The 57,671-nt window shown below is 72.7% G+C and carries 49 protein-coding genes and 1 pseudogene (2 of these 50 cut by a window edge); 30 read left to right on the top strand and 20 right to left on the bottom strand.

Translation table 11 applies throughout. From position 1 onward, the window contains the following. A protein-coding gene (gene dnaA, locus ACWDBB_RS02635) for a chromosomal replication initiator protein DnaA (protein ID WP_449787890.1) crosses the window boundary here: on the bottom strand, window positions 1-644 show its beginning. It extends 1,192 nt beyond the left edge of the window; the window shows 644 of its 1,836 coding nt (coding positions 1-644); its start codon is at window positions 642-644; its stop codon lies off the left edge, out of view. A gap of 354 nt (window positions 645-998) precedes the next feature. Here dnaA and rpmH point away from each other — a divergent pair, with 354 nt between their 5' ends. From rpmH to ACWDBB_RS02590, 9 genes are all read left to right on the top strand, one after another. Continuing rightward, window positions 999-1,136: a 50S ribosomal protein L34 gene (gene rpmH / locus ACWDBB_RS02630; RefSeq protein ID WP_030059672.1), complete on the top strand. Its 138-nt coding sequence runs from the start codon at window positions 999-1,001 to the stop codon at window positions 1,134-1,136. An 18-nt stretch (window positions 1,137-1,154) separates the two neighbouring features. Further along, a complete protein-coding gene (rnpA, locus tag ACWDBB_RS02625; protein WP_392868684.1) occupies window positions 1,155-1,583 on the top strand; it encodes a ribonuclease P protein component in 429 nt (142 codons plus the stop codon). After that, the gene (yidD, locus tag ACWDBB_RS02620; protein WP_402409082.1) at window positions 1,580-1,951 is read left to right on the top strand and encodes a membrane protein insertion efficiency factor YidD; all 372 of its coding nucleotides are present in this window, start codon (window positions 1,580-1,582) and stop codon (window positions 1,949-1,951) included. Before rnpA ends, yidD begins: the two co-directional genes overlap by 4 nt. Continuing rightward, a complete protein-coding gene (gene yidC, locus ACWDBB_RS02615; protein WP_449787889.1) occupies window positions 1,948-3,105 on the top strand; it encodes a membrane protein insertase YidC in 1,158 nt (385 codons plus the stop codon). Before yidD ends, yidC begins: the two co-directional genes overlap by 4 nt. Window positions 3,106-3,187: 82 nt before the next feature. Then, a complete protein-coding gene (locus ACWDBB_RS02610) occupies window positions 3,188-3,718 on the top strand; it encodes a Jag family protein (protein WP_392868679.1) in 531 nt (176 codons plus the stop codon). 159 nt (window positions 3,719-3,877) lie between these two features. Beyond that, the gene (gene rsmG / locus ACWDBB_RS02605; RefSeq protein WP_449787888.1) at window positions 3,878-4,696 is read left to right on the top strand and encodes a 16S rRNA (guanine(527)-N(7))-methyltransferase RsmG; all 819 of its coding nucleotides are present in this window, start codon (window positions 3,878-3,880) and stop codon (window positions 4,694-4,696) included. Window positions 4,697-4,967: 271 nt separating this feature from the next. Then, window positions 4,968-5,912, top strand: coding sequence for a ParA family protein (locus ACWDBB_RS02600; RefSeq protein WP_449788097.1), 945 nt, complete (start codon window positions 4,968-4,970; stop codon window positions 5,910-5,912). Continuing rightward, a complete protein-coding gene (locus ACWDBB_RS02595) occupies window positions 5,909-6,928 on the top strand; it encodes a ParB/RepB/Spo0J family partition protein (protein ID WP_449787887.1) in 1,020 nt (339 codons plus the stop codon). The genes ACWDBB_RS02600 and ACWDBB_RS02595 overlap by 4 nt, the downstream gene beginning before the upstream one ends. A gap of 132 nt (window positions 6,929-7,060) precedes the next feature. Further along, on the top strand, window positions 7,061-7,678 hold the full coding sequence (locus ACWDBB_RS02590) for a GNAT family N-acetyltransferase (protein ID WP_449787886.1): 618 nt from the start codon (window positions 7,061-7,063) through the stop codon (window positions 7,676-7,678). A gap of 89 nt (window positions 7,679-7,767) precedes the next feature. On the opposite strand, the gene trxA is transcribed toward ACWDBB_RS02590, so the two are convergent. The 7 genes from trxA to ACWDBB_RS02555 form a co-directional block, all read right to left on the bottom strand. Beyond that, window positions 7,768-8,094 carry a thioredoxin gene (trxA, locus tag ACWDBB_RS02585; protein ID WP_392868671.1) on the bottom strand — a complete coding sequence of 109 codons (327 nt, stop codon included), beginning with the start codon at window positions 8,092-8,094 and terminating at the stop codon, window positions 7,768-7,770. Between the two features lie 130 nt (window positions 8,095-8,224). Next, on the bottom strand, window positions 8,225-9,190 hold the full coding sequence (gene trxB / locus ACWDBB_RS02580) for a thioredoxin-disulfide reductase (protein WP_449787885.1): 966 nt from the start codon (window positions 9,188-9,190) through the stop codon (window positions 8,225-8,227). 173 nt (window positions 9,191-9,363) lie between these two features. Further along, the gene (locus tag ACWDBB_RS02575; protein WP_449787884.1) at window positions 9,364-10,359 is read right to left on the bottom strand and encodes a hypothetical protein; all 996 of its coding nucleotides are present in this window, start codon (window positions 10,357-10,359) and stop codon (window positions 9,364-9,366) included. Next, window positions 10,356-11,066 carry an RNA polymerase sigma factor SigM gene (sigM, locus tag ACWDBB_RS02570; RefSeq protein WP_449787883.1) on the bottom strand — a complete coding sequence of 237 codons (711 nt, stop codon included), beginning with the start codon at window positions 11,064-11,066 and terminating at the stop codon, window positions 10,356-10,358. Before sigM ends, ACWDBB_RS02575 begins: the two co-directional genes overlap by 4 nt. Before the next feature lie 42 nt (window positions 11,067-11,108). Further along, window positions 11,109-13,070, bottom strand: coding sequence for a protein kinase family protein (locus ACWDBB_RS02565; RefSeq protein ID WP_449787882.1), 1,962 nt, complete (start codon window positions 13,068-13,070; stop codon window positions 11,109-11,111). A gap of 303 nt (window positions 13,071-13,373) precedes the next feature. Further along, window positions 13,374-15,848, bottom strand: a complete 2,475-nt coding sequence (gene murJ / locus ACWDBB_RS02560; RefSeq protein WP_449787881.1) for a murein biosynthesis integral membrane protein MurJ — start codon at window positions 15,846-15,848, stop codon at window positions 13,374-13,376. 57 nt (window positions 15,849-15,905) lie between these two features. After that, a complete protein-coding gene (locus ACWDBB_RS02555) occupies window positions 15,906-18,452 on the bottom strand; it encodes a DUF6049 family protein (RefSeq protein ID WP_449787880.1) in 2,547 nt (848 codons plus the stop codon). Between the two features lie 389 nt (window positions 18,453-18,841). Between ACWDBB_RS02555 and ACWDBB_RS02550 the strand changes: the two genes are divergently transcribed. Then, window positions 18,842-20,266: a CCA tRNA nucleotidyltransferase gene (locus ACWDBB_RS02550; RefSeq protein WP_449788096.1), complete on the top strand. Its 1,425-nt coding sequence runs from the start codon at window positions 18,842-18,844 to the stop codon at window positions 20,264-20,266. Window positions 20,267-20,341: 75 nt separating this feature from the next. Here the strand turns inward: ACWDBB_RS02550 and ACWDBB_RS02545 are convergent, their stop codons facing one another. The 4 genes from ACWDBB_RS02545 to ACWDBB_RS02530 form a co-directional block, all read right to left on the bottom strand. Next, complete coding sequence (locus ACWDBB_RS02545; protein ID WP_449787879.1) at window positions 20,342-21,031, bottom strand: LppU/SCO3897 family protein; 690 nt, start codon at window positions 21,029-21,031, stop codon at window positions 20,342-20,344. A gap of 108 nt (window positions 21,032-21,139) precedes the next feature. Continuing rightward, a complete protein-coding gene (locus tag ACWDBB_RS02540) occupies window positions 21,140-22,462 on the bottom strand; it encodes an MFS transporter (protein ID WP_449787878.1) in 1,323 nt (440 codons plus the stop codon). 161 nt (window positions 22,463-22,623) lie between these two features. Next, on the bottom strand, window positions 22,624-23,706 hold the full coding sequence (locus tag ACWDBB_RS02535; protein ID WP_449787877.1) for an inositol-3-phosphate synthase: 1,083 nt from the start codon (window positions 23,704-23,706) through the stop codon (window positions 22,624-22,626). Between the two features lie 126 nt (window positions 23,707-23,832). Beyond that, window positions 23,833-24,519 (bottom strand): PadR family transcriptional regulator, encoded by a 687-nt coding sequence (locus tag ACWDBB_RS02530; RefSeq protein ID WP_449787876.1) that lies wholly within the window; start codon window positions 24,517-24,519, stop codon window positions 23,833-23,835. Between the two features lie 350 nt (window positions 24,520-24,869). Here ACWDBB_RS02530 and ACWDBB_RS02525 point away from each other — a divergent pair, with 350 nt between their 5' ends. Together ACWDBB_RS02525 and ACWDBB_RS02520 are read left to right on the top strand one after the other, a co-directional pair. Next, the gene (locus tag ACWDBB_RS02525) at window positions 24,870-27,518 is read left to right on the top strand and encodes a transglycosylase domain-containing protein (protein WP_449787875.1); all 2,649 of its coding nucleotides are present in this window, start codon (window positions 24,870-24,872) and stop codon (window positions 27,516-27,518) included. Between the two features lie 241 nt (window positions 27,519-27,759). After that, window positions 27,760-29,337 carry a glycosyltransferase family 87 protein gene (locus ACWDBB_RS02520; protein ID WP_449787874.1) on the top strand — a complete coding sequence of 526 codons (1,578 nt, stop codon included), beginning with the start codon at window positions 27,760-27,762 and terminating at the stop codon, window positions 29,335-29,337. A 37-nt stretch (window positions 29,338-29,374) separates the two neighbouring features. On the opposite strand, the gene ACWDBB_RS02515 is transcribed toward ACWDBB_RS02520, so the two are convergent. The 3 genes from ACWDBB_RS02515 to ACWDBB_RS02505 all read right to left on the bottom strand — a co-directional run bounded on the left by ACWDBB_RS02515 (window position 29,375) and on the right by ACWDBB_RS02505 (window position 32,101). Beyond that, the gene (locus tag ACWDBB_RS02515) at window positions 29,375-30,409 is read right to left on the bottom strand and encodes an alanine racemase (protein ID WP_449787873.1); all 1,035 of its coding nucleotides are present in this window, start codon (window positions 30,407-30,409) and stop codon (window positions 29,375-29,377) included. A gap of 13 nt (window positions 30,410-30,422) precedes the next feature. Further along, the gene (locus ACWDBB_RS02510; protein WP_392868645.1) at window positions 30,423-31,541 is read right to left on the bottom strand and encodes a lipid II:glycine glycyltransferase FemX; all 1,119 of its coding nucleotides are present in this window, start codon (window positions 31,539-31,541) and stop codon (window positions 30,423-30,425) included. Between the two features lie 260 nt (window positions 31,542-31,801). Further along, window positions 31,802-32,101, bottom strand: coding sequence for a hypothetical protein (locus ACWDBB_RS02505; protein WP_392868643.1), 300 nt, complete (start codon window positions 32,099-32,101; stop codon window positions 31,802-31,804). Window positions 32,102-32,404: 303 nt separating this feature from the next. Here ACWDBB_RS02505 and rpsF point away from each other — a divergent pair, with 303 nt between their 5' ends. From rpsF to rplI, 4 genes are all read left to right on the top strand, one after another. Beyond that, window positions 32,405-32,695, top strand: coding sequence for a 30S ribosomal protein S6 (rpsF, locus tag ACWDBB_RS02500; RefSeq protein WP_188298654.1), 291 nt, complete (start codon window positions 32,405-32,407; stop codon window positions 32,693-32,695). A 96-nt stretch (window positions 32,696-32,791) separates the two neighbouring features. Continuing rightward, window positions 32,792-33,397, top strand: a complete 606-nt coding sequence (locus ACWDBB_RS02495) for a single-stranded DNA-binding protein (protein ID WP_449787872.1) — start codon at window positions 32,792-32,794, stop codon at window positions 33,395-33,397. 79 nt (window positions 33,398-33,476) lie between these two features. After that, window positions 33,477-33,713 carry a 30S ribosomal protein S18 gene (gene rpsR / locus ACWDBB_RS02490; RefSeq protein ID WP_030059640.1) on the top strand — a complete coding sequence of 79 codons (237 nt, stop codon included), beginning with the start codon at window positions 33,477-33,479 and terminating at the stop codon, window positions 33,711-33,713. 17 nt (window positions 33,714-33,730) lie between these two features. After that, window positions 33,731-34,177, top strand: a complete 447-nt coding sequence (gene rplI, locus ACWDBB_RS02485; RefSeq protein ID WP_359822975.1) for a 50S ribosomal protein L9 — start codon at window positions 33,731-33,733, stop codon at window positions 34,175-34,177. Between the two features lie 75 nt (window positions 34,178-34,252). Here rplI and ACWDBB_RS02480 read toward each other — a convergent pair whose 3' ends face one another. Continuing rightward, the gene (locus ACWDBB_RS02480) at window positions 34,253-35,593 is read right to left on the bottom strand and encodes an MATE family efflux transporter (RefSeq protein ID WP_449787871.1); all 1,341 of its coding nucleotides are present in this window, start codon (window positions 35,591-35,593) and stop codon (window positions 34,253-34,255) included. A 573-nt stretch (window positions 35,594-36,166) separates the two neighbouring features. On the opposite strand from ACWDBB_RS02480, the gene dnaB reads away from it, so the two are divergent. Next, complete coding sequence (dnaB, locus tag ACWDBB_RS02475; protein WP_402415171.1) at window positions 36,167-37,651, top strand: replicative DNA helicase; 1,485 nt, start codon at window positions 36,167-36,169, stop codon at window positions 37,649-37,651. A gap of 27 nt (window positions 37,652-37,678) precedes the next feature. Here the strand turns inward: dnaB and manA are convergent, their stop codons facing one another. Beyond that, window positions 37,679-38,884, bottom strand: coding sequence for a mannose-6-phosphate isomerase, class I (gene manA / locus ACWDBB_RS02470; RefSeq protein WP_449787870.1), 1,206 nt, complete (start codon window positions 38,882-38,884; stop codon window positions 37,679-37,681). Window positions 38,885-39,224: 340 nt separating this feature from the next. On the opposite strand from manA, the gene ACWDBB_RS02465 reads away from it, so the two are divergent. From ACWDBB_RS02465 to ACWDBB_RS02420, 10 genes and pseudogenes are all read left to right on the top strand, one after another. Then, the gene (locus ACWDBB_RS02465) at window positions 39,225-39,992 is read left to right on the top strand and encodes a polyprenol monophosphomannose synthase (RefSeq protein WP_449787869.1); all 768 of its coding nucleotides are present in this window, start codon (window positions 39,225-39,227) and stop codon (window positions 39,990-39,992) included. A 136-nt stretch (window positions 39,993-40,128) separates the two neighbouring features. Continuing rightward, on the top strand, window positions 40,129-41,097 hold the full coding sequence (locus tag ACWDBB_RS02460; RefSeq protein WP_449787868.1) for an MBL fold metallo-hydrolase: 969 nt from the start codon (window positions 40,129-40,131) through the stop codon (window positions 41,095-41,097). 23 nt (window positions 41,098-41,120) lie between these two features. Beyond that, window positions 41,121-42,063 (top strand): annotated as a pseudogene (locus tag ACWDBB_RS02455) (NTP transferase domain-containing protein). Continuing rightward, the gene (locus ACWDBB_RS02450) at window positions 42,060-43,271 is read left to right on the top strand and encodes a molybdopterin molybdotransferase MoeA (protein WP_449787867.1); all 1,212 of its coding nucleotides are present in this window, start codon (window positions 42,060-42,062) and stop codon (window positions 43,269-43,271) included. The pseudogene ACWDBB_RS02455 and the gene ACWDBB_RS02450 overlap by 4 nt, the downstream one beginning before the upstream one ends. 100 nt (window positions 43,272-43,371) lie before the next feature. Beyond that, window positions 43,372-44,433, top strand: coding sequence for a potassium channel family protein (locus ACWDBB_RS02445; protein WP_449787866.1), 1,062 nt, complete (start codon window positions 43,372-43,374; stop codon window positions 44,431-44,433). Window positions 44,434-44,475: 42 nt separating this feature from the next. Continuing rightward, entirely contained in the window at window positions 44,476-45,453 is a 978-nt protein-coding gene (locus ACWDBB_RS02440) for an NAD(P)H-quinone oxidoreductase (RefSeq protein ID WP_449787865.1), read from the top strand. A 185-nt stretch (window positions 45,454-45,638) separates the two neighbouring features. Beyond that, window positions 45,639-46,556, top strand: a complete 918-nt coding sequence (locus ACWDBB_RS02435) for a hypothetical protein (protein ID WP_449787864.1) — start codon at window positions 45,639-45,641, stop codon at window positions 46,554-46,556. A gap of 275 nt (window positions 46,557-46,831) precedes the next feature. Further along, window positions 46,832-47,446: a bacterial proteasome activator family protein gene (locus tag ACWDBB_RS02430; RefSeq protein WP_449787863.1), complete on the top strand. Its 615-nt coding sequence runs from the start codon at window positions 46,832-46,834 to the stop codon at window positions 47,444-47,446. 293 nt (window positions 47,447-47,739) lie between these two features. Further along, window positions 47,740-49,161, top strand: a complete 1,422-nt coding sequence (locus tag ACWDBB_RS02425) for a protein kinase domain-containing protein (protein ID WP_449787862.1) — start codon at window positions 47,740-47,742, stop codon at window positions 49,159-49,161. 334 nt (window positions 49,162-49,495) lie between these two features. Then, window positions 49,496-50,977 (top strand): protein kinase domain-containing protein, encoded by a 1,482-nt coding sequence (locus ACWDBB_RS02420; protein WP_449788095.1) that lies wholly within the window; start codon window positions 49,496-49,498, stop codon window positions 50,975-50,977. A gap of 5 nt (window positions 50,978-50,982) precedes the next feature. On the opposite strand, the gene ACWDBB_RS02415 is transcribed toward ACWDBB_RS02420, so the two are convergent. Then, window positions 50,983-52,083: a phosphotransferase gene (locus ACWDBB_RS02415; protein ID WP_449787861.1), complete on the bottom strand. Its 1,101-nt coding sequence runs from the start codon at window positions 52,081-52,083 to the stop codon at window positions 50,983-50,985. A gap of 65 nt (window positions 52,084-52,148) precedes the next feature. Further along, window positions 52,149-52,808 (bottom strand): response regulator, encoded by a 660-nt coding sequence (locus ACWDBB_RS02410; RefSeq protein WP_380735222.1) that lies wholly within the window; start codon window positions 52,806-52,808, stop codon window positions 52,149-52,151. A 426-nt stretch (window positions 52,809-53,234) separates the two neighbouring features. Between ACWDBB_RS02410 and pdhA the strand changes: the two genes are divergently transcribed. From pdhA to ACWDBB_RS02395, 3 genes are read left to right on the top strand one after another with little or no spacing between them, the layout of a single operon-like run. After that, complete coding sequence (gene pdhA, locus ACWDBB_RS02405; protein ID WP_392921220.1) at window positions 53,235-54,389, top strand: pyruvate dehydrogenase (acetyl-transferring) E1 component subunit alpha; 1,155 nt, start codon at window positions 53,235-53,237, stop codon at window positions 54,387-54,389. Further along, a complete protein-coding gene (locus tag ACWDBB_RS02400) occupies window positions 54,389-55,363 on the top strand; it encodes an alpha-ketoacid dehydrogenase subunit beta (protein ID WP_449787860.1) in 975 nt (324 codons plus the stop codon). Before pdhA ends, ACWDBB_RS02400 begins: the two co-directional genes overlap by 1 nt. Window positions 55,364-55,378: 15 nt before the next feature. Beyond that, window positions 55,379-56,842 (top strand): dihydrolipoamide acetyltransferase family protein, encoded by a 1,464-nt coding sequence (locus tag ACWDBB_RS02395; protein WP_449787859.1) that lies wholly within the window; start codon window positions 55,379-55,381, stop codon window positions 56,840-56,842. 74 nt (window positions 56,843-56,916) lie between these two features. On the opposite strand, the gene ACWDBB_RS02390 is transcribed toward ACWDBB_RS02395, so the two are convergent. Further along, a protein-coding gene (locus tag ACWDBB_RS02390; protein WP_449787858.1) for a hypothetical protein crosses the window boundary here: on the bottom strand, window positions 56,917-57,671 show its 3' portion. The gene runs 181 nt beyond the window's last position; 755 of the gene's 936 nt are visible here — the last part of the coding sequence; the start codon falls outside the window, past its right edge; its stop codon occupies window positions 56,917-56,919.

The following is a 57,671-nucleotide window of genomic DNA, read 5'->3' as shown; positions in this document are numbered from 1 at the left end:
GGCTGCTCGTTCGGGCCGGGGCCGTAGGCGCCGCCGAAGAGGTCGCCCTGGGTGGTCGCGGGCGGGCCGGGTACGGGCCGCGGCGGCCGGGGCGCGTGCTCCTCCGGGTCGCGGTAGGCCGGCGGCTGCTCCTGGTAGCCCTGCCAGCCCGGGCCGCCGCCGGGGCCGCCGTACGGGGCCTGGCGCTGCTCGTAGCCGCCGGTGTCGTAGCGGGGGCGCTCGTAGTCCTGCTCGTACGGCTGCGCCTTCTCGTAGGGCTGGCCGTGCTCGTACGGCTGCTGGTAGCCCTGGCCGCCGTAGTCGGAGTCGTCCTCCCCGGCCGGGCCGGGGTAGGGCTCGGCGGGGGCCTGGGGTGCGGGCGCGGGGGTGGTGGGCACCGCGTTGGCGTCGACCATCACGGCGATCCGGACCGGGCGGCTGAGCTCGCGGCTGAGGGCCTCGGTCAGCTGCGGCAGCAGCCGGCCCTCCAGCACCTGCTTGGCCCGCTCGTTCGGGGTCGCCAGCAGGGCGGTGTCGTGCATCATCCACATCGGTTGGGTGCGCTGCACCCACTGCTTGTCCATCTCCGCGACATCGGGGTCGCTGACCAGCCGCTCGACGACCCTGGCCCAGACCGGGACGAGGTCGCTGTTGACATCAGCCACTGGTGCACGCTTTCCAAGAACAAACCAGACAAGTTCTGCAACGGTAGTCAGCGAACAGGGTGGGATCAAGTCGTTGTCCACAGGCTGTGGGTAAGACGGGTCGGGAGCGGCTGGTTTGACCCTCGCGCCCCGTCCCGCGTACCGTAACCAGGTCGAGTTGTCGATGGCCGCTGCCGCATGTCCGCGGGTCCACCCGCTCCATAAGGCGCGCAGCACGGGCGCCGTGGATTGCCTCAGACCCCAGCCGAACTGGGGCGATGGGCCGGATTTCCGAAATCAGGGGAGATCACGCGGACGCACGGTGACGGCCAAGCGACTCCCCGTCATCCTACGATTCACCTCAGGAGCCCCCGAGTGAGCAAGCGCACCTTCCAGCCGAACAACCGTCGTCGCGCGAAGACCCACGGCTTCCGGCTGCGTATGCGTACCCGCGCCGGCCGCGCCATCCTGGCCGCCCGCCGTGGCAAGGGCCGCGCCAGCCTGTCCGCCTGATCCGCGCCAGAGTCTGTTGTGCTGCCCTCCGAGAATCGGCTGCGGCGGCGCCAGGACTTCGCGACCGCGGTGAAACGCGGTCGCCGGGCCGGCCGGCCCCTTCTGGTCGTCCATCTCAGCAGAGAGGGTGACCCGCAGGGGCAGACCGACCGGACCAGCGACTCCCGCCCGCACGTCGCCGAGGGGACTCCTTCGGCGCGTGCGGGTTTCGTCGTGAGCAAGGCCGTCGGCCCGGCGGTTGTCCGCAACCTGGTCAAGCGCCGGTTGCGCCACCTCGTTCGTGATCGTCTCTTCAGGCTGCCCGCCGGTAGCCTGATAGTGGTGCGTGCGCTGCCCCAGGCCGCGACCGCCTCGTACCAGGACCTCGAACGTGACCTGGACGCGGCACTGAAGCGGTTGCTGAGGACGGAGCCCGCCGCCACGGCGCCGACGGGAGCAGGTCGATGAAGTACCTGCTGATGGGTCTGATCAGGGTCTACCAGTGGACCATCAGCCCACTGCTCGGTCCGGTCTGCCGCTATTACCCCTCCTGCTCGCACTACGGCTACGAGGCCGTGAAGGTGCACGGGGCGGTCAAGGGCGGCGGGCTGACCGCGTGGCGAATCCTGCGCTGCAATCCGTGGACGCCCGGCGGGGTCGATCACGTCCCGCCGCGCAAGCATCCGGTGTGGCACCGGCGGTTGCGAGACTGGTTGAACAGCCGGTCCGCCACCGGAGACCCGGTGACCGCCACCCCCGCCGGTCCGGACCCCGAGGGCCCGGCGACCATTGGCCCCGTGCGGCCAATCCACCTGTCCAAGGAGCCTGACCGGTGACCTTCTCCTTCCTGAATCCCCTGTACACAGCGGTGTCCTGGATCATCGTCCAGTTCCACTCGCTGTACAGCCACATCTTCAATCCGGACGGTGGCTGGGCCTGGGGCCTCGCCATCGCCTCGATGGTGGTCGTCATCCGGATCTGCCTGATCCCGCTCTTCGTGAAGCAGATCAAGGCGACCCGGGCCATGCAGGCGATCCAGCCGAAGATGAAGGCCATCCAGGAGCGCTACAAGAACGACCGGCAGCGCCAGTCCGAAGAGATGATGAAGCTGTACAAGGAGGCGGGTACCAACCCGTTCTCCAGCTGCCTCCCCATCATCGTCCAGGCGCCGTTCTTCACCGCCCTCTACGGTGTGCTCGCCAAGGTCGCCAAGGGCCAGGACATCGGCGTCATCCACGGTGACCTGCTGGTGAGCGCCGGCAAGGCGCACATCTTCGGCGCCCCGCTCTCCGCGACCTTCGTCAGCAGCCCCGAGACCAGCGTCAAGATCGTCACCGCCGTGATGATCATCCTGATGTCGCTGTCGCAGTTCATCACCCAGCGCCAGCTGATGACGAAGAACGTCGACCTCACGGTGAAGACGCCGTTCATGCAGCAGCAGAAGATGCTGATGTACGTCTTCCCGATCATGTTCGCCGTGATGGGCATCAACTTCCCCGTCGGTGTCCTGGTCTACTGGCTGACCACCAACGTCTGGTCGATGGGCCAGCAGCTGGTCGTCATCCACAACAACCCGACCCCGGGCAGCAAGGCCTTCCAGGAGCGCCAGGCGCGCCTGAAGAAGGCCGGCCGACTGCGTCCGGACGGTACGGAGATCAAGGGCGCGCTCTGGGGCATGCTGCCCCCGTCCAAGGCGGCCGTCAGCGAGGCGGCCAGCGCCGCCGCGGTGGTCGAGGAGACGGCGCAGGTGCGCCGCCAGCAGCCCCGTCGGCAGAGCAAGTCCCAGCGCCAGCAGGGCGGTGCCGGACAGCCGACCGTCGAGCTGGACAAGGACACCCCGGCCGAGGAGCCGGCCGACTCCGCACCCGCCGAGTCCGAGGGCAAGCCGGCGGCCGCCAAGCAGGCCGCGGCCAAGCCCGCCGGTACCAAGCAGGGCACTCGGCAGCAGCCGAAGCGCGGCGGCGGCCAGCGGCCGAAGAAGAAGTCCTGACCGGCCCCGAGCCCGTCGTGACAGCCGCGAAGAGCTTCGTCCCCGGCCCGACAGACGGGCCCATCTCCGAAGGAGTCCATCAGTGACGGAAGGCACCACCTCCGCCGTCGAGGCCGAGGCCGCCGCCAGCGCCGACGAGAGCCTCATCTCCCGCCTGGAGCAGGAGGGCGACATCGCGGCGGACTACCTGGAGGGTCTGCTCGACATCGCCGACCTCGACGGTGACATCGACATGGACGTCGAGGGCGACCGCGCCCTGGTCTCCATCGTCAGTGACGGTAACGACCGCGCGCTGCAGCGCCTGGTCGGCCAGGACGGCGAGGTGCTGGAGGCTCTCCAGGAGCTGACCCGGTTGGCTGTCCACCGGGAGACCGGTGAGCGCAGCCGCCTCATGCTGGACATTGCCGGCTTCCGGGCCCGCAAGCGGGAGGAGCTGGCGGCGCTCGGCGCCAAGGCCGCCGAGCAGGCCAAGAGCACCGGCGAGCAGGTCAAGCTGCGGCCGATGACGCCCTTCGAGCGCAAGGTCGTCCACGACGCGGTCGCCGCGGCGGGCCTGCGCAGCGAGTCCGAGGGCGAAGAGCCCCAGCGGTGCGTGGTCGTGCTGCCGGTCTGAGGCCGACAGGTCGACGACCGACCGCCACGGCGGCCGGAGAGCTTCACCGGACGCGACCCCGTCCGCCTCGTGCGGGCGGGGTCGTCGTCCCTTCTGGGATGTTTCACGTGAAACAGTGCGTTGAGCGGGTCGGTGGATCCGGGGATCGGAGAGGTCGAGATGGACACGGAGAACGCGGCCGCCGGCCGGCCGGGGGCGGACGTGGACCCGGCCGCTGAGGGGCGGGCCACCGGGGCGGAGCAGTTGGCCGAGGCGCCGGCCGTCGCCCGGGAGGTCTTCGGGGAGCGCTACGACGCTGCGGTCCGCTACACCGAGCTGCTGGCCACGGCGGGTGTGCAGCGCGGGCTGATCGGGCCCCGTGAGGTGCCCCGGCTCTGGGACCGCCACGTGCTGAACTGCGCGGTGCTGGCCGAGCTGCTGCCCTCCGGCATCACGCTGTGCGACGTCGGCTCCGGGGCCGGTCTGCCGGGCATCCCGGTGGCGCTGGCCCGTCCGGACGTCTCGGTGACGCTGCTGGAGCCGCTGCTGCGCCGGACCACCTTCCTGGAGGAGGTCGTCCGGGAGCTGGGGCTGGACAACGTCACGGTGCTGCGCGGCCGCGCCGAGGAGATGGTCGGCAAGCTCGCGGTGGACGTGGTGACCGCCCGGGCGGTGGCGCCGCTGGACCGGCTGGCCGGCTGGGGCATGCCGCTGCTGCGTCCGCACGGGCAGATGCTGGCGCTCAAGGGGGACAGCGCGGAGCAGGAGCTGGCCGACTCGCGGGCCGGGCTGGCCAAGCTGGGCGCGGTGGAGTCGAGCGTCATCGCGGTCGGCGAGGGCACCCTGGAGACCTCCACCCGGGTGATCCAGGTGAAGGCGGGGGAGAGCCCCGGCGGCGTGAAGGCGGCCACCCGGCGCGCCAAGGCGGCCCGGGCGGGCCGCAACGCGAGCGTCCGCAACGGTGAGCGCGGCCGGGCCGGGCGGCGCCGCGGCCGCTGATCCGGGACTCCGGACACGTGACGACGACGGGCGGACGGGCCTCCTGAACGGGAGGGGCGTCCGCCCGTCGTCGTTCAGGTGACGGTCCGGCCGACGCCGGAACACCGGAGTGTCGCAACGTCAGAATTCCGACATAGCGGGCATGGTGTTTCACGTGAAACGTCGCTCCTTGCTCTCGGGCATCCTCCGCCGTGACCGGGCGGCGACTGTTGCCGCTCCGGTTTCACGTGAAACACTGACCCCCATGCAGGACTCGGAGACCGTCGACCAGATCGATGACACGCCCATCGCACGGGCTGCCCAGGCTGCGGTTCGAGCGATCGGCCGAGCGGGTGCGGGACTGCCCCGGCCCGTCGCCACCCGGGTGATCGTGGTCGCCAACCAGAAGGGTGGGGTGGGCAAGACCACCACCACCGTGAACATGGCCGCCTCGCTCGCCATGCACGGCCTACGCGTCCTGGTCGTCGACCTCGACCCGCAGGGCAACGCCTCCACGGCGCTCGGCATCGACCACCACGCCGAGGTGCCGTCCGTCTACGACGTCCTGGTGGAGGGCAAGCCGCTGGCCGACGTGGTACAGCCGGTGCGCGACGTCGAGGGGCTGTTCTGCGTCCCCGCCACCATCGACCTGGCCGGCGCCGAGATCGAGCTGGTCTCCCTGGTGGCCCGGGAGAGCCGGCTCCAGCGCGCCATCGCCGCCTACGAGCAGCCGCTCGACTACATCCTGATCGACTGTCCGCCCTCGCTGGGCCTGCTGACGGTCAACGCCCTGGTCGCCGGCCAGGAGGTGATGATCCCGATCCAGTGCGAGTACTACGCGTTGGAGGGCCTCGGCCAGCTGCTGCGCAACGTCGAGCTGGTGCGCGCGCACCTCAACCCCGCACTGCACGTGTCGACCATCCTGCTCACCATGTACGACGCCCGGACCAGGCTGGCCGCCCAGGTCGCCGAGGAGGTCCGGACCCACTTCCCGCAAGAGGTGCTGAGCACGGCGATCCCGCGCTCGGTGCGCATCTCGGAGGCGCCCAGCTACGGGCAGACGGTGCTCACCTACGATCCGGGCTCGACCGGGGCGCTCTCCTACCTGGAGGCCGCCCGCGAGCTCGCGCTGCGTGCGGTGGGCCGGGGCGGCTCGCTGGTGGGTCAGCAGCGGGACGGCCAGACGGGGCACGGAGCCCCGGTGGCACAGCACGGCACGACGGAGGGTCATCAGTGAGTGCTCGCAAGGTTGGTCTGGGTCGAGGGCTGGAGGCGTTGATCCGCCCCGCCGCGCCGGTGGACGGCGGGGCGGCAGCCGCACCCGCACCGGCCCCGGTGCGGCCGCTGCCGGGCGGCCGCGGCACGGTGGCGGCCCGGGTGGCCGCGGAGAAGCAGGCCGAGCAGGTGCAGCCGGCCGGTGCCTACTTCGCCGAGCTGCCGCTGGACGCGATCACCCCCAACCCCCGCCAGCCGCGTGAGGTCTTCGACGAGGACAAGCTGGCCGAGCTGGTCACCTCCATCAAGGAGGTCGGGCTGCTCCAGCCGATCGTGGTGCGCCAGGTCGGTGCCGACGGCTTCGAGCTGATCATGGGCGAGCGCCGCTGGCGCGCCTCCCGGGAGGCCGGGCTGGAGCGGATCCCGGCGATCGTCCGGGCCACCGAGGACGACAAGCTGCTGCTGGACGCCCTCCTGGAGAACCTGCACCGGGCCGAGCTGAACCCGCTGGAGGAGGCGGCCGCCTACGACCAGCTGCTGCGGGACTTCTCCTGCACCCACGAGGAGCTGGCCGACCGGATCGGCCGCTCGCGCGAGCACGTCACCAACACCCTGCGGTTGATGAAGCTCACGCCGTCCGTCCAGCGCCGGCTGGTGGCCGGAACGCTGATGGCCGGGCACGCCCGGGCGCTGCTCGGTGTGCCGGACTCCGACGAGCAGGAGCGGCTGGCCAAGCGGATCATCGCGGAGGGTCTCACGGTGCGCAACATCGAGGAGATCGTCAAGGTGATGAAGCTGGAGCAGAAGCCGAAGCGCCAGGCGCCGAAGGCCGGCAAGCTGAACTCCCCGGCGTTCAACGACCTGGCGAGCCGGCTGTCGGACCGCTTCGACACCCGGGTCAAGGTCGAGGTGTCGCAGCGCGGCGGCAAGCTGGGCAAGGGCAAGGTGGTGCTGGAGTTCGGCTCGGTGGAGGACCTGAACCGGATCCTGGACAGCATGGCCCCCGGTGAGGACGGTCTGCGGCTGTCGCAGGGCTGAGCCGGACCGGCCGGCCGAGGGGAACGACCCGATGGGTGCGTGTTCCACGTGAGCGCTGTTTCACGTGAAACATGCACCCATCGGCGTTCGTGGGGGAATGCTCGACCGTGAGAGGGAGGAGGAGGTGGGGCCATGGGACGGCGGATCGCTCCGCTGACGCTGGACAACCTCGGGGACCTGCCGACCGGCTGCCGCTCCTGCGTGTTCTGGGAGCTGGACCCGGTCAGCGCGAGGGAGGCGGTGGAGGCGGGCAAGCCGGAGCTGGAGAAGGAGGGGTGGATCTCCACGGTGCTGCTGGAGTGGGGCTCCTGCGGCCGGATCGTCTACGTGGACGACCAGCCGGCCGGGTTCGTGCTGTACGCGCCACCCGCCTACGTCCCCCGCTCACAGTCCTTCCCGACCAGTCCGGTCTCGCCGGACGCCGTTCAGCTGATGGTCAGCCGGGTGCTGCCGGGCTACCAGCGCCAGGGGCTCGGCCGGGTGCTGGTGCAGACCGTGGCCAAGGACCTGATCGGGCGCGGGGTGCGGGCGATCGAGGCCTTCGGCTCGTCCGGGCGGGTGCCGACCAGCTGCGTGCTGCCGGCCGACCACCTGCTCGCGGTCGGCTTCAAGACCGTCCGCCCGCACCCGCGCTACCCGCGGCTGCGGCTGGAGGCGCGGACGACGCTCTCCTGGCGGGGGGACGTGGAGGGGGCGCTGGAGCGGCTGCTCGGCGGCGGGCGCAAGGAGCCGGCACTGCGGCCGTTCTGAAACCCGTCCGGCGGGTCCCGGCAGAACGACGGCGGCGGGGCTCCCCACCGAGGGGAGCCCCGCCGCCGTGCGGTCGACGACCGGAAGGCCTAGATGAACTCGGCCAGCTCGCGCAGCAGCGCGGCCTTCGGACGGGCACCGGTGATGGACTTCACCGGCTCGCCGTCCTTGTAGACGATCAGGGTCGGGATCGAGATGACGCCGTACTTGGCGGCGGTCGCCTGGTTGGCGTCCACGTCGAGCTTGGCGATGGTCAGCTTGTCGCCGTGCTCGGCCGCGATGTCGTCCAGGACCGGGGCGACCTGGCGGCACGGGCCGCACCAGGTGGCCCAGAAGTCGACCAGTACGGGCTTCTCGCTCTTCAGGACGTCGTTCTCGAACGTCGCATCGGTGACGGTGGTGGTGGCGCCGGCCACGGGAACTCCTCGGGTTAGGACGGAGGGGACTGCTGCCGGGAGAACAACGGATGGGCCCGTTCTGTTTCTGCCCGGCCGGGGCGGGGGTGTTTCACGTGGAACACCCCCGCGGGGGTGGATCGGGGAGGGTTCAGACCGCGACGGCGGCGGCCTTGGACTCCAGGTCGTCCAGCGCGGCCAGGTAGCGCTCGGCGTCCAGGGCGGAGGAGCAGCCGGTGCCGGCGGCCGTGATGGCCTGGCGGTAGGTGTGGTCCACGACGTCGCCGGCGCCGAACACGCCCGGGATGTTGGTCCGGGTGGAGGGGGCCTCGACCTTGAGGTAGCCCTCGGCGTCCAGGTCCAGCTGGCCCTTGAAGAGCTCGGTGCGCGGGTCGTGGCCGATCGCGATGAACAGACCGGTGACGGCCAGCTCGCGGGTCTCGCCGGTGGTGGTGTCGCGCAGGGTGACGCCGCTCAGCTTCGGGTCGCCGTGGATGGCCTCGACCGCGCTGTCCCACTCGAAGCGGATCTTCGGGTCGGCGAAGGCGCGCTCCTGCATCGCCTTGGAGGCGCGCAGGGTGTCCCGGCGGTGGATGATCGTGACGCTCTTGGCGAAGCGGGAGAGGAAGGTCGCCTCCTCCAGGGCGGTGTCGCCGCCGCCGACCACTGCGATGTCCTGGTCGCGGAAGAAGAAGCCGTCGCAGGTGGCGCACCAGGAGACGCCGCGGCCGGAGAGCTTGTCCTCGTTCGGCAGGCCGAGCTTGCGGTGCTGGGAGCCGGTGGTGACGATCACGGCGCGCGCCCTGTGGACGTTCCCCTCGGAGTCGGTGACGGTCTTGATGTCACCGGTGAGGTCGACCGCGACGATGTCGTCGGGGATCAGCTCGGCGCCGAAGCGCTCGGCCTGGGCCCGCATGTTGTCCATCAGCTCGGGGCCCATGATGCCGTCCCGGAAGCCCGGGAAGTTCTCGACCTCGGTGGTGTTCATGAGCGCACCACCGGCGGTGACGGCCCCCTCGAAGACCAGCGGCTTGAGGGAGGCACGGGCCGTGTAGAGCGCAGCCGTGTACCCGGCCGGGCCGGAACCGATGATGATCACGTTACGGACGTCGCTCACTGCTTCTCCTGGTTCGCATCGCGACCCGCGTTTGCTGCGGGGAGGGCGGTCCTGCTCCGCCGCCCGGGACAACGACTGACCAGTGTCTCGCATTCCCAGGCGGATCAGTACCAGGCGCCCGGGGTCCGGAAGCGGCGTGGCGCCATCGGCGTGGATCGCATGGGAACCGCCGGTCAGCGGCTGGGAACGGTCTGGTGGAGGACGACCGGACCGCAGTCGGGGGAGCGCAGGTAGACGTCGACGAAGCCGGGTCGGCCGGGCAGCGGGTAGACCAGGACGTCGACCGGAGCACCGTGGTGGCTGCCGCGGTCGGTGGCCAGCGGGGTGCCGTCGGCGGGGGCCGGGCAGCCCGAACCGGTGGGGGAGCCGGTTGGCGGGGGCGAGTCGGGCTGCGGGCGGGCGCCGTCGGCGGGCAGGGCGGTCTCGGACTTGGCGGGTCCGGTGGCACGCAGCCCCGGGGGGTTCTCCGAACGGGCGAGCAACTGCTGGACCTGGGTGGCGAGTTCGTCCTCGCGGTAGTCGGTGCCGGCGCCCGACAGGTGCGGGATGCCGTGGCCGTCGGCGGTGGTGCTCGGGGCGCCTCCCGCGGTGGCCGTCACCGGGTCGGACCGGTCGTCGGGGTGCAGCAGCAGTGCCCCGCCGAGCCCGAGGGCGGCCAGGGCGGCGGCCGTGCCGAGCAGCAGGGAGAAGCGCCGCCGACGGGGGCGGGCACGACCGGGGCCGGTGGCCGGTCCGGGCCGTCCGGAGGGGCGGTCCCCGGGCCCCTCCGCGGGCCGGGAGGCGGCGGAGGAGGGCGTGACGGGCGCCGTGGCGGCGTGCGGGGGCCCGGCCGGGGCCTCGGTCCGGCGGCCCGCCGCGGAGGCCTCCTGCGGCCGCTGGCCGGCGTCGGGTCCGCTCCCGGCGGCCCCTTCCGCGGCGGCCCCGGCCAGCGCCGCGTCCAGCCGGGCGGCGACGTCGGCCGGCATCGGCGGGGTCTCGACGTCGCCCAGCAGGGCCTGGACCTCGGCGAGCGCGTCGACGGTCTCCCGGCACTCGGCGCAGTCGTCCAGGTGTCGCCGCAGCGCCGCGGCGGTGTCCGGGGAGTCGATCAGCCCCTCGGCGTGGTCGGCCAGCTGCTCGACCGGGGGGTGGCCGTCGGCGGCGTCGGGGAAGGAGGGGTGGGCGTTCATCGGGTGCTCGCGTCTCCTTCCAGGACCGTCCGGCCGGCGCCCGGGCCCGTCCCTGTGACGGCTCCGGGGCGCTTCGGGTTCCCCGTGGTGCCCCGGCGCGGCGGGGCCGAGCCGGGCGCGGGCGCTGTTTCACGTGAAACATCCGGCTCGCGCAGGTGCCGGACGAGGGGGAGGAGCCGGGCCCGGCCGCGCGCGCAGCGGCTCTTCACTGTGCCCACCGGGACGCCCAGCAGCTCGGCGGCCTCGGCCACCGGGTAGCCCTGCATGTCGACCAGCACCAGCGCGGCCCGCTGCGCCGCGGGCAGCTCGGCGAGTGCTGCGGTCAGCTCGCGGTGCAGCTCGGCCCGGACCACCGGGGAGTCGGCCGGCTCGGCGGCGCCGACCAGGGTGTCCAGCCGCTGCGGGTCCTCGTCGAGCGGGGTGGTGCGGCGGGTGGCGCTGCGTCGGGCGCGGTCCAGGCAGGCGTTGACCACGATCCGGTGCAGCCAGGTGGTGATCGCCGAGCGGCCCTGGAAGCCGGCGGCGGCGCGGAAGGCGGAGACCAGGGCGTCCTGGAGGGCGTCGGCGGCCTCCTCGCGGTCACCCAGGGTGCGCAGTGCGACCGCCCAGAGCCGGTCGCGGTGGCGGTCCACCAGCAGGCCGAAGGCCGCCGGGTCGCCGGCGACGTGCCGGGCGAGCAGTGCCGCGTCGTCGTCCGCCACCGTCACGCCTCGACCCCCTGCCCTCGTGCCGGATCCACCGAACCGCGGTCAGCCGAAGACCTTGACCTCGGCGACCTGGCCGGTGAATTTCCCGGCGCCATCCTTCGGCAGAGCGGTCAGCCAGAGCAAGAGGTAGCGCGTGGTGACCGGGGTGTCGAGGGTGTATTCGGCGTTGGCCCCGTTCTTCTTGCCGACGACCGTGAAGCCGTCGAGCCTGGCCGACATCGGGTTGGCGGCGGCCGCCGCCGTGGGCACCCGCAGTTCCGCGGTGTGCTCGCCGCCGAACTGGACGCTCACCGAGGAGACCGCCTGCGGCGAGCCGAGGTCGATCAACAGGCCGGTGCCCGACTTGAGGGCGGGGGCCTTGAGGCCGAACTGGTCGTTGTACCACTGGGTGTTCCAGACGGTGTTCGGGTCGCCGTCCACGGCCTTCGCCGGGTTGTCGCTGCCCTCGGTCCCGTCACCCGGCTGGGTGTACGACTGCGCGCCCTTGACGGTGAGCTGCACCGGGTTGTGGGTGCTGGCCTGCGGGCTCGGCGCGGTGCTGCTGACCGACGGGGCCGGGGACGCGGTGGGCCCCCCGGTGTGCCGAAGGGTGTCGACGAACTGCCAGGAGGCGACGCCGATCGCGCCCAGCGCGACCGTCCAGGCGGTGGCCTTGATCACCCGGCGCAGACGCCGCCGGGCGCGCCGGGAGGAGACGGGGCGGGACGAGGCCGGCAGCGGGGCGACGGTGGTGTCGGCGACCCGGGTCGGGTTGGGGGCGGTGGGCAGCGCGTGGGTGTTGTGCCGGGGCGGGGTGGGGAAGGCGGGCAGCTCCGGCTCGGGCTGGCGGATCCGGGGCATCTGGGCGATCGCCCGGACCAGCTCCTCCGGTGTGCTGATCGGCCGGGCGTGGTGCGGCGGCTGGTCGAACAGCGCCCGCGCGGCGAGCTCGGACAGGCCCTTGTGGACCCCGGCGCGGACCTGGTCGGGCGCGGCGTTCTGGAGGCCCTTGGGCAGGCCCTGGAGGTCGTAGCGGTCCTCCGGGTACGGCCAGCGGTGGGTGAGCGCGGCGAACAGCAGCGCGCCGATCGCACGGGTGTCGGCCCGCTGGGCGTCCTCGGCCCCCTCCTCGGGCAGCCCGCGCAGCGCGGCGTCCACCGCGATGCCGTTGATCCGGTACTGGCCGCTGTCGGTGCGCAGCACGCAGCGCGGGGTGAGCCGCAGGTGGGCCTGCCCGCGCCGGTGGGCGGCCGCGACGGCGTCGGCGACCTGGCGGACCATCTGGTACGCCTCGTGCGGCTCCATCGGTCCGTTCGCGAGCAGCTTGGCCAGGTCGGAGGAGTGCGGCAGCCACTCCCGCACGACGTAGACCAGCTCGCCCTCGTGGACGGCGTCCAGCACCTGGACGAAGCGCGGGTCGCCGAGCAGCGCGGCGGACTTGGCCGCGGCGAGCACCTTGCGGGCCCGCTGGTGGCCGGAGGCCATCAGGTGGACGCCGACGGCCCGGCGCAGCTTCTCGTCGACGGCGCGCCAGCTGCTGAAGGTCTCGGTCTGGGAGATGCACTCCTCCAGCCGGTACCGGTGGCCGATCATGTCGCCGCTGCGGCGCTGCGGGGCGGGGAGGGTGCGCGGGAGGGTGGCGGTGTCGCGCGGGTCGACCGTGGGCTGCGGGTCGGTGGGGCGGCGCGCGGGTCGGGCGGGTTCGGGGGCGGGCTTCTTCCGGGGGGAGCCGGCGGCCAGTTCGGCGCGCAGCTCCTGGACCGAGAGCGGGGCGGTGATCTCCGAGGTCTCCTCGCCGGAGGCGGCCTCCGGTCCGGCCTCCGGCGTGTCGTCCACGGCCTCGTCCGGCTCGGTGCGCGCGGCGGCGGCAGCGGTGGTGGCGCCCTTGCGGCGGGCGTCCGCGGAGGCGCCCTCGCCGGCGTCCTCCGAGCCCGCGAGCTCGTCGATCGCCGCGGCCAGCGCGGCCTCGTCCGTCGCCGCGTCAGCTGCTGACGTGTCGACGACGGCCTTGGTGCCATCAGCCACCGTGGTCCTGCCTCCCCTTGTGTCGCCCCGGCCTGAGAGAGTCGCTGGAGCCCGAGGGTCGGCGGCCCTGTGCTCCAGGACAATTGTGCCCACTCTTCTCCACCGGGTACGACCGCTGGGACGTCCGCGCGGTTGCATGCGGGTGGAGAGATGTGGTGCAGATCCGACACCGGGTCGCCATCCGGCGGCCGGACGGACCCCGACCGACGGGTGACGCAGCACTCGGCCGGACGAGCGGAGGAGCGTGCCGCTCCCGTTGACGCCCGGTCAGGGCGCCCGCTCGTCCGGCCGGTGGTCGGACGGTCAGCGGCCCAGTCGGCCGCGGACCATGCCCAGCATGGAGTTCAGTTCCTCGATCCGCAGGCGCTTCGCGATGAGCACGAAGACCGCCAGCTGGAGGCCGCCGGCCACGACCAGGGCCGCCACGCTGCCCGCCCAGCCGCCGAGCACCTGCTGGACGCCCAGGCTGGCACCGAGGCCGACCAGAGCGGCCGGGACGCCGGCGGCGGCCAGCCGGCTGTACGTCCGGCCGATCCGCTTGGTGTCCAGCCCGCCGATCCGCTTCTTCAGCTTCGGCATCGCGACCGCCACTCCGATGGCGTAGGCCAGGCCGTAGCCGAAGGCGAGGCCGGTCACCGTCCACTCGGCGGGCAGCACCAGCCAGCACAGCAGCGCGAAGCCGGCCTGGCAGGCCGCCACCCAGACGGTGTTGGAGAACGGGGTGCGGGTGTCCTCGTAGGCGTAGAAGCCGCGCAGCATCACGTACTGGGCGGAGTACGGGATCAGGCCCAGCGCGAACGCGGAGAGCATCAGGCCGACGTTGGTGGCGTCGTTCAGGACGGTGTCGTTGCCGCCGACCGCGTAGATCGCCCGGCCGATCACCGGCCCGAGGGACAGGAACAGGAAGGCCGCAGGGACGACCGCCACCGCGGTGGTGCGCAGACCGTAGGAGATGTCGTCGCGCACGGCTCCGGCGTCCTCGTCGGCCGCCGCCCGGGAGAGCCGGGGGAGCACCGCGCTCATGATCGACACGGTGATCACGGCCTGCGGGAGCTGCCAGATCAGCAGCGCGTTGGAGAACGCCGCCAGACCGACACCGTTGTGGCCGGCCGCCGCAGCGGCGGCGCCCGCCTTGGTGGACAGCTGGGTGATCACCAGGTAGCCGGCCTGGTTGGCGAGCACGAAGAAGAACGTCCACTTGGCCAGCCGGGCGGCCTTGCCCAGGCCGTGGCCGCGCCAGTCGAAGCGCGGCCGGAAGCGGAACTCGGCGGCCCGCAGGTACGGGATCATCGCCAGCGACTGGACGGCCAGACCGATCAGGGTGCCGAGGCCGAGCAGCCGCACGCCCTCGGGGGAGATGCCCTCCGGGGTGACGTGGGTGGTGCCGAACCCGCCGTAGACCCAGATGTAGGCGGAGAAGGTGAAGATCACCACGATGTTGTTCAGGACCGGGGTCCACATCATCGCGCCGAAGCGGCCACGGGCGTTGAGGATCTGCCCCATCACCACGTGGATGCCCATGAAGAAGATGGTCGGCAGGCAGTAGCGGGCCATCGCCACCGTGGTCTCGGCGCTCTCCGGGGTCGCCATCGTGGAGTGGGCGATCATCTGCACCAGCACGGGTGCCCCGAGCACGGCCAGGAAGACCACGCCGCCGAGCCCGACCATCACCAGGGTGAGCAGTCGGCTGGCGTACGCCGTGCCGCCGTCCTCGTCGTTCTTCATGCTGCGCACCAGCTGCGGCACGAAGACCGCGTTCAGCGCGCCGCCGCCGATCAGGATGTACAGCAGGGTCGGCAGGGTGTTCGCGGCGTTGTACGAGTCACCCATCACGCCGACGCCGATGGCCGCGGTGATCACCATGGTCCGGACGAAGCCGGTGCCGCGCGAGACCAGCGTTCCGGCCGCCATGATCGCGCTGGAGTTCAGCAGGCTGGAGACCTTGCCGCCGCCGGCCGCCCTGGCGGGCTCGGCGGCGGGCGCGGGCGCCTGGTGGGCGGCCCGCTCCTCGGCGACGACGTCCGCGAGCGGCTCGACCGCCGGGGGCACCGCTACGGCGGCCACCTGCATGGTGGCCTCCTCCTCGGAGAGCGGCGGGTCGAACTCGATCGGCGGCACGAAGTGGTGCTGTCCGCCCGGGGCGCCGCCGTGCGGCGGCTGCCCCTGGTAGCCGGTCGCCGGGGGGTACGGCGCGGGGCCGGCCGCGGGGGCGGTCGGCTGGACCGGCTGGGGTGCCGGAGCGGGCTGGGGGACCGGCGGCTGGGCCGCGGCCTGTGCCGGGCGGCCGCCGAACAGCGCGTCCACCCCGACGTACTCGGTGGTCTCGGTGTCCCAGGCGGAGTGCGCCGGGCCCGGCTCCCACTGCGGCCGGGGCTGCTCGGCGCCGCCCCAGTGCCCGCCGGGGGCCTGCGCGGGGGCGGACTCCTGCGGCCAGGCGGCCTGGGCCGGGGTGTCCCAGCCGGGCTGCACCGGCGGCACCGGGGCCGAGAACTGCTCCGCGGCCTGGTACGGGGTCGGCGGCACCGGCGTCGGGTAGCCGCCGCCCTGCGGCGGCAGCTGCGGCGGCACGTCGTACGCGGCGGCCGGCGGCTGGGGCGCGGCGGGCCGACCGGCCCGCAGACCGTACGGGTCCTGGCCGTCCTGCGGGTGCCCGTACGCGTCCGCCGCGTACGGGTCCTGGGCGTAGGTGTCGGCCACGTACCAGTCGCCGGACGGCGACTCGGCGCCCGGCCGGCTCTCACCGCGGCCCGACGGCCGCTCCTCGCTGCGCCCGGTCATGTCACCTCTTCGCTGTCGTGGGGGAGGCCGGCCCGGCGGTGCGGGGGATCGGCGGTATCAAGGACCAACCTTCTCATCACTGGCGGCCCGATCCCGGCCATCCGGGCTGCTGCCACGCGGTGTCTGCGCGGGACCGTCACCGGGGGCGCCGTCCGGGCCGTCGGTCCCGTCCGGTGCCGGGGGCCCGGCGGGATCCGCCGGCCGGTCCTTCGAGGAGGCCTCCGCCGCGTCCTGCTCCGCGTCCCGCGGCGTGTCCTGCTCCGCGTCGCCGCCGTCCGTCGCCGGGCCGTCCCCGACCGGCTGGTCGCCGTCCTCGTGCGGCTGCCCGCCGCGCCGCTTGCGCTGGCGCATGAAGCGCAGGGCGGCCAGCAGCAGCAGGACGCCGGCACCCGCGAAGATGTACAGCACCCCGTTGGTGACCGAGGTGACCTCCACCCGGAACTGCTGCGGCTCGCCGTACGGCCGGGAGTCGGGGCCGGTGGTCCACAGCTGGGCGGTCATCGCGACCGACCCGTTGTTGTGCGCCTCGGCGTTGAAGCGGAGCGTCACGCTCTGCGAGGCCGGGAGGACCAGCTCCTCCTCCTTGCTCACCCGCAGCCTGTTCGGCTGGGCCGAGGTGAGCACCAGCTTCAGGTTGGTGACCGTCTGGGTCAGGTCGTTGCGGACGCTGACCTGGAGCAGACCGGTGTCGCCGGACAGGGTGACCACGTTCTTCTTCGGCACCTGGACGGCACCGGTCAGTTCCTTCAGGTACTTCTGGACGCCGGTGCGGTAGGTGCTCCCGGCCGCCGGCTGGCTGCGCCACTCGGTGGACAGCGAGCGGACCATCGCGGCGCTGAACGGGCCGCGCACCCGCTGCGGCAGGGTGAGCACCCGCATCAGGGTGTCCAGGTCGTGTTGGATCCCGTCGGTGCTGCTCAGGTCGTCGGCCGGCAGCTCGGAGGCACGGGCCTGGGTCGGGTAGTCGGTGGGCGCAGGGACGGCGGTGTTGGCCTTCGGGTCGGCCGCGGACTGGGCCACCGCGTCCAGCTTGACCGAGGAGATCCACTTGCCGTCCGCCGTCTGGAGGGCGCTCGCCAGCGCCTTGGCGCCGGTGGCGCTCAGCTCGCGCGGGGGCATGACCAGCAGCCCGCGCTGGTTCTGCGGCTGCTCGTGGGTGATCGCGAAGGTCTCGGCGAGGAAGCGCTGGGTGGACTCGGTCTGCGCCTGCGGGCTGCTCAGGTCCCGGTCGAAGAGTGCGGAGACGGTCTCGTCGGCGACCACGGCGGTCTGCCCGTTGCCGATCGGACGGGCCGCGCTCGGGGTGTAGTTGAGCGAGTCCGCCTCCGGCATGCTCCCGCCGTTGACCAGCACCGTCCCGCTGCCCGCCTGCTGGGCGAGGGCGGCGATCTGCTGGTCGAGGTAGCCCTGGTACGGCCAGGCGACGTCCGAGCGGGTGTCCACCGAGAGCCGGCCCTCGACGGTCAGCCGGCCGGCCGTGGCCGCCTTGCTCAGCGCGGTGGTCATCCCGGTCAGGTCGGAGCCGTTGTGGGCGATCGAGGCGAGGTCCGGGTCGGCGTACGGCAGTGAGACCACCTGGCTGCCCGGCTTGGCCACGGCGGCCCGCAGCTTGTCCAGCCAGGCGACGGCGGCGGCCGAGGGCTGCACCTGGACGGTGTTGTCGTCCTTGGCCGACTTGCCCGACGCCTCGGTGCCCGGCTTCTGCACCCGGTAGGGCCTGGTCATCGCGAGCGCGGCGTCCAGCAGGTCCGGGTCGATCACCCAGGTCAGGCCGTTCAGCTTGGCACCGGTGTCGACCAGCTCGTACAGCCGGCCGCCCGGGGCGAACTCGGCGGACAGGCTGTCGTCGCGCAGCACCGCGATCGTCTGGTCGTTGCCGTCGGTGCTGGTCTGGGCGGCCACCACCGGTGCGTGCACCAGCGGCCAGATCGTGGTGACCTTCGTCGGCTGCGCCTCGGCGCCCGCGTTGTACGGCAGGAACGTCCGGGCGATGCCCAGGGCGCGGTCGCGCGGGTTGTCGGCCGTGCCGCCCCAGGCGTCCACCGCGAGCTCGTACGCACCGCTCGCGGAGAGCCCGAGGTCGCCCACCGCGACGCTCAGGGTGTACGGCTGGCTCTGCCCCGGGCCCAGCTCCGGCAGGGCGTACTGCGGGCTGTCCAGCTCGACGCCGTCCCTGTTGTCCGGCGTGGAGCGGGCGGCCACGTTGGCCAGGTCGCTGCGCCGGTCCAGCGGCCTGCCGGTGTTCGGCTTGCGGACGGCCGCGTGGGCGCCCTTGACCGCCGACTTGCCGGCGTTGGCGACGTGCCCGGTGATCGTCACGGTGCCGTTCGGGACGGCCACCTGCGGGTTCAGCGTGTCGATGGTCACCACCACGGGGTACTCGGCCGTGGCGGTGGAGTCGCCGGCCGGCCGGACGTTGCCGCCGGCCGGCAGCGCACCGGCCGGGGAGGCCGTGAAGAGGGTCAGGACGGCCGCGCAGGCCGCGGCCAGGCGCAGGCCCGCACGGCGTGCCCGCCGGGCCGGATGACGCCCCTCGGCGGGGCGTTCGGCCCGTCCAGGCTGTCGGTGCGCCCCCAGGCCCGAGTGCCGTGCCGGCTCACTCACTCGCTTCGCCCTCGCCGTTCTCGATCGTTCGCTGCTGATGCTGTCCGTCCGGCGCGGTCCGCCCGACGGTCTTCGCCTGACCCTCTTGGAACTCTTCGCCCGACGCCTGGAACCCTTCGCCCGACGCCGTAGCCGCACCGTTGCCGCGGGTAGGTTCCGCGGTGGTCGCGGCGCGCGACACCGCATCCCCTGTCCGGTGCCCGAGACTCGTCCACCGGCATGGTAACGATGCAGCCCGTGGTGCAGTGTTGCGGGCTGTGGGGTGAGACGCCCAGAACGCGCGGGCGGTTGACCTGTCCGGCCACGTACCCTTGTGAGCCGTGTCCACTGCCAATGAGCCCACCGCGCGCACCGACCGTTCCAGCACCGCCGTCCAGGTCGTACCAGGCCTGAGCGAGGCCCAGACCCTCGGCCTCCAAGAGCTGCTGCGGGTGTCGCCGGTCGCCGACGAGATCGCCCGCCGGTTCCAGGCGGCCGGTCACCGGCTGGCGCTGGTCGGCGGGTCCGTCCGGGACGCGCTGCTCGGCCGGCTGGGCAACGACCTGGACTTCACCACCGACGCCCGCCCGCAGCAGGTGCTCAAGCTGGTCAAGGGCTGGGCGGACGCGGTCTGGGACGTCGGCATCGCCTTCGGCACGGTCGGCGCCCGCAAGGACACCCCCGAGGGTTCCTTCCTGATCGAGATCACCACCTACCGCTCCGAGGCGTACGACCGCACCTCGCGCAAGCCCGAGGTCAGCTACGGCGACACCATCGAGGAGGACCTGGTCCGTCGGGACTTCACGGTCAACGCGATGGCCGTCGACCTGCCCGGCCGCGGCTTCGTCGACCCGCACCACGGCCTGGAGGACCTCGAGGCCCGGGTGCTGCGCACCCCCGCCACCCCCGAGGAGTCCTTCTCCGACGACCCGCTGCGGATGATGCGGGCCGCCCGCTTCGCGGCCCAGCTGGACTTCGACCCGGCGCCCGAGGTGGTCGCCGCGATGACCGCGATGGCCGAGCGGCTCACCATCGTCTCCGCCGAGCGGATCCAGGCCGAGCTGAACAAGCTGCTGCTGGCCAAGCACCCGGTGAAGGGCCTGCGGCTGCTGGTCGACACCGGCCTGGCCGGGTACGTGCTGCCCGAACTGCCCGCGCTGCGGCTGGAGCGCGACGAGCACCACCGGCACAAGGACGTCTACGAGCACTCGCTGACCGTCCTGGAGCAGGCCATCGACCTGGAGCAGGACGGCCCGGACCTCACCCTGCGGCTGGCCGCGCTGCTGCACGACATCGGCAAGCCGCGCACCCGCCGCTTCGAGCTGGACGGCCGGGTCTCCTTCCACCACCACGAGGTGGTCGGCGCCAAGATGACCCGCAAGCGGATGCGCGAGCTCAAGTACTCCAAGGAGCTGACCGAGGACGTCTCGCGCCTGGTCGAGCTGCACCTGCGCTTCCACGGCTACGGCGGCGGCGAGTGGACCGACTCCGCGGTGCGCCGCTACGTCACCGACGCCGGGCCGCTGCTGGAGCGCCTGCACAAGCTGACCCGCTCCGACTGCACCACCCGCAACAAGAAGAAGGCCGCCGCGCTCTCCCGTACCTACGACGGTCTGGAGGCCCGGATCGACGAGCTGAAGGCGCAGGAGGAACTGGACGCCATCCGCCCGGCGCTGGACGGCAACCAGATCATGGAGCTGCTCGGCCTGACGCCCGGCCCGCAGGTCGGCAAGGCGTACAAGCACATGCTCGAACTCCGGCTGGAGCACGGCCCGATGGAGCACGAGGAGGCGGTCTCGGCGCTGCGGGCCTGGTGGGCCGAGCAGCAGGGCTGAGCCAGAGCCCGACACGGCAGAGGGGTGGCCCCGGCGCTCGGCCGGGGCCACCCCTCTGCCGTGCGGTTGAGTCGCTCAGGACTTCTTCACCGGCGGGACACCGGTGGTGGCGGGCGTCAGCGGGCCGAGGCAGAGCACGTACCGCTTCTTGTTCCAGCGGCGGCCGCTCTTGCCCGAGACCGCGCTCGTGGTCTGTGGCGTCTGCTTGCAGCGGGTCACGTCCGTGGTGCCTTCGAACTTCGCCAGGACACGGTAATTCGCTTTGCTGTCAGTGCACTTGACGATCTCGACGTCGCGCGAGCCGCTCGCCCGCACGCAGTCGCCGGGCTTGGCGCTGCTGACGCTCGGCCCGGCCACGAAGTAGCCCACCGCCAGTGCGACGCAGCCGCCGACCAGCCCGACGACCCGCAGCTTGGAGCGGATGCCGCGCTTGGCGGCCGGTGCGGGCGCCGTGGGCGGCATAGCGGGGGCGGGCTGCGGGGGGCCGTACGGGTTGGGGCCCGGCTGCTGCCCGTACGGATTGGGGCCCGGCTGTCCGTACGGCTGCTGCCCGTAGGGCTGTTGGCCGTGCGGCGGCTGTCCGTAGGCCGGTGGCGGGCCGTAGGCCGGTGGCGGGCCGTAGCCGGGCGGGGCCGGCGGCGTGGGCTGCCCGTAGGCCGGCGGCGGTCCGTACGGCCCGGCCGGCGGGGGAACGGGTGCCCCGTACGGAGGTGCCGCGGGCGGCCCCACCGGGGCCGGTCCGTACGGATTGGGTGGTGTGCTCATCAGTTCGTCCCCCGAGACAGAGTTCTGTCGATCCGACAGGTCCGATACCTTAGCGAGTCGGTGGGCACCTTCGGCCGCGAACCCCCGAGGGCTCCCGGGAGGGCCTGGTCAGTGGGGGAGCGGGCGCCGGCGGGCGGAGCGCAGGTAGAGCACCGCCGTCAGTGCGTATACCCCGGCGACCCCGATCACCACCCCGACCGAGCGGCCGGACAGCGGCAGCACCAGCGCCGTGACCAGGGCGGCGGCCACGAAGGCGACGTTGAACAGCACGTCGTAGATGGCGAAGACCCGGCCGCGGTACTCGTCCTCGACCGACTCCTGCACCACCGTGTCGGCGCAGATCTTGGTGCCCTGGGTGACCACCCCGAGCAGCAGGGCGGCGATCAGACAGGGCACCAGCGTGAAGCTCAGGCCCAGCGCCGGGACGAAGAGCACCGGGGCGACCAGACAGGCCGTCATCCACCCGGCCAGGCCCAGCCGGCGGGTGCACCAGGGGCTGACCAGAGCGGCGACGAAGAACCCGGCGGCGGACAGACCGACCGCCTGGCCGAGGGTGACCAGCCCGGCCGCGCTGTCGGTCGGGTCGTTGAAGGTGTAGCGGGCGAGCATCACCACGACCACGATCAGCACGCCGTAGCAGAACCGGGCCGCGGTGACGGCGGCCAGCGCGTGCACGGCGGGCCGGCAGTCCCGGACCAGGTGGCGCACCGCGGCGCCGAGTTCGACGGCTGCCCGGACCAGTGCCTGGCCGAGCCCGGGGCGGTCCTCGTGCCGGTCCGGGCCGAGCAGGTCGCGGTCCATCCGCCGGGCGGCCAGCGCGGCCGACAGGTAGAGCAGCGCGGCCACCGAGACCAGTGCGGCGTCGGCCTTCGGCCCGGGGGCCATCAGCTGGTGCAGCAGGAAGCCGATGCCTCCGCCCGAGGCGGCCGCGACCGTCCCGAGGGTGGGGGAGAGGGCGTTGGCGGTGACCAGCTGGTCCTGCTCCACCACCCGGGGCAGGGCGGCGGACAAGCCGGCCAGGATGAACCGGTTGAGCGCGGTGACCAGCAGGGCCGAGGCGAAGAACAGCCAGGTCGGCGCCTCGGCCAGCAGCAGCGCGCCGGTGCCCAGGCCCAGCCCGAAGCGGGCCAGGTTGCCGAAGTAGAGCACCTGGCGGCGGCGCCAGCGGTCCAGCAGCACGCCGGCGAACGGGCCGATCACCGAGAACGGCAGCAGCATCACGGCCAGCACCGAGGCGATGTCGGCGGGGGACGACTGCTTCTCGGGGGAGAAGACCACGTACGCGGCGAGCGAGACCTGGAAGACGCCGTCCGAGAGCTGGGAGAGCACCCGGGCGGTCAGCAGCCGCCGGAAGTCGCGGCCCTTCAACAGGTCGAGGAGCGTGGCCCGGTGCGCGGACCGGTGGGTGCTGCCGTTCTCGGTGATCGCCACCTGCCCAGGGTGCCACGGAACCGGTCGCCGTTTCACGTGAAACATTGGCTGCGAGAACGTGAAGGGCCCACGGTCCCCAGACCGTGGGCCCTTCCTGCGAGCTACGGGGCAGCTCAGATCTCAAACCTCGGACTTCGGACCGCCCCTCAGTGCTCGAGCGCTCAGCGCTCGACCTCGCCGCGGATGAACTTCTCGACGTTCTCCTTGGCCTCGTCGTCGAAGTACTGAACCGGCGGGGACTTCATGAAGTACGAGGAGGCCGAGAGGATCGGGCCGCCGATGCCGCGGTCCTTGGCGATCTTCGCGGCGCGGACGGCGTCGATGATGACACCGGCGGAGTTCGGGGAGTCCCAGACCTCCAGCTTGTACTCCAGGTTCAGCGGGACGTCGCCGAAGGCCTTGCCCTCGAGGCGGACGTAGGCCCACTTGCGGTCGTCCAGCCAGGCCACGTAGTCCGAGGGGCCGATGTGGACGTTCTTGGCGCCCAGCTCGCGGTCGCGGATCTGCGAGGTGACGGCCTGGGTCTTGGAGATCTTCTTGGACTCCAGGCGCTCGCGCTCGAGCATGTTCTTGAAGTCCATGTTGCCGCCGACGTTCAGCTGCATGGTGCGCTCGAGGATGACACCGCGGTCCTCGAACAGCTTGGCCATCACGCGGTGCGTGATGGTCGCGCCGACCTGGGACTTGATGTCGTCACCGACGATCGGCACGCCGGCCTCGGTGAACTTGTCCGCCCACTCCTTGGTGCCCGCGATGAACACCGGCAGGGCGTTCACGAAGGCGACCTTGGCGTCGATGGCGCACTGGGCGTAGAACTTGGCCGCGTCCTCGGAACCGACGGGCAGGTAGCAGACCAGGACGTCGACCTGGCGGTCCTTGAGGACCTGGACGACGTCGACCGGCGCCTCGTCCGACTCCTCGATGGTCTCCAGGTAGTACTTGCCCAGGCCGTCGAGGGTGTGGCCGCGCTGGACGGTCACGCCGGTCGGCGGCACGTCGCAGATCTTGATGGTGTTGTTCTCGCTGTTGCCGATGGCGTCGGCCAGGTCGAAGCCGACCTTCTTGGCGTCGACGTCGAAGGCGGCGACGAACTCCACGTCACCGACGTGGTAGTCACCGAACTGGACGTGCATCAGCCCGGGGACCTTGCCGGCCGGGTCGGCGTCCTTGTAGTACTCGACACCCTGCACCAGCGACGCGGCGCAGTTGCCCACGCCCACGATGGCTACGCGAACCGAACCCATTCCGGTTGCTCCCTGTGATCTCATGAGGACCGCCGGGGTCGGCGGAACTCGTCCTGCTTCTTCGATGACTGCATGTGCGGGCGCGAGGCGCCCGATCCTGCCGCGCGGCACAGGGCTGGCGCGGTGTCAGCGCTCCTGGGCGGAGCGCCCCGGGCGGTCGTACGGTGGACCGGACGGGTCCTGGGACCCGCCCTCCTGGCCACGGCCGTCCGAAGTCTTGTGGGGGCCGGCGGCATCGGGGCCGGTCCGGGCGGTGCGGTTGGACCGCTCGGTCTCGATCAGCTCGTTGAGCCAGCGGACCTCGCGCTCCACCGACTCGAGTCCGTGCCGCTGGAGTTCGACGGTGTAGTCGTCGAACCGCTCGCGGGCGCGGGCCAGCGAGCTGCGCATCCGCTCCAGCCGCTCCTCCAGCCGGCTGCGGCGACCCTCCAGGACGCGCATCCGCACGGCCCGGTCGGTCTGGCCGAAGAAGGCGAAGTGCACGCCGAAGTGCTCGTCCTCCCAGGCGTCCGGGCCGGAGTCGGCGAGCAGCTCCTCGAAGCGCTGCTTGCCCTCGGCGGAGAGCCGGTAGACGATCTTGGACCGCTTGCCGTTGAGCGCGGTGGCCGGGACGTACTCGACGTCCGGGTTGTCCTCGACCAGGAATCCCTGGGCGACCAGGTTCTTCAGGCAGGGGTAGAGCGTCCCGTAGGAGAGCGCGCGGAACGTCCCGAGCAGGATGTTCAGCCGCTTGCGCAGCTCGTAGCCGTGCATCGGGGCGTCATGGAGCAGTCCGAGCACGGCGAACTCCAGCACTCCTGAGCGCCTGCCCATTGCCGTCCTCCTCCCGCTCGACGTCCGTCCGGCCGTCGCATTCGGCGGTATTCCGCTTCGATGTATCGGCTCGATATATCGAGAACAGTAAACCCGCCTCCGGACGGGGGCAAGAGGGGCACGCGTGAATGTGATCACAAGCCGACGCGCGGGTGGGGTTGGCAACGGGCGTGTAATGATCTGTCGTTGTTTTGTGCCCATTGGCAACTGATGTCCGATTAGTTGTATTTCAGTGCTGCGTACGCTGTCGCGTGTGCACGAGGACCACCTCCGGGATCAGGGCGGTTTGCGGGCATCGGACGTGAACCCTGCCTTCAGGCTGGAAACGCCTGGCGAGGAGTAGCTGGAAGATGAGCGAGCGACGGCGAAGGACGCCCGACCCGGGCGGTGACGGGCAGCAGCCCCCGGGAGGCGGCGGCCGTCGGGGCGGTGGCCAGGGGCCCGACGAGCTGCGCTCGGACGGTGTCGGCCGGCGACGCCCCTCGGGGGTCAGGGAGACCGCACAGCAGCCCCGGATGACCCGTGCGGAGTTGCGCAAGGCTGCCCAGAAGAAGGGCAAGGGGGGCGGCAAGCGCGGTCCCGCCGCGGCCTCCGCCTCCGCCTCCGCGGCCGCGGCCGCCGGCCCCGGCAAGAAGCGCTTCATCGACTACCCGCGGTTCGGCAAGACCGGCGTCCGGCGCTGGCTGCCGTCCTGGAAGCAGTGGCTGAGCGGCTTCCTGCTGGTCTTCGGCTGCTTCGTGGGCCTGGTGTTCTACCTGTACCAGACCACCCAGGTCCCCGAGCTGAACGCCCTGGTGAACAACCAGAACACCATCTACTACTGGGCCGACAACACGGAGATGACCCGCAAGGGCCAGACCAACCGTCAGATCGTCGAGCTCAACGACATCAGCCCCAACCTCCAGAACGCCGTCATCGCCGCGGAGAACAAGAGCTTCCGGACCGACAGCGGCATCGACCCCAAGGGCATGCTCCGCGCCGTGTACAACATGGCGAAGGGCGGCGAGACCCAGGGCGCCTCGACGATCACCCAGCAGTACGTGAAGAACGCCTACCTGAGCCAGGAACAGACCCTCACCCGCAAGGTGCGGGAGTTCTTCATCACGCTGAAGATCAACCAGGACAAGGACAAGAACGAGATCCTCAAGGGCTACCTGAACACCAGCTGGTTCGGCCGCGGTGCGAACGGTGCCCAGGCGGCCGCCGAGGCGTACTACGGGGTCAACGCCAAGGACCTCAACGTCTGCCAGAGCGCCATGCTGGCCGGCCTGCTCAAGGGCGCGACGTACTACGACCCCACCAACCCGGCCAACAAGGAACGGGCCCAGGGCCGGTGGAACTGGATCCTGGACCAGATGGTGGACACCAAGGCCATCACCCCGGACGAGCGCGCCAAGTGCAACGTGTTCCCGGACCCGATCCCGCAGAAGCCCAGCTCCAACATGAACGGTGAGATCAGCTACCTGGTCGACACCGCCAACAAGTACGTGATGGCCACCGACAAGACGATCACCCAGCAGATGATCGACCGGGGCGGCCTGAAGATCTACACCACCTTCGAGAAGGACAAGGTCGACGCCCTGAAGAAGGCCGTCGACGACGTCAAGGCGGAGAACCTCAACCCGCAGAAGCGGCCGGACAACGACACCAACATCCAGTTCGGCTCCGCCAGCATCCGCCCCGGCGACGGTGCGATCGTCGCCCTCTACGGCGGCGACGGCGTGGAGAACGGCCACTTCGACAACAACGCCGACGCCACCGGCGTCCAGGTCGGCTCGACCTTCAAGCCCTTCGTGCTGGCCACCGCGATGCAGACCGGCGTGCTCACCGCGAAGGACGACAAGGGCAAGCCGAAGCGGATCAACGCCGACAGCCGCTACCTGGCCGACGACATGTCCGAGATCCGCAAGCCGGACGGCTCGCTGGTGATCGGCGACGACGGCAAGCCGTACCGGCAGAAGAACGAGGACTCCGGCAAGCGCGGCTACGTCTCGCTGCGCCAGGCCATGCAGTTCTCGTACAACGTGCCCTTCGTCCAGCTCAACCAGGACGTCGGCGGCCAGAACGTGGCCGACATCGCGGTGCAGATGGGCATCAAGAAGGAGAGCCTCGCCGACCCGAAGACGGCGACCTTCCCGCTCGGCACCTCCACCATCAGCCCGATCCGGATGGCCACCGCCTACGGCACCCTGGCGGCCAGCGGCAAGGAGTCCGAGCCGTACTCGGTCACCAAGGTCGAGGTGAGCGGCGTGGAGCGCCCGGGCTTCGGCAAGAAGGACCCCAAGGTCGCGCTGGAGCCGGCCGTCGCCGACAACGTCACCGACGTGCTGGTGAACGTGGCCGCCAACGGCACCGGTAAGAAGACGAAGGACCTGGGCCGCCCGGTGGCCGGCAAGACCGGTACCACCGACCAGAACAAGTCGGCCTGGTGGGTCGGCTACACCCCGCAGCTGGTGACCAGCGTCGCCATGTGGCGCGAGGACCCGGCCAAGCACGAGCGGCAGTCGCTGAACGGCACCGGCGGCAAGGAGTCCATCCACGGTGGTGACATCCCGACCGACGTCTTCACCCGGTACATGAGGGCCGCGCTGGCCAACGAGAAGAAGATGGACTTCCCGACCCCGCAGCCGGTCGGCACCGAGGTGGACTCCTCCGGCGCGCCGTCCACGAACAGCCCGACGACCAGCCCGAGCGCGACCGACACCCCGTCGGCCCCGGCGCAGACCCAGGCGCCGGCGCAGCCGCCGGTACAGCCGCAGCCCACCCAGACCTGCGTGCCCGGCGTGGACTGCCCCGGTGACCAGCCGAGCACCAAGCCGACCAAGGACCCGCACCCGAGCAACACCTGCCTGCCGGTGGTGGGCTGTCCGACGCCGCCGGCGCCGACGGACAGCACCACGCCGGGCGGTGGCAACGGCGGCGGCCACAACGGCGGAGGCGGCGGCAAGCCGACGCCGAGCAACACCGGTGGCCTCCAGGGCGGCCCGGCCGGGCAGTAGCCCGGGCCGGGTGGAACCCGGAACGGCGGTGGCGGTCCTCCCCGGAGGGCCGCCACCGCCGTTTACCGTCGGGGCCGTCGCCTCTTCGCCGTCCTCCGCCGCCTTTCCGTCGGGGGCCGCCGCCGACGACGGGACCGCTGCCGGATTCGTCACGATTGCCACACCCGCCCGCCGTACCGGGGCGCGGACCGTTGCGGGGGCCTCCTCGTCCCGGCGGGGTCGGTGCGGCAGGATGTCCGGCATGACGTCGAGCGATCGTGACGAAACCGCCGGCCCGGTCGGGTCCGGCGCCGCCGCAGGGCCCCTCCCGGCTGCCGTCGCCACGGCCGCGCCGGCGGTCAACACCGTCGTCGTCCCGGCCGACGAGGACCCGGTGGCGGCGGCCGGCAGCGAGGTGTTCGGCGGGCCCCCCGGCCGCCGGGCGCTGCTCGGCGTCTCCTGGTGGATCCCGGCGCGCTTCCTGGCGCTCGCGGTGATCGTGGTCTCGGTGCTCGGCATGGTGCAGAAGCTGCCCTGCTACGAGCAGGCCTGGTTCCAGCCGGGCTCACCGCAGTACATCCACGCCTGCTACAGCGACATCCCGCACCTGTTCTCCGGACGCGGCTTCGCGGCCGGGCTGCACCCGTACGTGGACCGCATCCCGGGCTCCTCGGGGGACCTCCAGTACCTGGAGTACCCGGTGCTGACCGGCCTGTTCATGCAGGTCGCGGCCTGGCTGACGCCCGGCGGCGGGGACCGGCAGAGCCAGGAGCAGTGGTTCTGGGCGATCAACGCCGGGATGCTGATGGCCTGCGCGGTGGTCGCCGTGGTGGCGCTCTCGCGCACCCACCGGCGCCGCCCGTGGGACGCGCTGCTGTTCGCGCTCGCCCCCGTCCTGCTGCTCAACGGCACCGTCAACTGGGACCTGCTCGCGGTCGCCCTGGCCGCCGTGGCGATGGCCTGGTGGGCCGGCGCCCGGCCGGGCTGGGCCGGCGTCTTCATCGGCCTGGCCACCGCGGCCAAGCTCTACCCGCTGCTGCTGATCGGCCCGCTGCTGGTGCTCTGCTGGCGGGCCGGCAAGTGGCGCGAGTTCCGGGTGATGCTGGGCGGCGCGGTCGGCTCCTGGCTGGTGGTCAACCTGCCGATCATGCTGGTCAACTGGCGGGGCTGGTCGACCTTCTACGTGTTCAGCAAGCACCGCGGCGAGGACTACGGCTCGTTCTGGCTGATCCTGATGCAGCGCCGCGGCGCCGGGCTGGCCGACCTCGACGTCTACATCGGCGTGCTGATGGTGCTGGGCTGCCTGGCCATAGCGTGGCTCGGCTTCTCGGCCCCGCGCCGGCCGCGCCTCGCCCAGCTGGCCTTCCTGGTGGTCGCGCTGTTCGTGCTGGTCAACAAGGTGTACTCGCCGCAGTACGCGCTCTGGCTGCTGCCGCTCGCGGTGCTGGCCCGGCCGCGCTGGCGGGACTTCCTGATCTGGCAGGCCTGCGAGGTGCTCTACACCCTGGGCATCTGGTCCCACCTGGGCCTGGTCACCGGCTCCAAGCAGCACGGGATCAGCGAGGGCTGGTACCACTTCGCGATCGGGCTGCACCTGCTGGGCACGCTCTACCTGGTCGCCCTGGTGGTCCGCGACGTCCTCCACCCGGACCGCGACCCGGTCCGCTGGGACGGCAGCGACGACCCCTCCGGCGGGGTGCTGGACCGGGCTCCGGACGTGGCCGTGCTGGGCACCGCCCGCCGGCTGCGCGAGGAGGAGAGCTACGCCGCGTACGCGCCGGCCGGCCCCGAGCAGTGGCTCGACGAGCCCGAACCGCCGGAGCCGGCCGAGAAGGCCTAGGCGCTGGCGCGAGCGAGCCGAGCGCCCAGGGCGGTGCTCAGCGGTCCACCACGCGGTCGAAGTGCGTGGTGGTGTGGCGGACCTGGAGGCCGAGCTCCTCGCCGATCGCCGGGGGCTTGGTGTCCCCGTCCAGGAACAGCAGCGAGACCTGCATGTGCGGCGGCTCGGCGAACCACAGCTGCTTGCCGGCCCAGTGGAACGGCGACTTGGTCTTGTTGACCGTCGCCAGGCCGGCCCGGGCGATGCCCTTGGCCCGGGCCCCCATGCTCGCCACGTACTTGGGCGCCTCCAGGCCGATGCCGTGCGCGGTGCCACCGGCGACCACCAGGATGTGGCCGTCGGCGGGCGCCGGGTGCTGGCGGTAGCCGTAGCGGTCGCCCTTCTGCAGCGGGGTGACGTCCAGGACGGTGGCCCGGACCTCCAGCGCGGCGTGGTCGCCCAGCCAGAGCCGGGTGCCGATCCGGGCCCGGAAGACCGTCTGCGGGTACCGCTGGGCGAGCTGGTCCATGCCCGCGGCGCCGAGGTGGCTGACGAACACCGTGTGCACCGGGATGCCGGCCGCCTGGGCGGTGTCCACCCAGTACGCGACCTCCTCGACCGGACTGGAGCCGTCCGGCCGGTCCATCGGCAGGTGCAGCGCCAGGCCCTCGAAGCCGACGCCCTCCAGCTCGGCGGCGACGGTGCGCAGGTCGGCCGCGCTCACGCCGTGCCGGCGCATGGTCGTCATGCACTCCACCACCACCCGGGCGCCGGGCAGCGTGCGGAGGGCGTCCACCGATGCCACCGTCCGGATCACCCGGGCGTGCGGCAGCGGGAGCACCTCCTCGCCGACCCGGTACGGGGTGAGCACCAGCAGCTCGCCGCCGTACCACTCGGCGGCGTCGGCCGCCTCGTACGCGGTACCGACGGCGAGCACCCCGGTGCCCAGCAGCGTCGCCTCCTCGGCCAGCCGGTGGTTGCCCAGGCCGTAGCCGTTCCCCTTGGCGACCGGCACCAGGCCGGGGAACTCGGCGAGGACGGAACGCTGGTGGGTGCGCCAGCGTTCGGTGTCGAGGTAGAGCGACAGCGTCATCGGGTCAGCCTCCTCAGCGGCGGGACATGTAGAGGTCGAGGGCCTTGTGCAGCAGCTTGTTGAGCGGGAAGTCCCATTCGCCGAGGTACTCGGCCGCCTGGCCGCCGGTGCCGACCTTGAACTGGATCAGGCCGAACAGGTGGTCGTTCTCGTCCAGGGTGTCACTGATGCCGCGCAGGTCGTACACCCCGCCGCCCAGGGCGTAGGAGTCGCGCATCATCCGCCACTGGATGGCGTTGGACGGCTTGACCTCGCGCTTGTGGTTGGCCGAGGCGCCGTAGGAGTACCAGACGTGCTCGCCGACCACCAGCATCGTGGTGGCGGCCAGCGGCTCGCCCTCGTGGTAGGCGATGTAGAGCCGCATGCGGTTCGGGTCCTCGGCCACGAGGGCCTTCCACATCCGCTGGAAGTAGGCCAGCGGGCGGGGGGTGAACTTGTCGCGCTCGGCGGTGACCAGGTAGAGCTGGTGGAAGATCGGCAGGTCGTCGTAGCCGCCCTGGATCACCTCGACGCCGCTCTTCTCGGCCTTCTTGATGTTGCGGCGCCAGAGCTGGTTGAAGTTCTTGTGGATGTCGTCCAGCGAGCGGTTGGCCAGGGGCACCTGGAAGACGTAGCGGGGCTGGACGTCACCGAAGCCGGCGCCGCCGTCCTCGCCCTGGAGCCAGCCTGCCTTGCGCAGCCGGTCGGCCACCTCGAAGGCGCGGGCCTCGTACCAGTCGGCCTCGACGTCGCGCAGCCGCTTGGCCTGCTTGGCGGCGATGGCCTCCTTGATGGTGGGGGCGTTCCAGCGGCGGATGACCACCGGCGGGCCCATCTTCACCGAGAACGCGCCCTGAGACTTGAGGTGCGCCAGCATCGGGGAGAGCCAGCGGTCGAGGTCGCGGTCGAACCAGTCGATGACCGGGCCCTCGGGCAGGTAGGCGAGGTAGCGCTTGAGCTTGGGCAGCTGGCGGTAGAGGACCAGGCCGGCGCCGACGAGCTGGTCGGCGTCGTCGAACCAGCCGATCGACTCGGACCGCCACTCGGCCTTCACGTCGCCCCACGACGGCACCTGCATGTGGCTGGCCGAGGCGCGGCTCCTGATGAAGGCGAGGTGCTCCTCGCGGGTGATCGTCCTCAGGCGCAGGCTCATGTGCTCGGTGCTCCTCGTCGGTCGGGCTGCGGTGGCCCCAGGTTCTGGGCTGACCTTATCGTCCGGGGCTCGGGCGCCCGCCGCTGCGGGCACGGCGCCGCCCCCGTCGGATACCTGTCTCCTCTTGCAGATACGCGACGGGGGCGGCGAGGGTTCCGGACGGGCGCTGTGGGCTCGGTCCCAGTGGGGCGACGGGGCGGGACGGGGTCAGGCGGGGGCGCCGGCGCGGGGCGGCGGCGCGGGGGCGGTCCGGGGGCGGGTCAGCCCCAGAGGCCGCCGCGGGCGATGCCGAGGTAGAAGCCGATGGCGGCGGCACCGAGTGTGATCATCAGGACGAAGCGCTCGGCGGTGGTGACCGAGACGAACATGCCCCACAGGCCCGTGATGATGCCGAACAGGCCGGTCCACGAGGTCAGCAGGTGCAGGTTGTGGAAGAACGAGGTGGTGAAGGCGATCACGCCCAGCAGGGCGGTGATGCCCACCAGGGCGTTCTCGCGGGGGTGCGGGTGGCCGTCGGTGTTCAGCGTGAGGGCGGGCATGCGGTGGACGGACTGGGCCATGGGTCCCACCTCCTGGCGTGGAGACGAACGGGCAGGGATCCCGTTCCGTCCAGATTGCGGTGCTTGGGTCGCTCTCACAACCCCTATGCGTTTTGTTCGGCCGTCCGGGTGCGGGTAGGCTGTGCCGTCTGCACTGGTGTAGTTGTGCCCCCTTTGCACCCTCTTCCGGGTGGAGCGGGGCCGACTGTCCGACCCTGCCGTTACGGTGGGCCGGAGTCGTCACTGCTCCGGTGCCGACGCTACGCACAACCCTCCTGCCACGGAGAGACCGTGGCCGCTGAGTCCAAAGGAGGTGGGTTACTCATGCGTCACTACGAGCTGATGGTCATCCTCGACCCCTCGGTCGAGGAGCGCGCTGTCTCCCCCCTGATCGAGAGCTTCCTCGCTGTCGTCCGCAACGCCGGCGGCAAGGTGGAGAAGGTCGACACCTGGGGTCGCCGCCGTCTGGCTTACGAGATCAACAAGCAGTCCGAGGGCATCTACTCGGTCATCGACCTCAAGGCCACGCCTGAGGTCGTCAAGGAGCTCGACCGCCAGCTGGGCCTGAGCGAGTCGGTTCTGCGGACCAAGGTCCTGCGCCCGGACACCCACTGAGCCACCTCTGAGGCCTTCGGGTCTCGGGTAGCTCGCGTCCGCTGTTTCACGTGAAACAGCGGTGAACGGACATCTTCCCGAGAGGTCATCACCACCATGGCAGGCGAGACCGTCATCACCCTCGTCGGCAATCTCGTCGACGACCCCGAGCTGCGCTTCACCCCGTCGGGTGCGGCGGTCGCGAAGTTCCGCATCGCGTCCACCCCCCGCACCTTCGACCGTCAGACGAACGAGTGGAAGGACGGCGAGAGCCTCTTCCTCACGTGCAACGTCTGGCGGCAGCCGGCGGAGAACGTGGCCGAGTCGCTGCAGCGCGGCATGCGCGTCATCGTGCAGGGCCGACTGCGCCAGCGGTCTTACGAGACCAAGGAAGGCGAGAAGCGGACGGTCTTCGAGGTCGAGGTCGACGAGGTCGGCCCGAGCCTGCGCTCGGCGACCGCCAAGGTCACCCGGGCCAACCGGTCCGGCGGCCCCGGTGGCGGCTTCGGCGGCCAGCAGGGTGGCGGCCAGGGCGGTGGCGGCTGGGGCGGCGGCGGTGGCGGCCAGCAGGGCGGCGGTGGCTGGGGTGGAAACTCCGGCGGCGGCCAGTCCGGCCCCTCCGACGACCCCTGGGCCTCCAGTGCCCCGTCCGGTGGAAACCAGGGCGGCGGCTGGGGTGCCCCGTCCGGTGGCAGCGGCTACTCGGAAGAGCCCCCGTTCTAAGAGCTGACAGATTTCGTGCGGTCCGGCAGCCGGCGTCCCCGGACGCCCGCCGGACCGTGAACCCCAAATGGAGCACACAATGGCGAAGCCGCCTGCTCGCAAGCCGAAGAAGAAGGTTTGCGTCTTCTGCAAGGACAAGGTCAACTACGTTGACTACAAGGACACGAACCTGCTGCGGAAGTACATCTCCGACCGCGGCAAGATCCGTGCCCGCCGGGTGACCGGCAACTGCACCCAGCACCAGCGTGACGTCGCCACGGCCGTGAAGAACAGCCGTGAGATGGCGCTGCTGCCCTACACCAGCACCGCGCGCTAAGAGAGGGTGACCGAGTAATGAAGATCATCCTCACGCACGAGGTGCCGGGTCTCGGCTCCGCCGGCGAGGTCGTCGAGGTCAAGGACGGCTACGCCCGCAACTACCTGGTCCCGCGTGGCTACGCCATCCGCTGGACCAAGGGTGGTCAGAAGGACGTCGACGCCATCCGTCGCGCCCGGAAGATCCACGCCATCCAGACCCTCGAGGCCGCCAACGAGGTCAAGGGTCAGCTCGAGGGCGTCCAGGTCAAGCTGGCCGTCCGCTCGGGCGACGCCGGCCGTCTGTTCGGCTCGGTGACCCAGGCCGACGTCGTCGAGGCCATCAAGGCCGCCGGCGGCCCGGCGGTGGACAAGCGCGCCGTCGCGATCGCCTCGCCGATCAAGACCGTGGGCTCCCACAAGGTCTCGGTCAAGCTGCACTCGGACGTCGTGGCCAACCTCGACGTCGCCGTCGTGGCTGCCTGAGCTCCGTAGCCCAGGCCCGAGGGCCGGACTCCTCCGGGAGTCCGGCCCTCGGTCTTTTCCGGTCGGTTCCCGCCCTCAGCCGCGCACCGCTCCGGTGACCAGCCACTTGCCGCCGCGGGCGCGCCAGACCAGGAAGCCGGCCCGCAGCAGCATGAACAGGTTCATCGCCCACCAGAGCCCGGCCAGTCCGGTGCCGGTGGCCGGCACCGCCAGGGCCACCGGGACGAACACCGCCAGGGTGGCGAGCCCGGCCCAGGCCAGGTAGGGGCCGTCGCCGGCCCCCATCAGCACGCCGTCCAGCACGAAGACCAGGCCGGCCACCGGCTGGGTGAGCGCGAGCAGCAGCAGGGCGGTGTCCAGTTGGGCCCGGACGACCGGGTCGGGCGTGAACAGCGGGACGTACAGCGGGCGGGCGAGCACCACCAGCAGGCCGAGGACCAGCCCGGAGACGATGCCCCACTCGACCATCCGCCGGGTGGCGGCCCGGGCGCCGGGGGCGTCCGAGGCGCCCAGGTAGCGGCCGATGATGGCCTGGCCGGCGATCGCGATGGCGTCCAGCGCGAAGGCCAGGAAGTTGAACAGCGTCATGGTGATCTGGTGGGCGGCCACCTGGTCGTCGCCGAGCCGGGCCGCCACCGCGGTGGCGGTCATCAGCACCGCGCGCAGGCTGATCGTCCGGACCAGCAGCGGGCCGCCAGCCCTGGCGCCGGCCCGGATGCCCGCCGGGTCCGGCCGCAGCGAGGCCCCCTCCCGGCGGGCTCCGCGGACCACCACGACCAGGTAGGCGGCGGCCATCCCGGTCTGGGCGAGCACGGTGCCCCAGGCCGAGCCGGCCACCCCGAGCCCGGCGCCGTACACCAGGCCGGCGTTCAGGCCGATGTTGGCGGCGAAGCCCGCGACCGCCACCACCAGCGGTGTGCGGGTGTCCTGGAGACCGCGCAGCACCCCGGTGGCGGCGAGCACCATGAGCATCGCGGGGATGCCCAGGGAGCTGATCCGCAAGTACGTCACCGCGTGCGGCGCGGCGGTCGCCGAGGCGCCCAGTGCGTCGGCCGCCCAGGGGGCCAGCAGCAGGGTGAGGAGGACCACCGGGACGGCCAGGCCCAGCGCCAGCCAGATGCCGTCGACGCCCTGCTGCACGGCGCCCCGGCGGTCCCCGGCGCCGATCCGGCGGGCGACCGCCGCGGTGGTGGCGTAGGCGAGGAAGACGAACACGCCGGTCGCGGTGGAGAGCGCGGCGGAGGCGACGCCCACCCCGGCCAGCTGGGGGGTGCCGAGGTGGCCGACGATCGCCGAGTCGGCCATCAGGAAGAGCGGTTCGGCGACGAGCGCGCCGAAGGCCGGGACGGCCAGGGCGAGGATCTCCCGGTCGTGCCGGCGGCGCGAGGGGGCCGGGGTCGGGGGCGAGGCGGTCATGGGCACCAGGCTACTCATCCACAGGTAATGGATGTAAGAGCCAGATGCCTATTACTCGAAACCCTGAGCGACGCGGTTCGCCCGCTCTGTGCCCACAGCCGTTCGGAGGTGTGTGAAGAATTTCTCATGCACAGGCCCGGAATGAGGTAATCCCAGGTCAACAGATTGACGGTGGATCGATCGTCCGGTTATCCACAGGGACGTCCACAGGGGTGTCCACAGCTTTGCGGCAGTTCTCCACAGGACGGGGCCGCTCATCCACACCCCCTGTGGATAACCGCCTTGGCGCGAGGGCGCCCGGCGCTTTAGCGTGGGCCCTCCGCCCGACACTCCCGCCGCCCCCGGCGTCCGATTTGTCGGAGCCGTGGCGTACAAAGAGGATCCGCTCCACCCAGCCACCGGCAAGCCCGCTCCAACTTCGCACCACTCGCTGATCGGGGAACACGCGTGACCGGCCCCCAGTACGACGACCACGACGCCCCGCCGCCGGAGGATGACTGGCAGACCGCCGAGGACCCCTTCCCGGTCGGCGCCTACGACGACGCCCCCTTCCCGGACGGCCCCGGCGACCGGCTGCCGGTCTCCCGCAACCGCGGCGAGGACCGTCAGGGCGGTGGCCGCGACGGCTTCCAGAAGGGCGGCAAGGGCGGCTTCCAGAAGGGTGGCAAGGGCGGCCGGCCCGAGGGCGGCTGGCAGCGCCGGGACGAGGGCGACGGCGCGGGCGCGGTGGACGGCTTCGAGCGCGTCCCACCGCAGGACCTGGACGCCGAGAAGTCCGTCCTCGGCGGCATGCTGCTCTCCAAGGACGCCATCGCCGACGTGGTCGAGGTGCTCAAGCCGGCCGACTACTACCGGCCCGCGCACGAGATGGTCCACGGCGCGATCCTCGACCTCTACGCCCGCGGCGAGCCGGCCGACCCGATCACCGTGGCCGGTGAGCTGACCAAGCGCGGCGAGCTCCAGCGGGTCGGCGGCGCCGCGTACCTGCACACCCTGGTCAACTCCGTCCCGACGGCGGCCAACGCCGAGTACTACGCCCAGATCGTGCACGAGCGCGCGGTGCTTCGCCGACTGGTCGAGGCGGGCACCCGGATCGCCGGCATGGGCTACGCGGCCGAGGGCGACGTGGACGAGATCGTCAACGCCGCCCAGGCGGAGATCTACGCCGTCACCGAGCAGCGCACCAACGAGGACTACGCGCCGCTCGCCGACATCATGGAGGGCGCCCTCGACGAGATCGAGGCGATCGGCTCCCGGCAGGGCCAGATGTCCGGCGTGCCGACCGGCTTCGCCGACTTCGACCAGCTCACCAACGGGCTGCACCCGGGCCAGATGATCGTCATCGCGGCCCGCCCCGCGATGGGCAAGTCCACGCTCGCGCTGGACTTCGCGCGGGCCTGTTCGATCCACCACAAGCTGCCGAGCGTGATCTTCTCGCTCGAAATGGGCCGCAACGAGATCGCCATGCGCCTGCTCTCCGCCGAGGCCCGGGTGGCGCTGCACCACATGCGCTCCGGGAACATGACGGACGACGACTGGACCCGGGTCGCCCGCCGGATGCCGGACGTCAGCGAGGCGCCGCTGTTCATCGACGACTCGCCGAACCTGTCGATGATGGAGATCCGCGCCAAGTGCCGCCGGCTGAAGCAGCGCAACGACATCAAGCTGATCGTCATCGACTACCTCCAGCTGATGCAGTCCGGCGGCTCCCGGCGGGCCGAGAACCGTCAGCAGGAGGTCTCGGACATGTCCCGAAACCTCAAGCTGCTGGCCAAGGAGCTGGAAGTGCCAGTCATCGCGCTCTCCCAGCTGAACCGTGGCCCCGAGCAGCGCACCGACAAGCGGCCGATGGTCTCGGACCTCCGCGAATCCGGCTCGATCGAGCAGGACGCCGACATGGTCATCCTGCTGCACCGCGAGGACGCCTACGAGAAGGAGTCGCCGCGCGCGGGCGAGGCCGACCTGATCGTCGCCAAGCACCGTAACGGTCCGACCGCGACCATCACGGTGGCCTTCCAGGGCCACTACTCGCGCTTCGTCGACATGACCCGGGACTGAGCCCGGCCCCGGCGTCGGGGCGGGGAGTCAGACGGTGACGGTGGCGCGGAAGAGCGTGCTGCCGGAGCCGGAGAGGCGGGTCGGGGCGCCGGTGGCGGGGAGGAAGGCGGACTGGCCGCGGGCCAGGTCCAGCACGGTGCCGTCGGCGGCGGTCAGCCGGGCGCCGCCCTCGGTGCAGAGCAGGATCTGCGGGGTGCGGCCGTCGATCTCGCGCGCGGCGCCGTCCAGCACGAAGCGGGACAGCCGGAACTCGTCGATCGGGACGGGGTAGAGCTCCTCGCCCGGGGTGCCCTCGACCGGGACCGGCTCCAGCAGCTCGGGGGCGCCGGCCGCGAAGACCACGACCTCCAGCAGCTCCGGCACGTCGATGTGCTTCGGGGTGAGGCCGGCCCGCAGTACGTTGTCGGAGTTGGCCTGGAGCTCGACGCAGACGCCGGACAGGTAGGCGTGCGGCACCCCGGCGCCCAGGTACAGAGCCTGGCCGGCCCGCAGCCGGACGTGGTTGAGCAGCATGCCGGCGATCACGCCGCGGTCGTCCGGGAAGTCCTCGGCGATCCGGGCGTACGGGGCGTACTCCCCGTCGGGGTCGGTCGCCGCCAGCACCTCGACGGTCCGCCGGACGGTCTCCCCGTCCAGAGCGAGGGCGGCGGTCAGGGCGCCGCGCAGCGACTCGGACTCTCCCCCGGCCTTGGGCCGGGAGGTGCCCCCGCCGGCGGCCAGCCGATCGATCACCGGGGCGAGCCCGGGCACCGCGAGTCCGGCCAGCAGCCGGGCCGCGTCGGCGGGCCGGCGGAAGCCGCACAGGCCCTCGAACTCGCTTAGGGCGCAGACCATTTCGGGCTTGTGGTTGGCGTCCCGGTAGTTGCGCTCGGGGGCGTCCTGGGGGATGCCGAGGGCGTTCTCGGCGGCGAAGCCGGCCCGGGCCTGGTCGAGCGTGGGGTGGGCCTGGATGGACAGCGGGATGCCTGCGGCCAACACCTTGAAGAGGAACGGCAGGGTCGGGCCGAACCTGGCCACGCTCGCCGCGCCCAGCTCGCCCTCGGGGTCGGCCGCGATCAGCTCGTCCAGCCGGCGCGGACCCTCGCCGCGGTCGGCGTGCGACGGGGCACCGGGGTGGGCGCCCATCCACAGCTCGGCCTGCGGCTCACCGGTCGGCCGCTGCCCGAGCAGCTCGGGCAGGGCGGTGAGCGACCCCCAGGCGTACGGGCGGACGGTGTTGACGAGCCTGTCCATGCGCGCGGTCCTACTCCTTCGCTGTCTGGGCGGCCCCGGACGTCCCGAGTCCGGATCGCCGGGGCGGGCCCGGCGGAGCGGGCTGTCTGGGCACGGGCAAGGGAAACGACCCTAGCCGACCGGTGTCACCCACGGGGAAACGGCGGGCGTCCGGTGGGAGTGCCGCGGTCGGACCGGCGGTTCCCGGCGCGGTAGTAGAATGCCAGGACGCAGTAGCCTCCGCCCTGCGTGCAATTCGCCACCGAGGTCCACCCCGGCCAGGTGGTGCCGGCGGAGCCGCGTTCCAGAGTGCGGGCGCCGGTGTCCCGGACACCCCCGCCACCGGCCGAGAGGTTTGTACGTGACCGTGAACCAGCAGAGTTTTGCTGATCTCGGCAAGGTCCTGGTGATCATCCCGACCTACAACGAGGCGGAGAACGTCGAGCGGATCGTCGGCCGGGTCCGTGCCGCCGTGCCCGAGGCGCACGTGCTGGTCGCCGACGACAACAGCCCTGACGGCACCGGCGAGCTGGCGGACAAGCTGGCGGTCGAGGACGAGCACGTCCACGTCATGCACCGCAGGGGCAAGGAGGGCCTGGGCGCCGCCTACCTCGCGGGCTTCCGCTGGGGCATCGACAACGGCTACGACGTCCTGGTCGAGATGGACGCGGACGGCTCGCACCAGCCCGAGGAACTGGACCGGCTGCTGGCCGCGCTGCGCGGCGCCGACCTGGTGCTGGGCTCGCGCTGGGTGCCGGGCGGCCGGGTGGTCAACTGGCCGAAGTCGCGGCTGCTGCTCTCGCGCGGCGGCTCGACGTACTCGCGGCTGATGCTGGACGTGCCGATCCGGGACGTCACCGGCGGCTACCGGGCGTTCCGCAAGGAGACCCTGCTGGGCCTGGGCATGGACGAGGTCGCCTCGGCCGGGTACTGCTTCCAGGTCGACCTGGCCTGGCGCACGGTGAAGGCCGGCTTCAAGGTCGCCGAGGTGCCGATCACCTTCGTCGAGCGCGAACTCGGGGCGTCCAAGATGAGCCGCAACATCGTGGTCGAGGCGCTGTGGCGGGTGACCACCTGGGGCGTCACCGACCGGCTGGCGCGACTGCGCGGCGCCGCCGCCACGCGCTGACGACCGAACTCCCGCGCACGGTGTGACGTGCACCGGAAGGCGTGCCCCGCCGGGCGCGCCTTCCGCGCATTCGGCCGCCCGTGCTCCCATGCTGTAGGGCGCAGGAAGTCCGACCGCCGACCAGAGGGAGCAGCCCGTGACGACGTCCCCGCCCGAGGAGAGCGCCGGCGCGGGTGCCGAGCCGCCGGAGTCCGGGCAGCCGGAGTCCGGGCAGCCGGTCCGGCCGCTGGAGGTCGCCGTCTTCACCGGTCCCGAGTCGGCCTTCTTCGCCACCTCCACGCTGATCCTCGGCGAGCGGACGGCGATCCTGGTGGACGCCCAGCTCACCCGCAGCGCCGGTCGCGAACTGGCCGAGTGGGTCGCCGGCAAGGGCAGACGGCTGCTCGCCGTCGTGGTCACCCACCAGCACCCGGACCACTACTTCGGCGCCGAGGAGGTGCTGCGGCTCTTCCCCGAGGCGCAGCTGCTGGCCGCCCCGGCCGTGGTCGAGGGCATCCGGCGGACCGTCGCCGCGAAGGTCGCGCAGTGGAAGCCGGTGTACGGCGACGACGTCCCGGACCACCCGCTGATCCCCGCCCCGCTGCTGCCGCAGCCGCTGATGCTGGACCGCCAGGTGATCCCGGTGCTGCTGCTCGGCCAGGCCGACTGCGGGGACTCCACGGTCGTCCACGTGCCGAGCATCCGCACCGTGATCGCCGGGGACTTCGTCCACAACGGCACCCACGTCTGGACCGCCGACACCACCCCGGCCCAGCGCACCACCTGGGGGCACAACCTCGGCCGGATCGCCGACCTCGGTGCGGAACGGGTGATCGCCGGCCACCGGGCCCCGGGCCAGGGCGACGACGCCGCCCGGGTGCTCGCCTTCACCGGCGAGTACCTCCAGGACTTCGACCGGCTGCTGGCCGCGCACCCGGACGACCCGGAGGCGCTGGTCACGGCGATGAACGAGCGCTACGGGGAGCTGACCCTGCCGTCCTTCCTGGAGCTGGGCGCGCGGGCCAACACCGCGCGCACGGCCGAGGACACCGTCGAGGCCGAACTCGTCGCCGAGCCCGAGGAGGGCCCGGAGGGCGGGGAGGGCCGGGACGCCGCGGGGCGGTAGGGCCAGGGGCGGATACTGGCCGCATGACGCCGTACGACGTGATCGTCCCGGCGGGCGGGGCCGCCCGGCGCCTCGGCGGGGCCGACAAACCGGGGCTGACGGTGGGCGGGACCACCCTGCTCGACCGGGTGCTCGCCGCCTGCGCGGGCGCCCGCACCACCGTGGTGGTCGGCCCGGCCCGGCCGAGCGGGCGGGCCGGCGTCCGCTGGACCAGGGAGCAGCCACCCGGTGGCGGGCCGGTGGCCGCCGTCGCGGCCGGGCTCGGCCTGGTCACGGCGGACGTCGTGCTGCTGCTCGCCGCCGACCTGCCGTTCCTGGACCGGCGGACGGTGGAACGGCTGGTCACCGCCCTCGACGAGGCCGGTGCGCCGGCGGACCGCGCGGTGTTGGTCGACGCGGCCGGCCGGGAACAGCCGCTCGCCGCCGCCTACCGGACCGCGGCACTGCGCGCCGCGCTGGCCGATCTCGGCGAGCCGGCCGGTAGGCCGCTGCGCCGGCTGGTCGGCGGGCTGAGCGGGCCGCGGGTGGGCGACACCGACGGCGTCGCCCACGACTGCGACACCTGGGAGGACCTGGAACGGGCCCGCGAGCGCGACCGGAGCTGAACCTCACCGGTCGCACCACCGCGGTGTGAGCGAAACGACGCGCGCCGCACTCGGGGCGAACACCTCGGTGAAACCGCCGATCGGGCAGCATGGGCGCATGGAGCGCACGCTGGATGACTGGATCGCCGAGGTCAAGGCCGACCTGGGCATCGACCTGGACGTCGACGTCCGTGGTCTACTCGACACGGCCCGGGTGGTCGCGCACGGGGTGGACCGGCCGGCCGCGCCGCTGACCGCCTTCCTGATCGGCTACGGGGCCGCCCAGCGGGGCGGCGGGGCGCAGGCCGTCGCCGACGCGGCCCGGCGGGCCGAGACCCTCGTCGAGGGCTGGGGAACTGCCGGCCGGCCGGGCGAGTCGTGAGCGCGGTCGGCCAGGCCACCGTGACCGCACCGGCCACCGGCCCCGGCGTGCTGAGCTGGCCCCGGGCCCGCGAGACCGCGCGCCGGGCCGGGCCGCACCCGCTGCCCGGGGTCGCCGTCCCGCTGGCCGAGGCGCTCGGCCGCACCCTCGCCGAGCCGCTCGGCGCGCTGACCGACCTGCCCGCCTTCGACACCTCCGCGATGGACGGCTGGGCGGTCGCCGGTCCCGGCCCGTGGCGGGTCGCCGGCCGGGTGCTGGCCGGACGGGCCGATCCGGCGCCGCTGGCCGACGGCACCGCCGTGGAGATCGCCACCGGTGCCCAACTGCCGCCCGGCGCCACCGCCGTACTGCGCCGTGAGCACGGGCGGACGGACGGCGCGCTGCTGCACGACAGCGGCCCGCGGCCGCTGGGCACCGGTCAGGACGTCCGCCCGCGCGGCCAGGAGTGCCGCCGGGGCGAGGAGTTGCTGCCGTCCGGCACCACGGTCGGACCGGCCGTGCTCGGCCTGGCCGCCGCCTGCGGCCACGACGGGCTGTCCGTGCACCGCCGTCCCGAGGTCCAACTGCTCGTCCTGGGAGATGAGTTGATCACCGCCGGGGTGCCCGCTCCCGGGCTGGTCCGGGACGCCCTCGGGCCGCTGCTGCCGCCCTGGCTGCGGGCCGCCGGGGCCGAGCCGGCCGAAGAAGTCGGCTACGTCCGGGACGACTTCGGGCTGCTCCGGGACGCGCTGCGGCACTCCACCGCCGACCTCGTGGTCACCACCGGCGGGACGGCCGCCGGGCCGGTCGACTTCCTGCACCGGGCGCTCGCCGAGGCCGGTGGCCGACTGCTGGTGGACGGCGTCGCCGTCCGGCCGGGGCACCCGATGCTGCTGGCCGAACTCCCCGGCGGCCGTCACCTGGTGGGCCTGCCGGGCAACCCGCTGGCCGCCGTCGCCGGGATGGTGACCCTCGTCCTGCCGCTGCTGCACGCCCGCGGCGGGCGGCCGGCCGGCGCCCCCGTCCTCGCACCGGTCGCGGCCGACCTGCACGGGCACCGTACGGACACCCGGCTCCAGCCGGTCCGGCGGACCGCCGAGGGCGTCCTGCCGCTGGCCTTCGACGGGCCGGCGATGCTGCGCGGGCTCGCCCGGGCGGAGGCGCTGGCCGTCGTGCCGCCCGGCGGGGCGGGCGCGGGGGAGACGGTCGAACTGCTGGAGGTGCCGTGAGCGAGCGGTGGGGGTCCCCCCGGCCGGAGGCCGGGGGAGAGGGAGCCATCAAGAGGTACGCGTCGGGAGAAGCGGCGGCCGGGCAGCGCGAGGTGGGCGCATGAGCCGGCTTCGACGCACGACGGCGCCCGGCACCGAGCCGTGGGCGGACGCCGGGATCGTGCTGCCCGCCCGACGGGCCGCGCCCGCCGTCCGGCAGGTCGGCTCCCGGCTGCTGCTGGCGCTCGCCGTCCTGGTCGCCACCTCGTTCATCGTCTACCTCGACCGGGAGGGCTACAACGACAACGCCGGTGGCGAACTCAGCTTCCTGGACGCGGCGTACTACGCCACGGTGACGCTCTCCACCACCGGGTACGGCGACATCACCCCGTTCAGCGACAGCGCCCGGCTCACCAACATCTTCGTGATCACCCCGCTGCGCGTGGTGTTCCTGATCATCCTGGTCGGCACCACCCTGGAGGTGCTCACCGAACGGACCCGCCTGCAATGGCGGTTGAACCGCTGGAGGTCCACCGTGCGCGAGCACACCGTCGTCATCGGCTACGGGACGAAGGGCCGCAGCGCCGTCGACACCCTGCTCGGACAGGGGGTGAAGAAGGAGGACATCGTCGTCGTCGACCCGCAGCGCAAGGTGATCGACCAGGCCGCCCAGCACGGCCTGGTCGGGGTGGTCGGCGACGCCACCCGCACCGACACCCTGGTGCGGGCCGCGCTGCCCACCGCCGCGCGGGTGGTGGTCGCACCGGAGCGGGACGACACCGCCGTACTGATCACGCTGACGGCCCGGCAGCTGAACAAGGCCGCCACCGTGGTCGCCGCCGTCCGGGAGGACGAGAACGCGCCGCTGCTGCGGCAGAGCGGCGCCGACGTCGTGGTGACCAGCTCCAGTTCGGCCGGCCGCCTGCTCGGGCTGTCGATGCTCAGCCCGCACGCCGGGGCGGTGATGGAGGACCTGCTGACGTACGGCAACGGGCTGGACGTGGTGGAGCGTCCGGTCACCCGGGCCGAGGCCGGGCACAGCCCGCGCGAGTGCGACGACCTGGTGGTCGCGGTGGTCCGGGGCCGACGGGTGCTCAACTACACCGAGCCGGAGGCCGCCGTGCTGCAGCTCACCGACCGGGTCATCGTCATCAAGTCCAGCGGAGTCGCGCCGACCGGCTGAGCCGCGCCGTGCAACCGCCCCGGACCGCAGTAGGTTCGGGGCATGCATGCGATGACGATTCCCGTACCTGGTGGTCCCGAGGCACTGGTCTGGGCCGAGGTGCCCGACCCGGTGCCCGCCGAGGGAGAGGTCCTGGTCGAGGTGGCGGCCACCGCCGTCAACCGTGCCGACCTCCTCCAGCGGCAGGGCTTCTACAACCCGCCGCCCGGCGCCTCGCCCTACCCGGGGCTGGAGTGCGCCGGGCGGATCGTCGCGCTCGGGCCCGGGGTGTCCGGCTGGGCGGTCGGCGACGAGGTGTGCGCGCTGCTGGCCGGCGGCGGCTACGCGCAGCGGGTCGCGGTGCCGACCGGGCAGCTGCTGCCGCTGCCCGCGGGGCTGTCCGTCGAGGAGGCCGCGGCGCTGCCCGAGGTGGCCTGCACGGTGTGGTCCAACGTCTTCCTCACCGCGCACCTGCGGCCCGGCGAGACGGTGCTGCTGCACGGTGGCGCGAGCGGGATCGGGACCATGGCGATCCAGCTGGCCAAGGCGGTCGGCGCGCGGGTCGCGGTCACCGCGGGCAGCCAGGAGAAGCTGGCGCGGTGCGCCGAGCTGGGCGCGGACATCCTGATCGACTACCGCGAGCAGGACTTCGTCGAGGCGCTCCGGGAAGCCACCGGCGGCGCCGGGGCGGACGTGATCCTGGACATCATGGGCGCCAGGTACCTCCAGCGGAACGTGGAGGCGCTGGCGGTCAACGGGCGGCTGGTGGTCATCGGCCTCCAGGGCGGGGTGAAGGGCGAGCTCGACCTCAACGCGCTGCTGCGCAAGCGCGGGGCGGTGATCGCCACCAACCTGCGCGGGCGCCCGCTGGCGGAGAAGGCGGCGATCGTGGCGGCCGTTCGGGAGCACGTGTGGCCGCTGGTCGAGTCCGGGGTGGTGCGGCCGGTCGTGGACCGGGTGCTCCCGCTGGCGGAGGTGGCCGAGGCGCACCGGGTGCTGGAGCGCGGGGAGCAGGTCGGGAAGGTCGTGCTGCGGGCCTGAGCGGGGGAGGTCCGGCGGAGGTCGAGGGGAGGTTCGGGGAAGGTCCGGGGGCGGGGCGGACGGCGGCGGAAAGGGCATGAATTGCCCGAAATGCCGTAACGGCCGGGGCGTGCGAGTCTGGTCCGGAGCAGTCCCGCCGCCGATGCCGCCCCCGGGCGCCGTCGGCCGTCGGAAGGACTCCGACCGTGGCCGCATCACCGCACGCACCGCTCGGGCCACTGCCCGTGGCGCCGCACCACCGTCGTACTTCCCGCCGCTCCCCCGGCCGCGCCCAGCGGCTGTTCGCGGCGGCCGTGCTCGGGCTCACCCTCCCGCTGGCCGCCGCCTCCGCGGCCGTCGCGCTGCCTTCGCCGGCGGCCCTGCCGCTGCCGACGGTCCTGCCCTCGCCGGAGGCGGGGACGGACGTCCCCGGGCCGGCGGCCGCGCCGCCGCGGCGGCCGGCGCCGCATCCGCACGGCGCCCGCGGGTGGGTCCGCCGGCACCACCCGGCCTCGTTGCCCGAGCGCTCCGACGCCGCCGTGGAACGGGCCAGGGAACGGGCCAGGGGACAGGCCAGGGAGCAGGCGCCCGAGCGGGTGCCGGAGCAGGCCCCCGAGCAGGCGCCGGGCCAAGCCGTCGAGCTGGGGCCGGAGCAGGCCCCTGAACAGGCTCCCGAGCAGGTCCCCGAGCACGCCCCCGAGCAGGCCCCTGAACAGGCTCCCGAGCAGGTCCCCGAGCAGGCACCGGAGCAGGCACCGGAGCAGGCCCCCGAGCAGGCACCGGAGCAGGCCCCCGAGCAGGCACCGGAGCAGGTCCCCGAGCAGGCCCCGGAGCAGGCCCCGGAGCAGGCCCCGGAGCTGGTCGCCGAGGCGGAGCAGCCGGAGGCCGACGGGGGCGCCGCGGAGACCGGGACACCCGGCGACACCGCCGCCGTCCCGGTCCCGGCCGCTCCGGACGCCGGCGCGGCGGCCACGGGGCAGCCGGTCGCCGCCGTCGCCGCCGTGCCCGCGATCTTCCCGGCCCACTGGCAGGACGCCTCCACCACCCAGCTCCCGCTGGGCGTCGGCCTGGGCCTGATCGGCTGCGGCCTGGGACTGGTCGGCCTGCGGCTGCGCAAGGGCTGAGGCCCGGGACGGCCCCGCGCCGGGTGCGGCACGCCCGGCGCGGGGCCGGGTCGTCGGCGGCTGCGGTTCGGCGGGCGGGGCCGGCCGGACCGGGCGCCGGCTGCGGTCGGCGGACGGTCGGCGGACGGACGGTCGGCGGTCGCGGTGCGGGAACTGAGTATCCGTACGGATACCCGCGTGGCGCCCGGCGGCGTACCGTCGTCAGGGGCGGCGCAGGACGGCGGGACGACCGGGGGCTTCCGCCCGGCCAACCCCAGTGAGAGAGAATGTTGTTCATGACGAATCCGATGAACGAGCGCCCGTCGCAGGAGCCCTTGCGGGCCGCCGGCGGGCAGTCGCAGGACGGCCAGAAGGTGCTGATCGTCGGACCGGACGGGATGCCCGTGGGCCAGGGGTTCGGCGGCCCGGTGGGGGAGGGGGAGCACGAGGGCGACGTGCCGCGCGAGCTCCCGGTGACCGAGATGGTCGAGCAGCCCGCCAAGGTCATGCGCATCGGCAGCATGATCAAGCAGCTGCTGGAGGAGGTCCGGGCGGCGCCTCTGGACGAGGCGAGCCGGGCCCGGCTGAAGGACATCCACGCGAGTTCGATCAAGGAACTCGAACTCGGTCTGGCCCCGGAGCTGGTCGCCGAGCTGGAGCGGCTGTCGCTGCCCTTCACCGAGGACTCCATCCCGACCGAGGCCGAGCTGCGGATCGCCCAGGCCCAGCTGGTCGGCTGGCTGGAGGGCCTGTTCCACGGCATCCAGACCGCGCTGTTCGCGCAGCAGATGGCGGCGCGGGCCCAGCTGGAGCAGATGCGGCGGGCGCTGCCGCCCGGCCTGCACAGCGGCGAGCCGGAGGAGGACGAGCCGGGCCAGGGCCGCGGCATCCGCTCCGGTCCCTACCTGTAAGTCGCGTCCGGCCCCACCCCCGGCGACAGGTGCGTCCGGTCCGCGTCCGGACCGGACGTACCGCGACGGTCCGCCCCCGGTCCCGGCCGTCGGGACCGGGGGCCGGGACCGGGGAGCGGGCCCGGCCCTGGACCGATCACCGTCGGCGCGAGCCGATACCCTGGCCCCTGTCGCCGGCCGGTGGAACCGCCGCGGCAGGGCCCGCCAGTCCAGCGGGCAGGGCCACCACGCACGGACGAGACCGAACGTCAGGCTGCGGCGAGCACGGCCGCGCCGAGGGGGAGCAGAGGACCATGAGCGAGCACGGCAACGCGGCGGTCGAGGGCTTCTCCCTGGGCAACGGCCGCTATGTGCTGCAGCGGCTGCTGGGCGAGGGCGGCATGGCCTCCGTGCACCTCGCCCACGACCGCGTGCTGGACCGGCAGGTCGCGCTGAAGAGCATGCACAGCGAGCTGGGCCGGGACGACTCGTTCAAGGAGCGGTTCCGCCGCGAGGCCCAGGCCGTGGCGCGGCTGGAGCACCCGAACATCGTCACGGTGTACGACAGCGGCGAGGACGTCGCCCCGGACGGTTCCAGCACGCCGTACATCGTCATGCAGCTGATCGACGGCATGGGCCTGCGCGACGCGATCAACGAGGCGATCGGCCAGTACGGCGCGATGCCGACCGAGCAGGCCCTGAAGGTCACCGTCGGCGTGCTGAACGCGCTGGAGGCCTCGCACGACATGGGCCTGGTGCACCGCGACATCAAGCCCGGCAACGTCATGTTCGACCGCAAGGGCAACGTCAAGGTCATGGACTTCGGCATCGCCCGCGCGCTGGAATCCGGCGTCACGTCGATGACCCAGACCGGCATGGTGGTCGGCACCCCGCAGTACCTCTCGCCCGAGCAGGCGCTCGGCAAGCCGGTGGACGCCCGCTCCGACCTGTACTCGGTCGGCGTGATGCTCTTCGAGATGATCACCGGGCAGCTGGTCTTCGACGGCGACTCGGCGTTCTCGATCGCCTACAAGCACGTCCAGGAGGAGCCGCCGGCCCCCTCCACCCTCAACCGCTCGGTCACCCCCGAGGTGGACGCGTTCGTCGCCCAGGCGCTGCGCAAGGACCCGGCGCACCGGTTCCAGAGCGCGGCGGCGATGCGGGACGAGGCGGAGCGGCTGATCGCGTCCGCCAAGGGCGGAGACAACGGGCACAAGCTGCAGGCCAGCACCCCGCTGGTGATCAACGAGGGCCCGCGCTCGGTGCACGCCGCCCCGCAGGCTCCGCAGACGCCGCACCCGCAGTTCCTCCAGCAGCCGCCGCAGCCGCAGTACCAGACCCCGCCGCCGGCCTACCAGGCGCCGCACCCGCAGGCTCCGCAGACGCCGCACCCGCAGTTCCTCCAGCAGCCGCCGCAGCCGCAGTACCAGACCCCGCCGCCGGCCTACCGGACGCCGCACCCGCAGTTCCTCCAGCAGCCGCCGCAGGCGCACACCCCGCCGCCGCAGCCGATGCCGCCGTACCAGCAGCCGAAGGCGCCCAGCGGCGGCGGTGGCTGCTCGACGGCCGTGGTCGTGATCGGGATCATCGTCGGCGTGCTGGTGCTCGCGGGCATCATCATCGCGATCGTGGTCAACAAGGCGAACGAGAAGTCCGGCGGCAAGCTCGGCCACGCGGACCGCCCCGCCAACGTGCTGGTCCTCGACCTCCCCGCCGACCGGAATGGCCTGCTCTGACGGTTTACGGCCGGTTGGGGGGTGCCGCGTCCTCCCGCCGGAAGCGGTAGCGTTCGGGGATACGAAAGCGACAGGGCACCGCGATCCGAGCGAACGCCCGGGGCGAGGAGCGATGGCACAGACGCAGCAGCCGGACGACGACGCGGGTGTCCGAGCGGTCGGCCGGACCGGCGGTACCCCGAGGATTCCCGAGCCCGCCGCCGAGGCGCCGACCTCGGCGCTGCCGCCGGTCACCGCGGGCGGCCCGCAGACCCCGGGCCGCGGCACAGCCGTGCCGCTGAGCACCGTCGGCGACGGCCGCTACCGGCTGACCCACAGGCTCGGACGCGGCGGCATGGCCGAGGTGTTCGCCGCCGAGGACGTGCGGCTCGGCCGCACCGTCGCGGTCAAGCTCCTGCGTGGCGAACTGGCCCAGGACGACGTCGCCCGGCTGCGCTTCACCCGTGAGGCACACGCCGTCGCGGCGCTCAACCACCACTCGATCGTCTCGGTCTACGACACCGGCGAGGAGTACGTCGGGGACGAGTCCACGCCGTACATCGTGATGGAGCTGGTCGAGGGCCGCACCGTCCGCGAGCTGCTGGCGGACGAGGAGGCGCCGCCGGTCGACCAGGCGCTGATCATCATCGCCGGAGTGCTGGAGGCGCTCGCCTACAGCCACCGCAACGGCATCGTCCACCGGGACATCAAGCCCGCCAACGTGATCATCACCAACACCGGCGCGGTCAAGGTGATGGACTTCGGCATCGCCCGGGCGCTGACCGGCGGCGCCACCACGATGACCCAGACCGGCATGGTCATGGGCACCCCGCAGTACCTCTCGCCCGAACAGGCGCTCGGCAAGCCGGTCGACCACCGCTCGGACCTGTACGCGGCCGGCTGCATGCTGTACGAACTGCTCACGCTGCGCCCGCCGTTCACCGGCGACACGCCGCTGTCGGTGGTCTACCAGCACGTCCAGGACCCGCCGATGCCGCCCTCGCAGGCCAACGGCCGGGTGCCGACCGGGCTCGACCCGCTGGTGCTGCGCTCGCTCGCCAAGAACCCGGACGACCGCTTCCAGGACGCCGACGAGTTCCGCGCCCACCTGCAGCACGCCCTGCGCGAGATGCACGGCGCGGCCGGGGACGGCTGGGTCGGCGCCACCTCGGGCGACACCGGCGCGACCCAGGTGCTGCGGCCGGACCAGACCGCGGCCACCGCGGCCTTCGGCGCGGTGCGCCCGGGCGACCAGACCTCCGTGCTGCCGTACTCCACGGGCGGCCCGCACACCCCCTCCTCGCCCTACCCGGCGGCCGGCGCCCCGTACGGTGGCGGCGCGGACGAGGCCGGGGACGGCCCCGTACGGCGGCGCGGGCCGTGGGCCTGGGTGGCCGGCGCGATCGCCGTGCTGGTCGCGGCCGGTGCGGGCATCGCGTTCGCGATCAGCGGCGACAAGACCGACCACGAGGTGTCCCCGACGCAGCCCCCGGCGGTCACCAGCACGGAGCCGAGCGCGCCCGCCCAGAGCGGCCTGACCACCCCGCCGGCCTCGGTCTCCGGCAGCAAGAAGCCGCAGGCCCCGACCGACCCCGGCAACAACAACGGGAACAACACCGGCAACAACGGCAACAACATGTCGCCGTCGCCGAGCACCGGCAAGCACGGCACGCCGACCCCGACGCAGACCACGCCCCCAAGCCACAGTGCGACCGGGAGCGCGCCGGCCACGACGCCGCCGGCGGCGACGACGCCGGCGGCGACCTCGGGCGCCGGCACGGGGACGGCGAAGCCGCCGGTGGACCCGAAGCCGACGGACGCGAAGTCGTCCCCCTGACGCGGTCAGTTGGCGAAGGCGTCCAGGACCTGCTCGTACTCCTGACACCACCACGCCAGCTGTCCCGCGGAGGCGGGGTAGAGCGGGTCGGCCCGGTGGTCGGCCCGCTGGTAGCGCCACTGCAGCATCCAGAAGTCGTTCAGCCGCTCCCACCAGACCCGGTGGACGGCGGCGGCCAACTGCTCGGCGGTGGCGGCGCCGGAGGCCCGGTAGGCCTGTGAGTAGCGGCGGACCCGGACCAGGTCGAGGACGCCGGACGAGCGGTCGTTGAAGAGCAGCGTGGCGGCCCGGACGGCCTCCTCGGCGCGTGGCTGCGGGCCGAGCTTGTCCCAGTCCAGGACGGCCGCCACCCGGCCGCCCCGCGGGCCGTCGTCGTAGAGCAGGTTGAGGCCGTGGAAGTCGCCGTGGGTCCAGCCGGTGGGCGGTGCGGCCTCCGGGGCGGGGCGGCGGTGGGCGTGCTCGGCGAGCAGATCCAGCCGTTCCGTGAGCCGTTCCACCACCAGGGCGTCCAACTCCTCTGCCGGGTGGTGCTCCCGGGCGCGGGAGCGCAGGTCGCGGGCGAGCTCGGCGCTGTCGACGGGGTCGGCGCTGTGATAGCCGGCGGGTTGTTCGATGGGGGCGCAGACGTCGTCGAGCGCGCCGTGCAGCCGGCCGAGCAGCGCGCCGAGCGCGTCGCACTGCGACGGGTCGAGCTCGTCGCCGTGCCGGTGCCGGCCGTCGACCCAGGGGAACAGCGCGAACAGCCGGCCGCCGCAGGAGGCCACCGTGCCGGACCGTCCGGCACAGGCCAGCGGGGGTGCGACGGGCAGTCCGAGGGTGTTCAGCGCGGCCATCGCGCGGTGGTGGGCGAGGATCTTCGGACGGCTGGCGGTGGCGGAGTCGACGTAGCACTTCAGGAAGTACGGACCGGCCTCGGTGGTGACCAGGTACCCCCGGTTCAGCAGGCCCTCGGCGACGGGTTCGGCGGTCAGCAGCCGGCCCACTCGGTAGCGGGCCAGGACCTCGGCTAGGGCGTCCGGCGGGACGGGTGGGCTGAGGGTTCCCATCGGCGGTGCGGAGATGTCGGGGCGGGCCGGTGCGCAGGCGAGGGTCTGGCTGAAAGTCACGTGCAGAGGTTATGGCCCCCTTGCGGGGGCCCTTGACAAACCGTCAACTCTGTGCAGCCGTCCGGTCAGTACTGGTGGTCGGCCTGGTGCCGCGCCACGAAGGCGGCCGCCTGGGTGCGCCGCTCCATGCCCATCTTGGCGAGCAGACTTGAGACGTAGTTCTTCACCGTCTTCTCGGCCAGGTGCAACTCGTTGCCGATCTGACGATTTGTCATACCTTCGCCGATCAGATCGAGGATCCGCCGTTCCTGCTTGGTGAGTTGGGAGAGCCGCTCGTCCTCCTTCTCCCCGCCGTCGCGCAGCCGGGCGAGCACCCTGCTGGTGGCGACCGGGTCGAGCAGCGAGCGGCCGGCCGCGACGTCCCGGACGGCGGTGATCAGGTCGGTGCCGCGGATCGCCTTCAGCACGTAGCCGGAGGCGCCGGCCATGATCGAGTCGAACAGCGCCTCGTCGTCCGAGAACGAGGTCAGCATCAGGCACTTGATCTCCGGCAACTTGGACCGGATCTCGCGGCAGACCTCGACCCCGTTGCCGTCCGGCAGCCGGACGTCGAGCACCGCCACGTCCGGGTGGACCGCCGGGATCCGGGTGAGCGCCTCGGTGGCCGTGCCGGCCTCGCCGACCACCTCGATGTCGTCCTCGACCGAGAGCAGATCGTGCACGCCCCGCCGGACGACCTCGTGATCGTCGAGCAGGAATACCCTGATTTGTCCGTTATCAGTCACGTCCAAAGCCTCCCATATCACCGTACGGAAGACCTATCGTCCGGATCCCCGTGAGGGCGCGATCCGGCCAGGGCCGTCCAAAACCGATACCGAGAACCCCCTTACGCACGGGCGTCTGCCCGGATAACGTGCGCTGGTGTCCTGAAGGCGCTCGAATTGAGAGCTGCGTCACGCCGACCGTCACCCCCACCCATCCGACGGCGAGCCGACCGCGGCACCCTCGGGGTTGTAGACCCTGAACAAGTAGGACGTCCTAGCGCAAGCGCGCCGAGGGCGGACGCTGGGTAACGTTCTCGTGAGGGACGCCGTCGGAACAGGATCACCACCTGCCCCGCAGTGGGAGCGCACACCCACGCGCGCCCCGCGAGGCGGTGACCGGACCGGTCACCGGCGACCCCGGGCGGCCGGACAGACCGAGGAGTGAACGTGACCGTCAAAAGCACGGCGAGGGCTCGCAAGAAGGCGGCCCCCGGCGTCCCTGACACCCTCCGTGGCAAGGGCAAGGACGCCCAGCCGGAGCTCGTCCAGCTGCTCACGCCGGAAGGCGAGCGGGTCGAGAACCCGGACTATCCCCTCACCACCACTCCCGAGGAGCTGCGCGCCCTCTACCGCGACCTGGTGCTGGTGCGCCGGTTCGACGCGGAGGCCACCGCGCTCCAGCGCCAGGGCGAGCTGGGCCTGTGGGCCTCGCTGCTCGGCCAGGAGGCCGCCCAGGTCGGCTCCGGCCGCGCGATGCGCCCCGGCGACTACGCCTTCCCCACGTACCGCGAGCACGGCGTGGCCTGGTGCCGCGACGTCGACCCGCTGAACCTGCTCGGCATGTTCCGCGGTGTGAACCACGGTGGCTGGGACCCGAACGAGAAGAACTTCCACCTGTACACCATCGTGATCGGCGCGCAGGCCCTGCACGCCACCGGTTACGCGATGGGCATCACCAAGGACGGCGCCGACGACGCGGTGATCGCGTACTTCGGTGACGGCGCCTCCAGCCAGGGCGACGTCAACGAGGCCTTCACCTTCGCCTCGGTCTACAACGCGCCGGTGGTCTTCTTCTGCCAGAACAACCAGTGGGCGATCTCCGAGCCCACCACCACCCAGACCAGGATCCCGCTGTACCGCCGCGCCTCCGGCTTCGGCTTCCCGGGCGTCCGGGTCGACGGCAACGACGTGCTGGCCTGCCTGGCGGTCACCCGCTGGGCGCTCGACCACGCCCGCAGCGGCAACGGACCGGTGCTGATCGAGGCGTTCACCTACCGGATGGGCGCCCACACCACCTCCGACGACCCCACCCGCTACCGGCACGCCGAGGAGACCGAGGCCTGGAAGGCCAAGGACCCGATCACCCGGCTCCGCGCCCACCTGGACAAGGAGGGCCTGGCCGACGAGGAGTTCTTCGCCGCCGTCGACGCCGAGAGCGAGCAGCTGGGGCTGCGGGTGCGCGAGGGCGTGCGCGGCATGCCGGACCCGGACCCGACCCTGATCTTCGACCACGTGTACAGCGAGCCGCACGCGCTGGTCGATGAGGAACGGGCCGAGTACGTCGAGTACGCGGCCTCCTTCGAGGCGGGGGAGACCCACTGATGGCCGGTCAGCTGAGCATCGCCAAGGCGCTGAACGGAGCGCTGCGCAAGTCGCTGGAGAACGACCCGAAGACCGTCCTGATGGGCGAGGACATCGGCAAGCTCGGCGGCGTCTTCCGGATCACCGACGGCCTCCAGAAGGACTTCGGCGAGGACCGGGTGATCGACACCCCGCTCGCCGAATCCGGCATCATGGGCACCGCGATCGGCCTGGCCCTGCGCGGCTACCGCCCCGTCGTGGAGATCCAGTTCGACGGCTTCGTCTACCCGGCGTTCGACCAGATCGTCTCCCAGCTGGCCAAGATGCACGCCCGTGCGCTGGGCCACGTCAAGCTGCCGGTCACCGTGCGCATCCCCTACGCGGGTGGCATCGGCGCGGTCGAGCACCACAGCGAGTCGCACGAGGCGTACTTCGCGCACACCGCCGGTCTGCGGGTGGTCACCCCGGCCACCGCCCACGACGCGCACTGGATGCTGCGGCAGTCGATCGAGTCCGACGACCCGGTCATCTTCCTGGAGCCCAAGCGCCGTTACTGGGACAAGGGCGAGGTCGGCGACGCCGCCGACCTGGGCCTGCACGACGCCCGGATCGTCCGCTCCGGCACCGACGCGACGCTGATCGCGTACGGCCCGATGGTCAAGGTCTGCCTGGAGGCCGCCGCGGCCGCCGAGGAGGACGGACGCCGGCTGGAGGTCGTCGACCTGCGCTCGCTCTCCCCGGTGGACTTCGCCACCCTGGAGGCCTCGGTCAAGCGCACCGGTCGGGCCGTGGTGGTGCACGAGGCGCCGGTCTTCATGGGCATGGGCGCCGAGCTGGCCGCCCGGCTCACCGAGAAGTGCTTCTACCACCTGGAGGCGCCGGTCCTGCGGGTCGGCGGCTACCACGCGCCGTACCCGCCGTCCCGGGTCGAGGAGGCGTTCCTGCCCGACCTGGACCGCGTGCTCGACGCCGTCGACCGCGCGCTCGCGTACTGATTCCGGGGAGCGAAGATGACCACCGAAGTTCGCTCGCTCCGCGAGTTCAAGATGCCCGACGTGGGCGAGGGCCTCACCGAGGCCGAGATCCTCAGCTGGTACGTCAAGCCCGGTGACACCGTCACCGACGGGCAGGTCGTGTGCGAGGTGGAGACCGCCAAGGCGGCCGTGGAGCTGCCCATCCCGTTCAACGGGGTGGTCGAGCAGCTGCACTTCCCCGAGGGTGCGACGGTCGACGTCGGCACCGTGATCATCTCGGTCGCCGTCGCCGGGGAGGCGGGGGCCGCGGCTCCGGCCGCCCCCACCGCGACGCCGGCTCAGGCTCCGGCTCCGGCTCCGGCTCCCGCCGAGGAGACCGAGCCCGAGCGGCGCGAGGTGCTGGTCGGGTACGGCCCGCGCACCGGCGCCGCCCAGCGCCGGGCGCGGCGGACGACCACCACGAAGGTCTCGGCGACCGTGCCGGCCGTGCCCTCGGCTCCGGCGCCCGCGGCCACCCCGGCGCCCGTGGCCCCGGTCGCCACGGTCGCCGAAGTGCCGGGCGGAGAGCGGCCGTTGGCCAAGCCGCCGGTGCGCAAGCTGGCCAAGGACCTCGGCGTCGACCTGCGCGCGGTCACCCCGACCGGCCGGGACGGCGTGATCACCCGCGAGGACGTGCACGCCTTCGCCACGGCCCAGGCGGCTCCGGCCGTCCCGGCGGCCGCCGCGGCCCCTGCGGCCCCGGTGACCGAGGCCGTCGTGGCCGAGCCGGCCGCTCCGCAGGTGCCCGTGTCCACCGCGGGCGACGTCCGGGTGCCGATCAAGGGCGTCCGCAAGGCGACCGCGCAGGCGATGGTGGCTTCGGCCTTCACCGCCCCGCACGTCACCGAGTTCGTGCAGGTCGACGTGACCCGCACGATGAAGTTCGTCCGCCGGCTCAAGGAGAGCGGCGAGCTGGGCCGGGACGTCCGGGTCAGCCCGCTGCTGATCGTCGCCAAGGCGCTGCTCACCGCGATCAAGCGGCATCCCGAGATCAACGCGCAGTGGGACGAGGCCGCCCAGGAGATCGTCCTCAAGGGACAGGTGAACCTCGGCATCGCCGCGGCCACCCCGCGCGGCCTGATCGTCCCGAACATCAAGGACGCCGGGTCCAAGACCCTCGCGGGCCTGGCCACTTCGCTCGGCGAGCTGGTCGAGACGGCCCGTCAGGGCAAGACCTCGCCGGCCGACATGCAGGGCGGGACGGTCACCATCACCAACGTCGGCGTCTTCGGCGTCGACACCGGCACCCCGATCCTCAACCCCGGCGAAGCCGCCATCCTGGCCTTCGGGGCGGTCCGGGAACTGCCGTGGGTGCACAAGGGCAAGGTGGTGCCGCGTCAGGTGACCACGCTCGCGCTCTCCTTCGACCACCGCCTGGTGGACGGGGAGCTGGGCTCCAAGGTGCTGGCCGACGTGGCCGGCCTGCTGGAGCGCCCGAAGCGCCTGATCACCTGGGGCTGACGCCCCCGTAGGACGGCAGAAGGGGCCCTCCTCCGCACCACCGTGCGGAGGAGGGCCCCTTCGTCGTACCGCCCCTAGCGCTGGGGACGGAGTCGACGGACGGCGATCAGGACGCCGGCTCCGAGGGCGAGGAAGAGGGCGGAGCTGAGGGCGAGGAAGGTGTTGGTGGCGGAGGAGCCGGTCTGGGCCAGCTCGGGGGTGCCGGCCGGGGCCGTGGTGGCCGGGGCGGCGGGCGGGGTCGCCGACGCTTCCGGGGCCTCGGCGGCCGGCGCGGGGACGGTGTTCTTGTCGGCGGCGGGCTTGGCCGGGGCCGACTGGGCCTCCTTGGTGGGCGTGGCGGTGGGCTTGGGCCTGGCCGGGGTGGTCGGCTTGGCGGTGGCGCCGTCCTGGGGGTGGGTCACCGTGACCGGCTTGAAGCCCGAGTCGCCCGGCCCCTCGGAGCCGGCCATCTCGGTCGAGGCCAGCAGGTCGATCGTGGTCACGCCGGCCGGGGTGCTGGGGGCCAGCGCGTAGCGGAACTCGACGGCCACCGAGCTGTTGGCGGTCATCCGCTCGCGCTGGGAGCCGGTGATGTCGACGACGCGGGCGCAGCCGTCGATCAGGCTGAGGTCCTTCCAGGCGCCGGTGTAGTCCTTGTACTGGATCTTGACGTCCTTGACCCGGGCGGCCGCGCCCGAACCCGGGGTGTGGATGGCGAGGAAGGGCTCCATGCCGTGGGCGTCCTCGGCGGACTTGTTCACGATCTTGAGGGTGACCTCGTTCCAGCTGCCGTCCGCGGCCACCGAGGACTTGGCGGAGGTGATGGAGGTGTTGGGGGAGAGCCCGGGTA

It is taken from the genome of Kitasatospora sp. NPDC001095 (assembly GCF_053598615.1).
This window is presented reverse-complemented; position numbering and strand designations above follow the sequence as displayed.

Excerpts from the sequence above, each read along its gene's own strand:
- ACWDBB_RS02440 (WP_449787865.1), top strand. The coding sequence starts at position 44,476 with ATGCATGCGATGACGATTCCCGTACCTGGTGGTCCCGAGGCACTGGTC.
- ACWDBB_RS02495 (WP_449787872.1), top strand. The coding sequence starts at position 32,792 with ATGGCAGGCGAGACCGTCATCACCCTCGTCGGCAATCTCGTCGACGAC.
- ACWDBB_RS02515 (WP_449787873.1), bottom strand. The coding sequence starts at position 30,409 with ATGACGCTGTCGCTCTACCTCGACACCGAACGCTGGCGCACCCACCAG.
- yidD (WP_402409082.1), top strand. The coding sequence starts at position 1,580 with ATGAAGTACCTGCTGATGGGTCTGATCAGGGTCTACCAGTGGACCATC.
- ACWDBB_RS02520 (WP_449787874.1), top strand. The coding sequence starts at position 27,760 with ATGACGTCGAGCGATCGTGACGAAACCGCCGGCCCGGTCGGGTCCGGC.
- ACWDBB_RS02425 (WP_449787862.1), top strand. The coding sequence starts at position 47,740 with ATGAGCGAGCACGGCAACGCGGCGGTCGAGGGCTTCTCCCTGGGCAAC.
- ACWDBB_RS02535 (WP_449787877.1), bottom strand. The coding sequence starts at position 23,706 with ATGGGTTCGGTTCGCGTAGCCATCGTGGGCGTGGGCAACTGCGCCGCG.
- ACWDBB_RS02575 (WP_449787884.1), bottom strand. The coding sequence starts at position 10,359 with ATGAACGCCCACCCCTCCTTCCCCGACGCCGCCGACGGCCACCCCCCG.
- ACWDBB_RS02420 (WP_449788095.1), top strand. The coding sequence starts at position 49,496 with ATGGCCGAGGTGTTCGCCGCCGAGGACGTGCGGCTCGGCCGCACCGTC.
- ACWDBB_RS02505 (WP_392868643.1), bottom strand. The coding sequence starts at position 32,101 with ATGGCCCAGTCCGTCCACCGCATGCCCGCCCTCACGCTGAACACCGAC.
- murJ (WP_449787881.1), bottom strand. The coding sequence starts at position 15,848 with ATGACCGGGCGCAGCGAGGAGCGGCCGTCGGGCCGCGGTGAGAGCCGG.
- ACWDBB_RS02445 (WP_449787866.1), top strand. The coding sequence starts at position 43,372 with ATGAGCCGGCTTCGACGCACGACGGCGCCCGGCACCGAGCCGTGGGCG.
- manA (WP_449787870.1), bottom strand. The coding sequence starts at position 38,884 with ATGGACAGGCTCGTCAACACCGTCCGCCCGTACGCCTGGGGGTCGCTC.
- ACWDBB_RS02480 (WP_449787871.1), bottom strand. The coding sequence starts at position 35,593 with ATGACCGCCTCGCCCCCGACCCCGGCCCCCTCGCGCCGCCGGCACGAC.
- rpsF (WP_188298654.1), top strand. The coding sequence starts at position 32,405 with ATGCGTCACTACGAGCTGATGGTCATCCTCGACCCCTCGGTCGAGGAG.
- rsmG (WP_449787888.1), top strand. The coding sequence starts at position 3,878 with ATGGACACGGAGAACGCGGCCGCCGGCCGGCCGGGGGCGGACGTGGAC.
- ACWDBB_RS02430 (WP_449787863.1), top strand. The coding sequence starts at position 46,832 with ATGACGAATCCGATGAACGAGCGCCCGTCGCAGGAGCCCTTGCGGGCC.
- ACWDBB_RS02510 (WP_392868645.1), bottom strand. The coding sequence starts at position 31,541 with ATGAGCCTGCGCCTGAGGACGATCACCCGCGAGGAGCACCTCGCCTTC.
- rplI (WP_359822975.1), top strand. The coding sequence starts at position 33,731 with ATGAAGATCATCCTCACGCACGAGGTGCCGGGTCTCGGCTCCGCCGGC.
- ACWDBB_RS02530 (WP_449787876.1), bottom strand. The coding sequence starts at position 24,519 with ATGGGCAGGCGCTCAGGAGTGCTGGAGTTCGCCGTGCTCGGACTGCTC.
- ACWDBB_RS02395 (WP_449787859.1), top strand. The coding sequence starts at position 55,379 with ATGACCACCGAAGTTCGCTCGCTCCGCGAGTTCAAGATGCCCGACGTG.
- ACWDBB_RS02400 (WP_449787860.1), top strand. The coding sequence starts at position 54,389 with ATGGCCGGTCAGCTGAGCATCGCCAAGGCGCTGAACGGAGCGCTGCGC.
- rpsR (WP_030059640.1), top strand. The coding sequence starts at position 33,477 with ATGGCGAAGCCGCCTGCTCGCAAGCCGAAGAAGAAGGTTTGCGTCTTC.
- ACWDBB_RS02525 (WP_449787875.1), top strand. The coding sequence starts at position 24,870 with ATGAGCGAGCGACGGCGAAGGACGCCCGACCCGGGCGGTGACGGGCAG.
- ACWDBB_RS02545 (WP_449787879.1), bottom strand. The coding sequence starts at position 21,031 with ATGAGCACACCACCCAATCCGTACGGACCGGCCCCGGTGGGGCCGCCC.
- ACWDBB_RS02590 (WP_449787886.1), top strand. The coding sequence starts at position 7,061 with ATGGGACGGCGGATCGCTCCGCTGACGCTGGACAACCTCGGGGACCTG.